Here is a 57,671-nt window from a genome sequence, read left to right as displayed (position 1 = left end):
ATCGATCCATCCGAGCAGCATGATGCCAAGCGGCGTGCCGATCACGGTGCCGATCACCAGCGGCAGGGTTCGGTCGGGCGTAATCGCGTGACGGACCTCGGCGATCACCCCAAGGCTCATCACGGTGCCGAGGACCAGCGCCACGAAAACCACCTGCCGCGGGTCATGCGAGAGCAGCGACATCACCGGCGTGAACACGACAGCAAATCCAAAGCCAGCAAAACCCTTCACAAAGCCGGCCGCGAAAGCCGCCGCGCCGGCGGCGAGGAGAAACCAGGGTGTTGTCGCCAGCAGCATCGTGTTCAGTCCGAAGGGGAGGGCGCGGGTCCGAGGCCAAGCGGCCTGCCGTGCGTGTGCTATGCCATCATCGAGCGCCGGCATCCAGTCGCTGATGGGCGCGGCTCGGCGATGGTGGGCATCCTGCCCGGGTCGGATTAAGACGGGGCGAAATGACGCGTGACATGATCCTGATCGGGCTGGGGCTGGGCGGTCTCGTGCTGCTGGGCGTCGCGGCCGCGCTGGCGTGGGCCGCCGAGGCGGCGGTGCGCGCGCTGGTGCCTATTTTGGCCGTATCCGGCGCGCCGGTGAGCCTGTTGCCGCGCCGCCTGCGCCGCCTGCTCGACCCCGCACGCGCCGAACTGCCCGGTATCGCCGCCCTCGGGGTGCTGCTGGTCGCCAGCCTGTGGCTGCTGTTTGCCGTGATGCAGGACCTGATCGCCGGCGATCCGCTGGTGCACGCCGACCATGCGGTGCTGCATCTGTTGCTCTCGCTGCGGGTCGGCTGGGCGTTGCGGCTGGCGGTGTGGTGCAGTGCGCTCGGCAGCGGCGCGGTCGTGGTGGCGCTCGCAACAGGCATCGTGCTCTGGCTTGACCGGCGGCGCGCCTGGCGCGCCATGGCCTATGCGATCATCGCGGCGATCGGAGCGATCCTGTTCACCGCGGGGCTCGATGTGGTGCTGGGCCGGCCGGCGCCGTTTCTGCGCCCGACCGGGTTGAGCCTGCTGCCGTTTCCGGGCACGCATCTCGCGGTCCTCACCGCCTTGCTCGGTTTCATGGGCGTGGTCATCTGCCGCAACGTCGGGGCGGTGTGGCGGATCGCGATGATCGCGGCCACGCTGGTGTTTCTGGCGGGGCTGGCCGTGGCGCGGCTGTATCTCGGAGCCGATTATCTCTCGACCGCGCTGGAAGCCGTCGCCTTCGGCGCCGCCTGGGCGGTGTTGCTCGGGCTCGTCTATCTGGTGCACCCGGCCGAAGCGGTGCGCCCGGCCGGGCTGGGTGTAATGATCCTGCTCGTGATCATCGGAGTCGGCGGTATTTCCGGCGCGATCGGCCAGCGCGCCGCGCTGCGCGATGCGACGCTGACCAGCGGCAGCCTGACGATGTCGCGCGGCGCCTGGCTGCATGGCGGTTGGGCGCGCCTGCCGCGCCGGCCGCTCTCGCTGCTGGGCCGGTTCGGCCATCCTTTCGCGGTACAGTTTCTTGGCGCGCCGGGCGCACTACGCGAGGATCTGGCCGCGCATGGCTGGCGCCAGCCGCCGCCGTGGCGTGTGGCGACGCTGCTGCGCTTCATGGGCAAAGGTGCGGCACCCGGCGCGCTGCCGGTGGTGCCGCGCTTCGATGACGGGCGGCTGCCCGCCCTGGTGATGATCCGCACCGGCGGCGCGCTGCCGGCCGACCGGCGGTTGGTGTTCCGCCTGTGGCGCTCGCGCGTCATGGTGCCGTCGCGCGCCGGCGGGTTTGCACGCATCTGGCTTGGCGCGGTCTCGATCGAGCGCATCCGCCGCGTCGGATCGATCGGTGCGCTGCCGCGCGCGATCGGCGGCGATGCCGAGGCACAGCGGACCCTGATCCGCGCGATCGGCGCGCCGATCGTGATCGACCGTGCCGATGGCGGTGGCCTGCTCCGCCTCGCTTTCGTCACGGCACAAGGGCCATCCGCGCCATGAAGCTCCTGATCGTCGAGGACGAACCGAAGACCGCCGGGTTTCTGAAGAAAGGTCTCGAAGAGAACGGCTTCAGCGCCGATATCGCGACCGACGGCGCGATCGCGGGTTCGCTGATCCGCCAGGGCAGCTATGATCTGATCATTCTCGATGCGATGCTGCCGGGCGTTGATGGCTGGACCTTGCTGAAAGACATGCGTCTGCGGCGCGATCAGACCCCCGCGCTGTTTTTGACCGCGCGCGATGCGGTGGCCGACCGGGTCCACGGGCTGGAACTCGGCGCGGATGATTATCTGGTCAAGCCCTTTGCGTTTTCCGAACTGCTGGCGCGCATCCGCACCATTTTGCGTCGCGGGCCACAGCGCCAGGCCGCGACGTTGCAGGTCGCTGATCTGGTGATTGATGTGCAGCGCCACCGCGCGCTGCGGGCCGGCCGGCTGCTCGACCTGACGCCGAAGGAGTTTCTGCTGCTCGCCCTGCTGGCCCGCCGCGCCGGTGACGTGATCACCCGCACCCTGATCGCCGAGCAGGTATGGGACATCAATTTCGACAGCGGGGCGAACGTGGTCGATGTGCACATGCACCGCCTGCGCGCCAAGGTGGACGATCCGTTTCCTGCCCGGCTGATCCATACCGTGCGCGGCATCGGTTATGTGCTCGAGGATCGCTCCGGTGCCTGATCAGGGCGGATTGCCGGCGGCGCGTGCGGCCGTGCGGCAAGCTGCGCCGCACGCCGCCGGCTCGATCGTGATCCGCATGACGGCGTGGTATGCCGCGACCAGCTTTCTGCTCATCCTGATCGCGGCGAGCGTGTTGTACGGCACCGTCGCAGGCAATCTGCGCGCGGAGGATCGGCGTATCCTGACCGATACGGCGGCCAATCTGCGGCTGCTGGTGGCTGATACGCCCGCCTTTGCTGCATCCTCGTCTGCCGCGCCAACTGCCGATGCACCGCGCGCATCGTCATCCGGGTCGGGTTTCATCTGGTTCCGGCTGATCGCGCCCGATGGTCGGATCGAGCGGGAAACCGCCGGCATGGACCGCGAGGTGCCGCTGGCCGGTTTCGCGGCGCTGCTGGCGTTGCGCCCCGGTGCCCAGGATTTCGCGACCGTGCAGAACGAGCACGGCGCGCCGTTCGAGCTGTTGAGCGAGCGATTTACCGCGGGTGGCGCCGATGCCATCGTGCAGGTCGCGATCGATCGCGCGCGCGACCAGCGGGTGCTGATCAAGGATCGCGAGCGGCTGCTGTTCATGCTGATCCTGTCGCTCGGCGTGTGCGCCGCGATCGGCTATGCCATCGCGCGGGGCGGTATTCGCCCGGTTGCGCGCATCGCGGCGGCGGCGGGCAGCATCCGCGCCACCACATTGCATGAACGGCTCGACACGTCGGATCTGCCCGGCGAACTGCAATCGCTGGCGGCCACGTTCAACGACATGCTGGACCGGCTGGAAGCCTCGTTCGCGCAGGTCTCGCAATTTTCGGCGGATGTCGCGCATGAACTGCGCACGCCGGTCAATAATCTGCGCGGTGAACTCGAAGTCGCGCTCGGCCGGGTCCGCTCCGCGCCGGACTATCGCGATGTGCTGGGGTCGGCGCTCGAGGAATGCGGTCGGATCAACCGGGTGATCGACAGCCTGCTGTTTCTGGCGCGCGCCGAGGCGGCCGGTGCCGAGCCGCGGCGCGAGGCGCTGGACGTCGCCGCCGAACTCCAAGCGATCCTGGAATTCTACGAACCGGCGGCGCTCGAGTCCGGCATCGGTCTGGCGCTGCGCGCCGATGCGCGGCTGATCGCGCCGTGCGATCGCACGCTGTTCCAGCAGGCGGTCGGTAATCTGGTCGCCAACGCGATCGCCCATACCGGGCGGGGCGGCACCGTCACCGTGGCGCTGGGGCCGGATGCGGCCAGCGCGCCCGCGCCGATGCTGCGGATCGATGTGGCCGATACCGGCAGCGGCATCGCGCCCGCGCATCTGCCGCATGTATTCGACCGGTTCTACCGGGCCGATGCCGCACGTTCGAGCCTCGGCGGCAATTTCGGCCTCGGGCTCGCGGTGGTTCGCAGCATTGCCACGCTGCATGGCGGCACGGTGTCGATCGCGAGCACGCTCGGCATCGGTACCGTGGTCAGTCTGCGCCTGCCGTTGCGCGCGGTGTGAACAAATTTGCGTTTCTGACGATTTCGTCAGGTTCGGGTTCGCGAAACGTCAGGTAGCGCTGGTATCGGCTGGCCCGAGATGGATGCGATGATCGATACGCTCGGCCGGCGGCGCGGCCCATGGCGCTTGGTGCTGCTGACAGTGATGCTGTTGCCGGCGGCGCTGGCCGGTTGCGCGCGCTATGTGCCCCGCCCGATCGATGCGGCCTCCAGCGCCGGCCGGCTTGCGGCGCGGCGCCTCGATGATGCGGCGCTGCGCCGGTTTCTGGCCGCGATGGGCCATCCCGCGCCGCGCTGGGGCATCGGCACGCTCACGCTGGTTGCGGTGTTCGAGCGGCCGGACCTGCGGATCGCGGTGGCGGGCCAGGCGATCGCGCAGGGCGGGCTGGTCGCTGCCACCGCCCTGCCGAACCCGACGCTCGGGCTCAGCCCGACCTTCAACACCGGCGCTGGCCTGCCGTCGCCGATCAAGATCGGTCCGATCGTCGATTTCGTGATCGACAGTTTCGGCGCCCGCGCGGCCGATGCCGCGGCGGCGCGGGCGAATATCGCGGTGGCGCGCGCCGCTATCCGCACCGCCACCTGGCAGGAGCGCGCCCGCGTTCGCGACGCGCTGCTCGCGGTTTGGCAGGCGCGCGCGCAGGCCGCGATCGCGGATCGGGCGGCGCGCACGGCCGCCGCGAGCGGGATTGTGCTCAACCAGCGGTTCGCGGCCGGCATGATCGCGGCGCCGGTGCTCACCGCCGGGCAGATCACCGCCGAACAGACCGGCTTCGCCGCCGCCGAGGCGGCGCGGCGAACCGCGCTCGCGTCGACGCGTCTGGCCGCCGCGATCGGCATGCCGGCGGCGGCGCTGCGCGGCATTCCGCTCGATTTTGCCGCGTTCGATACCGCGTCGCAGCCGCAGGATGTCGCGCCCCTGGCGCGCGCGGCGCTGATCGAGCGGCCCGCGGTGCGGGCGGCGCTCGCTTCGTATCGTGCCGCGCAGGATCGGCTGCGCGCCGCGATCGACCGGCAATATCCGGGCTTCACCATCGGGCCGGGCTATCATTACGACCAGGGTGACAACAAATTCCTGCTCGCTTTGTCGGTGCCGCTGCCGGTGTTCAACCAGAACCAGGGCCCGATCGCGATCGCGCGCGCCGATCGCCGCCGTGCCGCCGCGCGGTTCGATGCGGCGCAGCAGAACGTCCTTGCCATGATCGACCAGGCGCGGGCCGATCTGCGCGCGAGCCAGGCGGCGATGCGTGCGGCTGATCGTAGCGCCGCCGGCGCCGATCGTACCGCCGCCGCCGCCGGACAGGCGTTTCGTGCCGGTGCCAGCGGCAGGCTCGGCCTGCTGGGGGCGCGGCAGGCGGCGATCGTCGCCCGGCAGGATGCGCTGACCGCCCGCGCGCAGGACCTTGCCGCGATCGGCCGGCTGGAAGACGCGCTGCATCATCGTTTTTTCAGGAGCAACCCATGATCCGCCGCGTGCTCGTTCTGGCCGGACTGGCCCTGCTGCCGCTGCCGGCGTTGGCCGGTCCCACCGACCCGGTCGCGGTGATCGCCAGCGGCCCTGCGCTGGCCGGCGGCGTGCGCATTGCGACGCTGGCGTTGACTCGCTTCCAGCCGGCGCGCGTGGCCGATGGCGTCGTCACCGATCCGACCGGTTTGCTGACGCTGCGGGCGGAGCTGATCGACGCCGGCATCCGCGCGCATCTCGCCGCGGCTGAGCTTGCGCGCACCCGCCAATTGTTCCGCGCCGGTCAGAACGTCTCCGCCGCCAGCCTGCAACAGGCAAAGGCCGCCGATGCCCTGGCCACCGCGCGCTGCCAGGCGCTCGCCGCCCAAGCGATCGCGCGGTTCGGCCCGGTGCTGGCCGGTATGATGGCGCGGTCAACCGGTCCGGTCGCCGCCTTGGCCGTCGGCAAGGCGTCGCTGGTCGCGGTGGCGCTCACCGCCAGCCCGCCGTCGCGCGCGACCGCGCGGGATGCCGCCGGGGCGCCGATCACGCTGACATTCATCGGCGCCATGGCGCACGCGCCGGCCGGGCGGATCGGGCCGGGGGCCTATTACCGCGCGCCGCTGCTGCCGGCCGGCGAACCGCTCGCGCTCCGGCTGGATCAGGGCGGTGCCCATCGCGGCTACCTGATCCCGGCCTCGGCGATCATCTATCGGCCGGGGCGTCGGGCGATCTTCATCGAGACCGCGCCGCACCGCTTTACCCTGACGGCGCTGCGCGGCGCCGTGCCGGTGCGGGCGGAGGGCACCTTGCGCTCGTACTTCGTCCGCCGCACGCACCTGCCGCCGCACCCCACCGTGGCGATCGCCGGGGCGGGATTGCTGCTCTCGATCATCGCCAGCCATGAGGGCAAGGCCGGCGGCCGCACACGATGATCGAGGCGATCATCCGCCTGTCGCTGCGCTATCGCCTGCTGGTTGTGTTCGGCATCGGCGCGGTGGCTCTGTTTGCCGCGGCTGCGCTGCCGGCGGCGCATTACGGCGTGTTTCCCGAATTCGCGCCGCCCACCGTGCAGATTCAGACCAACGCTGCCGGCCTTGATCCACGCGAGATCGAGCACGCCGTGACCGACCGGCTGGAACAGGGGTTGAGCGGACTGCCCGGGATCGCCGCGATCCGCTCGGAATCGAGCACCGGCCTGTCGGTGATCAATCTGGTGTTCCACGGCGGCACCGATGTCGCGGCGGATCGCGCGAGCGTCGCCGGCCGGCTGACCAGCCTGACCGCCTCGCTGCCGCCGCGCGCCGTGCCGGTGATCATGCCGCGCCAATCCGCTACCGGCACGGCGGTGGTGATCGGGCTCGATGCGCCGGCGATGCCGCTGATGCGCCTGAGCGCGATCACCCAGACCACCATCCGCCCGGCATTGCTGGCGGTGCCGGGGGTTGCCAATGTCGTGGTGTTCGGCCTTGCGCTGCCGCGGCTCGAAATCCAGTTGAACCGGCGCGCGCTGCTCGCCAGCGGCTTCGGGCTCAACCAGGTTGCCGCCGCCGCGCATGATGCCAGCGCCCTGCTCGGCGGCGGCTTCATCGATACCGGCAACCAGCAACTCCTGCTCGATGCCCATGGCCAGACCCGCAGCGCCGCCGCACTGGCGCAAAGCCTGCTCGGCGAACATGGCGGACTGCCGGTCACGCTCGGCGATGTCGCACAGATCACCACCGCGCCGCCGCCCCGGTTCGGTGCCGCGCTGATCCACGGCAAGCCCGGCCTGCTGCTGATTGTTTCCTCGCTCGCCGGGGCGGATACGCTGCACGTTGCGCATGGCGCCGAACAGGCGCTCGCCGCGATCAGCCCGGCGCTGCGCCGTCAGGGCATCGATATCGACGCCCATGCCCTCGCACCCTCGGGCTTCGTGCGCGAAGCCCTGAGCGATCTGGGCCGGGTGCTGCTGATCGGTGCGGTGCTCATCCTGGTCGTGCTGTTGCTTGCCCTGCGCGACTGGCGGATTGCGCTGATTTCGTTCGTCTCGATCCCGGTGGCACTGCTGGTGGCGACCCTGGTGCTGCGCGCCCTCGGCATCACCATGAACACCATGGCGCTGGCGGGCCTTGCCATCGCGCTCGGTGAGATCGTCGACGATGCGGTGGTCGATATCGAAAACATCAACCGCCGGCTGATCGAAAACCGCGTCCGCGCCATGCCGCTGCCGGTGCTGCGCGTCATCCGCGATGCCTCGGTCGAAGTGCGCGGCGCGATCATTTTCGCAACTTTATGCGTCGCGGTGATGTTCACCCCGGTGCTGCTGCTCGGCGGCGTTGCCGGGCGGTTGTTCGCCCCGCTCGGCATCGCTTATCTGGCGGCGATCATCGCTTCGCTGTTCGTCGCCCTCACGCTCACCCCCGCGCTCGCCGGGCTGCTGCTGGCGCGCCGCACCGGCGGGGTCGCGCATGTGCCGATGCAGTCGGCCCGCAGCGCCTATGGCCGCCTGCTCGATGTCACCGCCCGCCGCGCCGGTCTGCTCGCGTTGATCGCCCTTGTATTCGTTATCGGCATGGGCGCCTCGCTGCCGCTGGTGCGCACCCGGTTTCTGCCGCAGTTCCGCGAGCAGGACATGATCGCCCATTACCTTGCGGCCCCCGGCACCTCGATCAAGACCATGTTGACGATCGGCCGGCACGTTGCTGCCGTTCTGGGCCGGATGCCCGAAGTGGCCGATGTGGTCGAGCATGTCGGCCGCGCGACCCTCGGCAACGGCCACCCCGATGTCAACAAGGCCGAAGTCGATATCACGCTCAGCCGTAGCGGCAACGCCCACAATGCGACGGCGGAGCGCAAAATTCTTGCCGCGATCGATACCGTGCCCGGGGTGCGCTGGTGGGCCAACAGCTTCCTGACCGAGCGCATCCACGAAACCCTGTCAGGCTTTACCGCACCGCTGGTGATTTCGGTCTATGGCGACACGCTCGCCGCGATTTCGGCGGATGCCGGGCGCATCCTGCACAGTATCCGCCCGATCAAGGGCGTCATCGTCGCTGCCGTCGCCGCCCCGCCCAACACGCCGGAACTGTCCATCATACCCAAACGCGCCGCCATGCTGCGCTATGGCGTTACCGCGCGCGCGCTGCTCACCGCCATCCATATGGGCTACGCCGGCGATCGCGTCGGCCAGGTCTATCAGGGCAGCCTGATCGAGCCGATCGTGATCACCCTGCGCCAAGCCCGCCGTGCCGACCCCGATGCGCTGCGCAGCCTGCCGATCGAGGCGATCGATCATCGGATCGTGCCGCTTGGCCTGGTCGCCCACATCCGACAGACCGGCGCGCCGTCGCTCATTTTGCACAATGCCGGGCGTACCGAACAGGTCATTACTGTCCACACGCGTCCGGGCGATGGTGATGCCGTGCTCGCGGCGATCAAGCGCCGCATCGCGGCCCTGCATCTGACCGGCAATGCCTATGTCACCTACGGCGGTAGTGCCGTGGCGGGCGGCGCGGCGCGGCGCTCGCTGGTGACCCACGCGGGCATCGCGCTGGTCGTGATCGCGGCGCTGCTGGCGCTCGCGCTGAAATCGGCGCGGGGGGTGGCACTCATGGCGCTCGGGCTGCCGTTTGCACTGGCCGGCGGCATCGCTGCTGCCTGGCTGTTTCTGGGCGGCACGATCAGCCTGGGCGCGATGGTCGGGCTGGTCACCTTGTTCGGCCTGTCGCTGCGCAACGGCCTGCTGCTGCTGATCCATTACGCGAGGCTGGTGCAGACCGATGGCCTCGCCTGGTCCGCCGCCACCGCGCGGCGCGGTGCGATGGACCGGCTGCCGGCCATTTTGATCACCGCGACCGTCACCGCGATCGGCCTGCTGCCGCTCGCTCTTGCCAACGGCGCGCCGGGGGATGAAATCGAGGGGCCGATGGCCATCATCATTCTCGGCGGCCTGTTCACCGCGACCATGCTCACCCTGCTGCTGCTGCCGCGCCTTGCTTCACGCTACCTGCGGATCGGACCCTCGCTCAACGACGGGTTGGACCCGCCAAGGACCTGATCAAACACACGAAAGGACACGACCATGCATCATTTCACCCGCACCGCGCTCATCGCCGCCACCCTGGCGCTGCCGCTCGCGGCCCAGGCCGCCGCGCCGAAGCCGGTTTATATCCATATGAATGGGGCGAACATGTTCCTCGAAAACCCGGTCGCGGTGCGGCCGGGTCAGGCGGTGGTGTTCGTCAATGAAGATACCGGGGGGCATACCATCATCGGCTACAGCGCGGCCACCGGTAAAACCAGCACCAGCTTCGATGGCGCGGTGGCGGGCACCAAGGGCGCGGCGGACGGGGTGCACACCTATACGGTGCGGTTCAAGCATCAGGGCATCGTGCATTATTACTGTTCGGTGCACGCGATTCTCGCACAGGAACCGGGCGGGCGGACGGTTGCCAAGGTGCGGCCTGGAGTGGACGGGTTCGGTGACCCGATGGCGGGGACGATCATTGTGACCAATGATGCGAAGCTGCTGGCGGATAATCCGAAGACCACGGCGGAGAAGGTTCTGCCGGGATATTTCGGCGGGTGATGGCGGTGCGGGATTGGCGTGGTTCTTGAAAAAGGTACGTCGATACGTATCGGGTTCGTGCCGTGACCATTCCGGATTTCAATTGTACTTGATGAACGAGATCGATGCGACCGACCGCAAGGTACCCGACTGCGTCGTGACGAACGGGATCGTCAGCGAAAACGGATAGGTGCCGGTCACCGTCACGGTTTCGGTGCCGCCGTCGGCGGTGGCCGGGCAGACCGGCGTTGCCGGGGTGAAGGTCGCACCGCTCAAAAGCTGGGCGATTGCCGGATGGGAGACGGTGACGCCGGTTTCGCAGGAGATGGCGGCATCGCGCGCCTGGTAGGCGGTGACGAGGCGGAGGGATTCATCGTCGAAGAAAAAGATGCAGTAGGCGACGATCGCGAAGCAGAGCAGCAGGATCAGGGGCATCACGAGCGCGAATTCGAGGGTGGACAGACCGCGGTGGTCGCGGGCGAGTTGGCTCAAACGTCGCATGTCAGTGCACCTGCTCGACATAGGTGGCCGAGATTGTCGTGATCGGCAGGATCAATGCCGAAAATGCCGCACTCGCGTTGATCGTTACAAAAATCGGCAGCGGCGCCGCGCTGGTGCAGGTGCCATCGCCGCATGTCGCGACCGCCGTTGCGGTTACGCCGCTCCAACTGGCGGCGACGACCGCGGCATCGATGGTCGTCTGATTTTCCGGTTGGCCGAGTGCTGTGATGCCACCCGCGCGAACCGCCTGTTCCAGCCAGATTTTCTGCTGGATCAGATTGCCGAGGTCGAACAGCGCGAGGAGCAGCAGGACCAGCACCGGTGTGACGATGACGGTTTCGATCAGCGCGCCGGCCCGGCGGTCGGTGAGACAGCGGCGGATCATTGCGTCAGTTCCACGTATTGCGGGTGGGGGATTGCTACACCGTCGCTTTGGCAGGCGGCTTGCGACGTCGGCAGGTTGATCGCTGCCTGCGCCGTCGGGAGGGTGACGCTCTGGGCGACGACGATTTCGCAAGGGTTCGGATTTAGCGTCAGGTTGACCGAGACCAGGCCGAGGGAGACGGGCGCATTCGGTGCGTAGATGACGCCTTGCAGATCGTTCAGCACATCGCCGAGGTTGATCGATGTCGTGACGGGGGATGTGATGTCGAACAGCACCCCGTTCAGGGCGCCGCTCGTGCTGTTCACGGCGGGTGCCGTGAGGGTGATGAGGCTGGTGCCGACGCCGAGCGACAACGGGTTGGCGCCGATCTGGACCGTGCCGCCGCTCACCACGAAGGTGACGTTCTGGCCGGACACGATGAGATTGGGACTGATCCCGAGTGCGGAGAGCAGCGGTGCGGTGATGTTGGTCAGTCCTGGGCCTTCGATATCCAGGCCATTCTTCAAAATATAGGTACCGGGTTCGAACGTCGTTACCAACGCGTTGGTGGCGAGTGTATTGTTGTAAGTACCGGGGTAATAGATCGCGGTAACGTTGATCTGGATTTTCAGTAATAGCAAATTCAAGGTAACGCCGGTGATTTGTGGTGCAGGATGAGCCGGGGCGGTGAATGCCATGGTGTTCAACGGCGCGAACGGATTGTTGACCGGCAACTGAAATTCCTGTGGTGGTGTCTGGAAACTCAGCAGCAGATCGTTCAGCAGTGCCTGGATGCCGGTTGCGGTGGTCAGTTCCCCGAGCAGATTCGGCTGGCAACTCGGTGTGCCGACCATGCAGATGCCGCCTGCGGAATACAGGCTGTGAATATAGCTGATCTGGGCGAGGGATAGTTGAACGGCATCGACCGTGGGTGCGTTCGACGCGATGGTGCAGTTACGGATGGTTATATTCAGCAGGTTGATGATCGCCTGGCCGTTCAGCGCCAGAATGCAGACCGGGTTCGAACTGTCCTGCTGGATTGAAGCCGTCGCTTGGGCCGCGATGGTGGGGGCGGTGCTGATCAGGCCAAACGCGATCGAGAAAAAAATAGGTGCGGTCTGGGAGATTGCAGCGGTGACGGTTTGGGTCGCGGTGTCGGGCGTGATGGTAACGGTATAGCCGTTGCCGGTGCTGGTGCAGGCGGTGTTGCCGGTGCTGAAGCCGTTCTGCGCGGCGATAGCGGTTGCGGCGGTGCAGGCGTCGGCGCCGGTGGCGTTGGGGTAGGCGAGGGTGACTGCGCCGGCGATGGCGGCGGCGTCCGCCGCGCTCTGTTCCTGGAACCTTGTGTAATACCAGTCGCCGGCGTCGACGCTGAGCGCGGCGACGGCGAAGACCACGAACAACCACAGGGTGGTCAAGATGAGAACCGAGCCGTGCCGGCTTGCACGCAGGGCGTGCGCAGGTGGCGATGCCAGGGTGGCATTGCAGGTGCTTGCGGGTCTCGAACATGACGAGAAGGTCATTTTTTCTGTCTTAAACTTAGGCAAACGGGCTGATTCATCGGGGTTTTTATGAGTCTCGTGCAAGGGTGACGGGGCGTTATCGCGGTCCGGTGGTATTGTGGCCGTAATATTTTTTGATTTCAACCTAAAATAACGCTTGCAAGTCTCAGTTTTCTGGATAAATGTTAATAACAGGCTTAGGTTGCTGAAAAGTGATAGAAAGCCTGGATACCGGGTTCTCGGCGCAAAATTGCAACGATCCCGCTATCGGACTGATTTTGTGCAACCGGGTAAAAACCAAGGGGTTTTCGTCAATGTGGAACTATGTTCGCCATCATCTGCTGGCTTTGAAGACGGACCGGAAAGGTCTGGAGACGCTCGAGTATGCTGTGATCGCTGCAATCATCATCGGCGTTGGTTTCGCTGGATACAACACGTTGTTTGGTGATGTGCAGACGGCCACCACACATATCGGATCAGCAATTACGACTGCTGCTCCGTCTGGAATGACTGTAACTGGTACTGGTACTGGTACTGGTACTGGTACTGGTACTGGTACTACAAACGGTACCTAATTATTTATAAATAAATATAAGTGTGACTTAACAGGAATAATTATTTGATTGCGAGGCGAGCAGTGCAAATATGTCTGTTTATGATACTCGTACTGTTCGCGCTCGTCGCAGTATCTGACATTGTGACACGGCGGGTCCCTCACTTGTTTGTCTGGGGAGTTGCCACTCTTGTCTTGGCCCTTCGCCTCCCATTTGGGCAGACTGCTATCGCCTTTAGCCTCGCCACCGGCCTCATCGTCTTCGCGCTCCTTTTTATAGCCTACACCCGCAACGCGATCGGTGGCGGGGACGTCAAGCTGCTCACCGCGCTGTCGCTCGGCCTGCCGCCGATCGAAACCGTGCATTTCATCGTCATGACCGCGCTGGCCGGCGGGGTGGTCGGATTGGTCTACCTCGGCCTCGCCAGGCTGCACCCCGTGCTGCGCCATGGGCGTGACCGGTTCATTCTGCGTCGTCTCTTCATCATCGAATGCTGGCGGGCGCGGCGCTATCGCACGGTGCCCTATGCCGTCGCGATCGCGGCGGGTGCGGCCAGCGTGTTGCTGCCGGCGATGCTGCCCGCCCGGTTCGCGCTATGAACCTGCGCCTGGTGGCGGCCGGTGTGCTGATCGTGGCGGCGCTTGGTCTCGGGCTGATCGCCGAGCAGAGTTTTCATGCTGCCGCCGCCGCCAAGCGCAGCGCGAGTGCGCAGTTGATGACCGACATCATCGTCGCCGCGCATCCGCTGCCCGCCGGCACGCTGGCGCGCGAGGCGGATTTCACCGGGGAGCTCATTTTGAAAACCCGCAGGCCCGCCGGGGCGATTCCGTATACGGAGGCGGCCGTTGCTTCGCTGAACGGCGCGCTGGTGCGCCATTATGTCGAAAGCGGTGGGCTGGTCACCCGGGCCGATATTCTGCGCCCGCGCGACCGCGGCTTTCTGGCGGCGGTGCTGCGGCCGGGCACGCGGGCGATCTCGGTCCCGGTCAATGTGGTCAGCGGGGTTTCAGGTCTGATCTGGCCGGGCGATCATGTCGATATCCTGCTCACCGAAACCATGCCCACGGCCACCACGCCGCGCGCGGATCAGGTGTTCAGCGAACTGGTGCTGCGCGATATCCGGGTGATCGCGATCGGGCAGAACATCGTGCAGGGTGCGGCCGGCAATCCACAGGCGACGGCGGCGGCGAGTGCCACGCTGTATCAGACCGTGACGCTGCAGGTCAGCCCGCGCGCGGCGCAGAAAATCGTCGTCGCTCAGCAACTTGGCTCGCTCTCGCTTATCGTCCGCTCTGCACACACCCCGACCGGTGACACGGCGGACACCGGCCCCGCCACCGCCGTGTATGCCTCCACCGTCTCGCCCGCGCTGGCCCGCAGCAGCCACCCGGTCGGGCAGCGCATCAACGTGATCGAGGGCAGCAACCGCCGCGAAGTGGTGCTGCCATGATCCGCCAGATCATTCGAATCGGCTGGGTGTTCGTCAGCCTTGGCGTCTCCGCCGCGTGGGTCCATGCGCGCGCCAACCAAGCTGCGCCGGCCGCCGCTCCGGCCGCCGCTCCGGCCGCGGCACCGGGAGCCCCGATGCCGGAACAACGACAGTTGCTCAATATCGGTGTCGGCGGCGGCACACTGGTCGAACTGCCCGGGCCGGCCGCCAGTGTGTTCGCGGCCGATCCCGATATCGCAAAAGTGCAGCCCGCATCGGCCACCCGCCTGTTCGTCATCGGGGTTGCCAACGGCGTTACCACCATCATTGCCACTACCAAATCCGGCCGGCCGATCGAGCAATTCACCGTCATGGTCGGCAACGGCCGGCAGGCGCCCGCCGCCGGAAGCGCCGCCGCCACGGTTGCCACCGGCCCGGCCACCGCCGCACCCCAGGTGTTGTCCGCCAGCGCGATCAACCAGGCGATCCAGGCGATGATCCCCGGCGCGGACGGAATTGAGGCACGGCGCATCGGCAACACCATCGCCCTCACCGGCATCGCCCAAACCCCGGCGGTCGCGGCCCAGGCTATCGGCATCGTGCACGCCTATGCCGGCAGCGTTCACGTACTCGATCAACTGGCCATTCTGTCGTCCATCCAGGTCAACGTGCAGGTGCGCGTCGCTGAAGTGTCACGCACGCTGATCCGCCAACTGGGGTTCAACTGGCAGGCGCTGGGGCAGGGGCTGCACTGGCAATTCGGCCTGCTTACCGGCCTCGCCAGTTCCGGCGCCATTGGTGCGCAAACGCCGCTGAACGAGGGCAATCAGCTCGGGGCCACCTACACCAGCCCATCCGGACGGTGGAGCGCCACCAGCGTGATCAACGCGCTCGCCCAGAACAATCTGGTCACCATGCTGGCGGAGCCGAATCTCACTGTGGAATCCGGACGTGCTGCCAGCTTTCTGTCGGGCGGTGAATATCCGATCCCGGTGCCTTCGTCCGGCAGCAACACCATTTCAATCGAATATAAAAAATACGGCGTCAGCCTCGTCGTGCGGCCGGTGGTGCTGGCGCCCAACCGGATCAGCCTGAAAATCGAGCTCGAGGTCAGCGCGCTGGACCCGGCCGACGCGGTCACCATCGCCGGCATCGCGGTGCCGGCGCTGACCACGCAGCGCGCCACTACGACGGTCGAACTCGGCAGCGGCCAGAGTTTCGCCATCGCCGGGCTACTCGACAGTACGATGAACCAGACCGGTTCCGGCGTGCCCGGCGTGTCCTCCATTCCGGTGCTTGGCGCGCTGTTCGATTCGACCAATTTTCAACGCAAATCCGAAGAACTGGTCATCATTGTCACGCCCTATCTGGTGCGGCCGGTGAATGCGGCGGCGGACCTTAAATCACCCACCGCCGGCTTCACGCCGGCCACCAGCCTCGAGCAGATCCTGTTCGGCCACGAACTGCCGGTGGGCGATCCGGGCGGCACGCCATTCGATCCGGGGTTCGTGATGGAATGATCACGATACCCCCCGCATCGATGCGTCGCGCCGCCTGGCTGGCGCTGCTCCTCGCGCTCGGCGGTTGCACGCCCTACGCCGCCTGGAACGGCGCGGGCATGTGGCAACCGAGCGGCGCCAACGCGGCCAATCTGCGGGCCATGCTCGCCGCTCCGCATGATCTTGTCGCGGGGCGAGGCACTGATATTGCCACCGGCGCCGAGGCCACCCCACCGATCGAGGCCCTGGACAGCGCGGCCCCCGTCGGTACAACTTCGAGCGGCGCAGCTTCGGGCGGCGCCTATGCAACGACCCCTACCGCGGCCGCCGCGCCATGAAAATCATGCCGCTTGCGGTACCGCTGGCGACCGGACGCTCCGGCCTGACCGAGCAGCGCCTGCTCGCTTTCGTTGGGGACGACGCCACGGAAGCAGCCCTGCGCGCGGGCCTGTCCGACCGGATCGATGAGATGGAGGTGCGGCGCGGCGGCATCCGCGCGGCCATCCGCTGCCTCGAACGCGAGGCCCGGCTCGCCTGGCTCATTGTCGATCTATCCGGTGTCGATCAGCCGTTGCAGGAGCTTGAAGCCCTGGCCGAGGTCTGCCCGCCTGACGTTAATGTGCTTGCGATCGGCGAGCATGCGGGGCTCGATTTCTATCGCAGTCTGACGCGCGACCTCGGTGTCGTCGATTATCTGGTCAAACCGCTGACGCGTGACAGCGTCTCACGCACGTTCGCGCCTCATCTGATCGGCTCGCCGCTCGATATGAGTGGCGAGCGCGGTGGGCGTGTCGTGCTGGTCACCGGCGCGCGCGGCGGCGTCGGCGCCAGCACGATCGCCTATAACCTGGCCCATCAGGCAGCCAACCAGAACAAAAGCCATGTCGTGCTGCTTGACCTGCACCTTCAACTCGGTGCCTTGCCGCTGATCGCCGGGGTCAAGGCCGGTTCCGGCTTGCGGATGGCCCTGGAAAACCCGGACCGGATCGACACCTTGTTCCTCGAACGGGTGGCAAGCCCGGTCGGTGAACGACTGAAAATCATTGCGGCCGACGAACCGCTCGGGCTGCAGATCGAAATGCTCGAAGCCGGCATCGCACGGATCGTGGCTCTGCTCCGGGGTAAATTCAATTATGTCGTGGTCGACCTGCCGATGCCGCTGGTTCGCGGTACCGGCGAATTGCTCAGCATGGCCCGCAAATCCGTGCTGGTGCTGCAACCCGATGTGCTCAGTTTGCGCGGCGCGCGGCTGATCCGCAGCTGTTTCATCGAGGCCAGCGGCAATCATCATGTGCTCGCCGTGGTCAACCGGGCCACAATGCCCGGCGCGCTGGGTGCTGCGATGATCGAGAAAGGACTCGATCGCAAACCCGATCTCGCAATCCCCGATTTCGGTGCCGCCATGGTCGGCTGCGAAAACAATGGCACGCCGGCCGTCGAATCCATCGCCGGTTTCGCGCGCGCGCTCAATCCGCTGATCCACGAACTCACCGGTCACGCCGTCACTGTTGCGCGGCCATCAATGTTCGCGCGCTGGCGGGCCCGTTGATAGCGGCAAACGCCCCCTTTGGGCGACGCAGCGTGGCGGGGGAACGCCCAAGGCAATTTTCCGAGGTCGAGCCCGCGCCGCCGGCTCCAGCGCCGCGTGCGATGCCCGATGCGGTCGATCGCGCCCGCGAGACGATCCGTCTGCTGGTGCTCGATGAAATCGATACCAGTGCCGCCGCCGAACTGCCGCCCGACGAACTGCGCCGTCAGATCGAACGGATGATCCATGATTTCGGCGATACGAGACGCATCGAGATCACCGCCTACGATCAGGCGGTGCTCGCCCAGGAGATCGCGTTCGACATGGTGGGTCTGGGTCCGTTGGAATCGCTCCTGGCCGACGCGGCGGTTTCAGATATTCTGGTCAATGCGCCCGATAACATATTTGTCGAACGCAACGGTCTGCTCACCCGCTCGAACGTACGTTTCCGTGATGCCAATCACGTTGCCCTGATCGCCCAGCGTATCGCATCCTCAGTCGGCCGGCGGGTCGATGAATCGAGCCCGATGGTCGATGCCCGCCTGGCCGATGGCAGCCGCGTCAACATCGTGTTCCCGCCGGTCGCGATCGACAGCCCCTGCTTGTCGATCCGTAAATTCGTCCGAGATCGTATCGATTTGCCGGCCATGGTCGGGCGCGGCAGCATGAGCGAACCAGTCTGCCGCCTGCTCGAAATCGCTGCGCGCTGCCGGTTGAACATCATCATCGCGGGCGGTACCGGTTCGGGCAAGACCACCATGCTCAATGCGCTGAGCAAAATGATCGACAACGGTGAACGCATCGTCACCATCGAGGATACAGCGGAACTCGCGCTGCAACAGCCGCATGTGTTGCGCCTCGAAACCCGGCTTGCCAACATTGAAGGGCGCGGCGAAATTACCCAGCGCGACCTGCTGCGCAACGCGCTGCGCATGCGTCCTGATCGCATCATCGTCGGCGAGGTGCGCGGCACGGAAGCCTTCGACATGCTGCAGGCGATGAACACCGGTCACGACGGCTCGATTTCGACGGTCCATGCCAATTCCGCGCGCGACGTACTGACCCGCATCGAAAATATGGTGCAGATGGGCTCGTTCGGCCTGCCGCAACGTGCAATCCGCTCGCAGATCGCGAGTGCGATCGATCTCGTGGTATTTCTCCAGCGCATGCGCGATGGCGGCCGGCGCGTGCTGCAGGTTTCCGAAGTCTGCGGCATTGAGGGCGACGTCATCACCATGAACGACCTCGCGGCCTTCCAGATCGACCGTGAGGATCTTGCCGGACGCATCCATGGTCATTACGCGGTGTCGACCTATCGCCCGAGCTTCCTTGCGGCGTTGCAATACTTCGGGCTGGAAGCCGCTTGGGCATCGGCCGCGCAGGCGGCCAGTCACCCATCCGCGCGTCACCTCGCGGATCCGGTCACATGATCGGGCCCACCGGCGTTCGAGACAGCGTGTTGGTTCTTGGTCTTATCATCATCGTCGCTTCCGTCCTGCTGCTCACGCAGGATCGAAAAGCCCGCGCCACTGAACGTCGCATGCTCGCGATCATCCACGGCACCGCATCGTCCACAGGCCACTCACCCGATTATCAATCAGTGCGGATCAGTGGCGCGCGCCTGCACGACAGCCCGGTACGACAAACCCTGGTCCGGCTGTTCGGCATCAAACCCGATATCGCGGGCGTTAACCTCATCCCCTGGCCTGCGGTGCTCGCGCTCGCACTGCCGTTCGGCTATCTCTGTTTCAAAATCGCCACGTTCCTGCTCAGCCCTTCGCTTGCCCTGTTCATTGCGATCGGCTGCGGCTTTGCGTTCGCGCGCGGCACCTTCGGTTGGGAGAGCGGGCGCTACCGCCGCAAACTTTACGCGCAAATGCCCGACCTGATTGAACTGCTGATCAGCGCGGTTGCCGCCGGCCTGCCGGTCTCCGGTGCGTTCATCCAGGTCGCAAAACAAATGCCGCACCCCACCGCCGATGAGTTTGCTCAGGTCACCGCAGATATCGCGGTCGGCCGTCCGATCGATCAGGCGCTGATGCGGATTTTCGAACGGACCGATGTTTCGGAGTATGCGATTCTTGCAACCACCGTCGGCCTGCAGGCCGAGGTCGGCGGCCGGATTTCTGAATCGATCGAAAACCTCGCCGTGATCATCCGCGAACGCCGCGCCATAGCCGAACGGGCCGAGGCCCGCGCCTCGGAGTCCAAATTGTCGAGTAATATCCTCGCCATCATGCCCGGTGTGTTCGGGCTGGTGATGTCGAGCATCCACCCCGGCTATCTCGATGTCTTCATTACGAACCCGGGTGCCCGCAAGCTCATCATCATCGCCATCCTGCTGCTGGTGTTCGGCATCGGGCTGATGAGGATGATGGTACGTTGGGGCACGCAGGATTGACTATGCCTAATTTTGCTCACTGGCAGACACCAATCGCCATGTCCACGCTGGTCATCGACCTGATCACCGGCATCGCCCTGCTGATCGCGGCCGCGGTGATCCTGTTGTTGTATGAGGCACGGCACAAGGATGTCGCTGCCCGGATCGACCAGGTGGTCCATCGCGGCAATCCCCCGCCGGCCTCACCGGCGCGCGCCGCCGCCGCGCTCGACCGGCTTCGCCAGATCGGCGATTTCCTGCAACACCACACAAAATTCTTCAGCCCAGGCGAGCTCGCGGCCTTCGAACAGAGCCTCGCCCTCGCCGGGCTCGACCCCCGGCGTAACCTAAGCCTGCTGCTCGGGGCCAAGGCCGTTCTGACGCTGACCATGCCGATCCTCGGCTTCTTTGTCGCTCGCCTTTTGCACACCTCAACACTGATGACGGGCGTCGCCGCCGCCATTGGCTTCGTGGTCGGCCTGCGCGGCGCCTTCGTCATCGTCAGGCTGCTGCGCCGGCCCTATGCCAATGCCGTTCGCCGCGGCCTGCCCGATGGGTTCGACCTACTGGTAATCTGCACCGAAGCCGGCCTCGGCCTGGAAAGCGCGCTCGACCGCGTCGCCGGCATCATGCGCCGCACCAACCTGCCAACCGCGCTGCAACTCGCGAAACTGGCCGAGGAATTGCGTATCATGCCGGACCGCTCGAAGGCGCTCGCCGCGTTCGGCCGCCATTCCGGGGTCGACGGCATGCAGCGGTTTACCACCATCCTGGCGCAAAGCCTGCAATTCGGCACGCCCCTTTCGCAGGCGCTGCGCATGATCGCCGTCGAACTGCGCCGCCAACGCGCCAACCGGCTGGAAGCCCGCGCGAGCCGCCTGCCGGTCTTGCTGATCTTTCCGCTGCTGTTTTTCATCATGCCCTGCATCATGATCGTCATGGTCGGGCCATCCGTGATCTCACTGATGCACACGCTGGGTCAATTGAAGGGCGGACTGAAATGAACCATCGTCGCACCATCCGCGGCGCGTTCTGCGCGTTGGTCCTCCTCGGCCTCGTTGGTTGTGCCGCCGCGCCGCACGATCGGGCCAGCCTGACAATGGCCCGCCGCCTGCAAATTGCCCAGGATGCCGAGAGCGCGGGCAATCTCGGCGAAGCCCTGGTAGTCTACGCCAAGGCCGCGTCCGATCATCCGGCCAACCCCGATCTGCAACTGCGCTACGCCCGTGCCCTACTGCGCAACGGCAGTATCATGCGGGCTCGCGACACCATTTCCCGAGCCCTGACCCATCACCCTGCCAATCGGCGCCTTGCCCGCGAACAAGGCGTCATCGATATCCAGGCAGGCGATCGCGCGCTAGGCGTGGCCGTGTTCGATAACCTGCTGGCGGACAACGCATCGGATTGGAAGACCATGGTCGACAAGGCGGTGGCGTTCGACTTGGCCAAGGATCACGCCGGCGCCCAGCGCCTCTATTGCCAGGCACTTGCCATCGCGCCCAACGCGCCGGGCATCGCGACCGACTACGCCTTGTCGCTGATGCTGCAAGGCAATGTGGCAGCGGCACGTGCTGTCCTCGATCCGTATTTCGTCCGTTACAACGTCCCCACGGCCACCCGCTCTGACCTCGCAGTGATCTACGATGCCACCGGCGACGTCGCGCGCGCCCGGGAGTTGGTCACCGCATCGGAAGCGCGCCGCGCCGTCAATCGGCTCGCAAACGCGCTGCCGCACCAAATGAACAGCACCCCACCGTGCGCGCCGGCATTGCGTTCATGACTGCGTGGTCAGTATTCGATCGTGACGATGATGACATCGCTGTACGATCCAGCATCGATGTTCTGCTCGGGCGGAATGGCGCCATAGAATTGCAAAGTTTGCGAGGATGACAGAATGAAGAGCGGAAAGCTGCCACTGATGACGCCGGTGCCGCCACTGCCATCGCCCCAGACGACGCTGTCCGATGCATTCGTGTAGAGTTGATATGCGAGGGTGGTCGGCGTGCCGCTCATCTGCCGGGCGGTGTAGGTTCCGGCATTGCCGGTGCTCGCAGTCAGCTGATATGAACCGGAAACCGCCAACAGAGCCGTGCACGTCACCGTCACGCTGCCACTTGCCGTGTCGGCACTGCGTGCACCCGGCGCATAGATGCCGAACGCGAGGGCGGTTGCACTCAAGCTGCACGTTGCATTGAGCAAGCTGGCAGCCGCAGGTGACGTCGCCGCGAGTATTCCGAATCCCGCGATCAGAAACCAACGCATCGCAATGGCCCGATCGTCTGCAAAGGTACGGCGAGGTCACGGTAGGCGAACCGCACGCGGCAGTGCGCGCCGTCTGGTGTCACGATCGTCAATCGATTTGTCGGCCGCAGGTGGGTCAGATACATCACGCCGCCATGCCCGACCGGAAATGCGTTACCGGCCAACCGGGCGGTACTCCCGAGTGGCACCGGCTGGCCCCGTGAATCCAGCACCGTCACCAGCGCGGCCCGGCTGCGCTCGAGCGGGAAACGCACGACCACGCCGGCATGTTCGCCCGGTACCACCGTGGCCTCGGTGAACGGCACGGTCACATTCAAGGGCACATCCAGCGGATCGATCGACAATCGGTTGGCGGTAAATGCCGTCAGTCCCGGCACCAGGAGTCGGCCGGCGCCGTCGGTTCGGCCCACCAGCCGGTTCTCGTCCATGACGCGGACCCCGGCAACGCCGCTGGTATCGACCACGGCAAAACTGTCGTTGACCGGAGGCGACAGAAAAACCTGCCGATCGAGCAGCGCCACGGAACCGGACGCTCGGGCCTGCGTGATCAATGCTCCGTCGCTGCGTCCGATGCCGGCCGAAAAATTACCCACGCCCGACTGATACTGCCCTGACGCGAAACCGCTGCCTGCCACGCCGACCGATTGATCGAGCTGGTAGCCAAATTCACCTGTATGATCCGCCGTCTGCTGCGCCTGAACCGCGCCATACCCAGACCCGTTTGCCACCCCCAACTGCGCCCCGCTCGACCGCCGCGCACTGAGCGGGATGGCAATGCCGAACATCACCCCGCTGTCGCCTCGCTGCGCGAAATCGTGATAGCCGGTCGCATAGACTGCCGTGCCGAATGCCTGCGCCGAGTAGCTCACGGTAACGATTTGGGCATGAGTTGCAGCAGTGATCGGCTCGGATCCGGCGATCGTCCCTAACGCGTCAGCGCCTCGCACGGATCGATAATGGGGCGTATCGATTTGCGCGTAGCCGATCCCAAGCGAGCCGAACCGGCCGAGGCGCCGTCCGACAATCGCACTGACCTGCCGCTGCGGATAAGATTGGCCGTTAGCAGCGGCGATATCGGCGAACCGTGGCCCGGCGATGGTCGCCGATGCACCCAGCGTCCATTGCCTGCCGTCGTGCCGCGCGTCGAGCGCCAGGTCGAATCCCGCACGTCCGTCCAGCGAAGACCCCGCAACGTCGAAGCCGACCACGCCGGCATTCGCCACGTCGATCACCGCACCACCCCCCGCCATCAGCAGTCCTCGGGTCGTCTCGCCATGGGTCTCGATCGTGATATCAGGTGCGATCCCTCGCCGCAGCGTGGCTGAACCGACCAACGGGCCATAATCGTTGCTGATCGATCCCCAATTCAGCCGGAGGGCGCCAAGCTCCAGCGCATAAGATGTAAGCCCGGGCCGCAAAAGGTCCGGGCTTGTATAGAAATTGGTGGTGGTGACAGTGTGCCGACCGAGCGCATCGGTTGTCGCGATCGAAATCTGTCCTGCCCCGGTCATCACCGGTATCTGCGCCACTTCGAACGGTCCCGGCTGCAACGCGTGCGTCAGCATCCTGGTCTGATCGACCAGCACGTCGATGGTGGACGGAACCGCAACACTGCCGCTTACACTGGGCAGCGGATAAGTGATCAACCCCGGTTGGAGTCCAAAATTAGAAGCGATCTGCACCCCTGTAAGCCGAACAGGTCGCGACCACGCGAGGCCAGAACCAACGAAATCTCCAAGGCTGACCTGGCGCAGCTTTGATGGCGCGGAATACACATAGGTCGTGTCCAGTCTCACCAGGGCGTTGCCGCCCAGGCTGCCGCGCGGCCCCATTTCGACGAGCGAATCCGCCGTGATGGCGCTGTCAGCGGAAAAGCCGTGCAACGTCAGCAGCCCGCTCGACAGCGTCTGCCCGCCCGAGCGGATCGAGTTCAGATCATAAGTGAAAACCGCCCCCGTGCCGCCGGTGACGGGATACCGCTGCGCAGTGGCATCCGCCTGGATCCGTTGTGTTGCTAGCAAACGTGAAGGTGCAGTCAGGACGATCGTCTGGGTATGAGCGTCGATCCGCCATCGAAGACCAGCAATCGTGCTCAGATCGCATCGGCCGGACCCACAATCCGCCAAGATCCCCATCGCCCTGATCTGGGAAGCGGTGGCGCTGACCCTGCCACCCGCCAACAGGAAGCTTCCGACTTGGCCGGTGTCACGTCCGTTCAACACGACGTCCAGCACAAGAACAGCAGCCGCGCGCGCGCCGGTCGCAGCCCCGACCGTGGCGGCAAGCACTGCAAGCATGAAGCCGATAATCCGACCCAGCCCGACCCCACAATCACGGGGCCGCAACAACGGTAACCTGCCGCAGCACGATCCGCGAGTCGGTCGACGCGGTGATGTTCACCGGCATCCCCACCGCCAGACGCAATCCCGGCCCGATCCTCCATCGACGCGTCGCACCCGCCAGGAGATATGGTAGCTGACCGGCGCCGATTGCCTGTGTCCGGCCTGCGGAGGCGAGTCGAATATCGGTCAGCGAGACATGCCGCGTGCCGGTGTTGCGCGCTTCCAACATTGTACCCTTGGATGTTGAGAATACCGACCATGTAACCGTCGGCGCGGTGCCGCCTTGCGGTTCGGCGAATACCGGCAGCGACATGCGCAACACCAACCGCACCCGTCCAGGGCTTGCCGGCGGCGGCAGCTGGTCGATAATCAGCCGATAGACCGACTCCCGGCTGACTGGTGGTCGGATACATAACAGCCGGATCGTCTGCGTCTGTCCTGGCCCGATCGTGCCCAGCGGCGGCGATGCAATTATTCCCGCCGCCGAAGGCTGCAGGGACCCCGTGACGACAACCCGATCGGCGGTCTGATGCCATGCCATCACCCGCACCTGAAACGACGTCGCCATGTCGCCCCGATTGGCCAGAGTGACCATCGCACTTACCTGGCCCGGCGCGAATTGCACCCCAACCGGCGATACCGCCAACGTCTGTGCCGCCGCACGCGGCGCCGCTATCGCCCATGAACACAACAGCACCATGCCGATCAAAACGCGCCGGCCGCCGGAGCGGTCCTCGATCGTGACGCGCAAGGCTACGAGGCTTCGTTGCACGAGTCCGTGCGCCTTGAGAGCAACCAAGGTTCCAGCGCCACGCTCGAAAGGACGGAATATCACCATGCAACGCACCGGATCAGTATGTGATCGTCGCGGTGATGGTATCAGCGAAAGAGCCGGCCTCGGGTGTCAGCCCCGCAGCGATCTGCCCGTTCACGATCAGCGATTGCGCCGTGCCGGTGCCGGTACCTGCAACGGTATCCGTACCGATTGTCTGTCCCCAGTTGGTCGTGGTGCCGCCAGGTTGATAGAGAGCGTAAGCGAGGGTCGAGCTGCCGCAGGTACTGCTGGTGTTGCAGACCATGGCCCGGGTGGACACGGTCGCGCCGTTGGCAAGTCCTGCGCTCAGCCCGATATTATAATTTGTGCCGTTGGTGCAGGTAACCGATATGGTGGTGGTGCTGTTATCGACCGCACCGGTGTAGGCGGTAAACGACAGGGGTAAGGCGCTGATCGTACAGGTTTTCAGTACGGTGGCGGTGACCGCAAAATTCGTTGTCGCGGTACTCGCCCGCACTGTCACGCTGCTCCAGAAGCAGATCGTAACGAATAAATATCCTGCCAGAATAGTATGAAAGTATTTGATATTCAATCCCATGACGATTGGAATCCCGGCTATGATTGACGTCAGCTGCTGTGGTTTGGCGATTAAAACTATTTCGTTTTCATTTTAAGATACTGGATATTTATGAACAATCTGTTTATATTCTAAAATAATTCCTGATAGACAAATCACTCAAATATAGATCGAAGTTATTTAGTGCACTGATATTTTTTAAAACTGATAAATCATCGAGTTACTGGAATCGATGACTCACGATCTGCAGATGAAGGCTCGATCCTAGGATTAGATTTTCGCGTTTTACCCGATGTTGGAGCCGAATGCCTCAGGATCGATCCTCGAAGGCGACATGGCCGTGATCGGCGCTGGTGGCTCAGGTTGCCAAACCCCGCGCGCCGGCCGATACCGCAGGGATCATGGATGGACCCGTTCTCCGCATCGGCATTGCTGGCATAACCGGCCGCATGGGCAGGCTGCTCGCTGATTCGGTTCCGGCCGCGGGTGCGGTGTTGGCGGGCGGCGTCGGCCGGGCCGGCGATCTTGCAGATCTTGCGGCGGGGGCAGACGTCATCATCGATTTCACTACCCAGGCCACGGTCCGGCGGCATGCCGCTATTCTTGCCGGAAGCGGCACTCCCTGGGTGCTCGGCACCACCGGGCTGACCGCGGCCGATGAGGTCGCGGTCCGCGCCGCAGCGGCGCAAATTCCGGTGTTCCAAGCCGCGAATTTCGCGCCCGGCGTCAATCTGGTGTTCGCCCTGGCCGAGCGCCTCGGCGCCGCCCTTGCCGCAAGCACCCATGATGCCGAAATCCTCGAAATGCATCACCGCCAGAAGATCGACGCGCCTTCCGGCACCGCCATCAGTCTTGGCGATGCGATCGCGCGGGGCAGGGGGGTCGATCTTGCAGCGGTCATGCAGTCCGGCCGCGATGGCCATACCGGCCCGCGCGAGGCGGGGGCGATCGGCTTCGCCGCCCTGCGCGGCGGCCAGATCGTCGGCAGCCATAGCGCGATGTTCACCAGCGCGACCGAACAGATCACCCTGACCCATCACGCGCTCGACCGCCGCATTTTTGCCGATGGCGCGGTCCAGGCCGCGCTGTTCCTCGCCACGAGGCCAGCCGGGCTCTACGGCATGCGCGATCTGCTCGGCCTATGATCCCCCAGATCACGCTGAAGGACGGTACGCCGGTTCCCGCCATCGGTCAGGGCACCTGGAATGTGGGCGATGCCCGATCAAACGCCGCCGCCGAGCGTGCCGCCCTGCGCGCCGGCATCGATCATGGCCTCACGCTGATCGACACGGCCGAAATGTATGGCGAGGGCAAGTCCGAACGTCTGATCGCCGAGGTCATCGCCGGCCAGCGCGACCGGGTGTTTCTGGTGAGCAAAGTCTATCCCCACAACGCCTCGGCGGCCGGTGTCGCCCGCTCGTGTGCCGCCAGCCTGAAGCGCCTCGGCACGGATTATCTCGATCTTTATCTGCTCCACTGGCGCGGCAGCCATCCGCTGGCGGAAACCATCGCCGCGTTCGAACGCCTGCGCGCGGCCGGCCACATCCGGCGGTGGGGGGTGTCGAATTTCGATACCGATGACATGACCGAACTGCTGGCGCTGCCGGAGGGTGGCCATTGCGCCACCAACCAGGTGCTCTACCACCCCGATGCGCGCGGCATCGAATTCGATCTGCTGCCGTGGTGCCGCAGCCTCGGCATGCCCGTCATGGCCTATTCGCCGCTCGGTCAGGCTGGACGATTGCTGCGCTCGCCGGCGCTCGCCGCCGTCGCGCAGCGCCATGGCGCGACGGCGGCGCAGATTGCGCTTGCCTGGTGCCTGCGGCAGGGCAACGTCATCGCGATCCCCAAGGCCGCCACGCTCGATCATGTCCGTGACAATGCCGCTGCGGCCGCCATTGTGCTGAGCGACTCCGACCTTGCCGCGATCGATGCCGCCCATCCGCCGCCGCGGCGCAAGCAGCCTCTGGCCATGCTGTAGCGTCGTCACGATGCTGTCCCGGCGATCGCTCCTTGCGCTGATCGGGCTTGGTGCCACGGCACCGGCGGCCCGCGGTGATACGCCGCAACACGTCTGGCCGGACTGGCAGGCGATTATTTATCAGCACCAGAACGACGCCCAACTCGATACGCTGCAACGCATCGGCGTCACCAACGGCAAGATCTTCACCAGCCGTGACGATGCTGCCGGCAATCCGGCCAACCCGCAGGCCGCCGCGTTCGCGCGGCGCGGCATGCGGTTTTACGTGGAGAACATCGCGACCGATTTTTACTCGGCCTATCATCGCTGGTTTCCCGACCGGCCGGTGGATGCGGCGTTCCTGGCGGTGCAGGCGCTGCATCGCAAGCACCCGAACGACCCTGCCGCGTTCATCCGCAATCCCGGCCTGTCCGACCCGGTCTGGCTCGCGCGCGTTCAGGGCCGGCTTGGCCGGGTGGTGCGCGATTATGCGCGCTATCGTCCGCTCTATTACAGCCTGGCCGATGAGCCCGGTATCGCCGATCTCGCCGCCAACTGGGATTTCGATCTGGCACCAAGCTCGCTCGCCGGAATGCGCGCCTGGCTGAAAACCCAATACCCCAGCCTCGCCGCGCTCAATCGCCAGTGGGAGGCCGATTTCAGCAGTTGGGACGCCGTCACGCCGGTCCTGACCGATGCGGCTGTGCGCCAGTTCGGCCGTAATTTTTCCGGCTGGGCCGATTTCAAACGCTGGATGGATGTCGCCTTCGCCCGCGCGGTCCGGCTTGGTACCCAGGCGGTCCATGCCGCCGACCCTGGCGCGCTCGCCGCGATCGAAGGGGCGCAGATCCCGGGTTGGGGCGGCTATAATTACACGCATCTTGCTGGCGCGGTCGATGTGATGGAAATCTATCACGGGGACGAGAATATCGAAATCGCCCGCTCGCTCAATCCGTCGCTGGTCATGCTGCTCACGAGTGCAGGCGCCGATCCGGCACAGCGCCATCAACTCTGGCGCAGCGTGCTGCGCGGCATGCGCGGTGCCATATTGTGGGATCCATCCAGCACCATGGTGCTGGCTGATGGTACGCTTGGCCCTTGGGCCGTGCAGGCCGCGCCGGTGTTCGCGGCGTTGCGCGGGCCGCTCGGCCGCACCCTGCTTGCCGCCGAGCGGATCGACGACGGCATCGCGATACTCTACTCGCCCGCCAGCCTGCGCACCCAATGGCTGCTCGATCGGCGCGGTGACTGGAGCCGCTGGGAAAATCGCGGTCCCTCGGTCGAGACCGCATCGAACGATGCGGTACACGCCGCCATGCGCGGCTTTGCCACGCTGATCGATCATGCCGGATTTCAGGGCCATTACACCGCACAAGGCCTGATCGAGCAGGGCGCGCTGGAGTCCGGGCGCATCCGCCTTTTGGTCTTGCCGCATGTAATCGCGCTGTCGGATCGGGCGGCGGCCGCCGTCCGCCGCTTCGTCGCCGGCGGCGGCATCGTGGTGGCGGATATCGCACCCGGCGCGTTCGACGAGCATAGCCGCGCGCGCGAGCGCCCGGTGCTGGCGGATTTGTTCCAGGCCGGCGGCAACGCGATCATCCAGTCGCCATCGGGCGACCGTGCGACCATTGTGTTCGCCCGCGCCGGCCTGCACGCCCCATTCCGCGTCGAGCGGGCGGACGGTCAGGTCGGTGATCCGGTGCGGCTGTTCCGCTTCCGCCATCATGGTGCAACCCTGCTGGCCATGCATCGCAGTTTTGCAGATGGCGGCACCGTCGCGCCGTTCACGCTCCATCTGGCATCGCCCGCCGCGACGACGGATTTGCGGAGCGGGGCCAAGACGGGGCCGGTTCGTCGGCTGGACCTGATGCTCGATCCGGTGACGCCGACTGTGCTCAGGGTTGGCTGATCGCTGCGGGTTCGGGCGTTCAAGGCAGGAGAGTCTTCTTTTTTGTGAACAAAAAAGAAGCAAAAAAACTTTGTTGATTTGGGCCCGTGCCGTTTCGAACGCCCGTGCCCCGGAGATAGAACGTTTTTTGGTTCTTTTTTTCAAAAAAGAACCGCTTCCTTCTTCTACCCCTCCGTCCGCATCAGCCAAGTCTCAATCTTGACCCAAACCGCTGTTTCGGCCAATGCCGGATGGCTCCGGCATGTGGCCAGGGCGCTCCCCGGCTCCGGGCATTTCGCGACAAGAGGAGAAATCCATGCGCGACCAAGGCGAATTTCTGTTCACTTCGGAATCGGTTTCCGAAGGTCACCCCGACAAGGTGGCCGACCGTATTTCCGATACCGTGCTCGATGCCTATCTGGCGGCCGACCCTTATGCGCGGGTCGCCTGCGAAACCCTGGTGACCACCAACCAGATCGTGCTGGCCGGCGAGACCCGTGGTCCTGCCTCGATCACTAATGAATACCTCGCTCATCTCGCCCGCATGGCGGTGCAGGATATCGGCTACGACCAGGAGGGTTTTTCCTGGCGCGACGCCAATATCGATGTGCTGCTGCACGCCCAGTCGGCCGATATCGCGGTCGGTGTCGATGCGTCGGGCAACAAGGACGAAGGCGCCGGTGATCAGGGCATCATGTTCGGCTACGCTTGTACCGAAACCGAAGCGCTGATGCCCGCACCGATCCATTACGCGCATCTGATTCTGCGCCGCATGGCGGAGTTGCGCAAAATCGGTGACACCCGCGCCGCCGGCCTGCAGCCGGACGCGAAGAGCCAGGTGACGCTGAAATATGTCGATGGCAAGCCGGTCGGTGCGACGTCGATCGTGGTGTCGACCCAGCATGATGAGGGGTTAAGTCAGAAGGCGATCAAGGCGATGCTGCGGCCGCTGATCACCGAACTGCTGCCGGAAGGCTGGATGTGCGAGGATGATCATTTTTACGTCAACCCGACCGGCAATTTCGTCATCGGCGGGCCGGACGGCGATTGCGGGCTGACCGGGCGGAAGATCATCGTCGATACCTACGGTGGCGCCGCACCGCACGGCGGCGGTGCGTTCTCCGGCAAGGACCCGACCAAGGTCGATCGCTCGGCGGCCTATATGTGCCGTTACCTCGCGAAAAACGTCGTCGCCGCGGGGCTCGCCAGCCGCTGCACCATTCAGGTCAGCTACGCCATCGGCGTGTCGCATCCGCTGTCGGTCTATGTCGATCTGCATGGCACCGGCAACGATGTCGAACAGGCCAAAATCGAGCGCGTGCTGCGCGAGTCGGTCAATCTGACGCCGCGCGGCATTCGCGAGCACCTGCATCTCAACCGGCCGATCTATGTGCCGACCTCCGCCTACGGCCATTTCGGCCGCGAACCCGATGCCGAACTCGGCACCTTTACCTGGGAAAAGACCGATCTGGTCCCGACCTTGAAATCGGCGTTTGGACGCTAACCCACGCATGGGGGTCAAGCCGCCGCCCGACCGTCTCTACGGTCGGGCGGTCGGTCATGCCCTGCGGGCGCGCCAGACCGAGCTGATCGACATGCTGCTGCCGCGCCTGCGCTGGCCGGATGCTGGCTTCGGCATCGCGCCGCGCGAAACCTGGCTTGAGGTCGGCGCCGGCGGGTTCGAACATGCCCAGGCGATTGCCGCCTTGCATCAGGATATCGGCCTGATCGCCTGCGAAGTGTTTGCCAATTCGATCGCCTCGCTGCTATCGCGCCTCGCCCCCCTGGGCGAAGCGGCGATGATCCCTGCCAATCTGCGGGTACACGACGATGACGCGCGGCCGCTGATCCGCAGCATGGCCCCCGCATCGATCGGGCGGGTCTATCTGATGTTCCCCGACCCCTGGCCGAAGGCGCGCCACGCCAAGCGCCGCTTCGTCCACCCGGCGACCCTGGCCGATGTCGCCCGCGTCCTTGTACCGGGCGGTGAATGGCGGATCGCCAGCGACGATCCGACCTATCAGGCCTGGGTCGACCAGGTGTTCGGGGAGTCGGCGCTGTTCGACCGGATCGAGACCACCACCACCCGGCCGGATGATTGGTGCCCGACGCGCTATGAAGCCAAGGCCATCCGCGCCGGCCGCACGCCGCGCTACTGGCGTTTCGCCCGCGCCCGATCCTGACCGATGAGCACGATGGCACGCACGGCAACCTCGATCGAGGCCGCGAAAGTCATGACCGCCGGCGTCGCCAGCATGGTGCTCACGGTCGGGCTCGCGCGGTTTTTATACACGCCGCTGCTGCCTTTGATGCAGGCGCAGGCGCATCTTTCGGTCACCGGCGGCGGCTGGCTCGCGACCATAAATTACGCCGGCTATATGGCTGGCACACTGCTTGCGGCCTCGGTGGGCGATCTCGCGGCGAAATTCCGGCTCTATCGCGTCCTGTTGCTGGTGGCATTGGTCGGCACCGCCGGCATGGGGCTGACCACCGATATCGTGGTGTGGGCCGCATTGCGGTTCGCCGCCGGGGTTTCCGCAGTGGCGGGGCTGCTGCTGAGTTCCGGGCTCGTGTTGAACTGGCTACGCCAGCATGGCCGCCGGCTGGAGCTTGGGATTCATTTCGGCGGCGTCGGGCTGGGGATCGCGGTGTCCGGCCTGCTCGCCGTGGTGATGGCAGGGTCGCTGAACTGGGCCGATCAATGGCTGGTCGCCGGTGGCGCCGGGCTGCTCCTGCTGATCCCGGCCTGGGTGTGGATGCCAGCACCCATGCCGGTCAGCGTGCATCATGTAGTGCCTGCCGATCGTCCGCCCTCGCGGGTCTGGCTTGTTCTGTTCACGATGGCCTATTTCTGTGCCGGCGTCGGCTACGTGGTCAGTGCCACCTTCATCGTCGCGATCGCGGCGCATCATCCGGCGCTGCATGGCTATGGCAATCTGGTCTGGGTGGTGGTCGGTCTCGGTGCCATGCCGTCCTGCCCGTTGTGGGACCGCATCGCGCGACGCACCGGCGACAAGACGGCGCTGCTTGCCGCGTTCGGCCTGCTGTTTACCAGCATCATGCTGTCCGCGCTCAGCGCCGGGCTGGCCTTGCTGTTGCTTGCCGCGCTGATTTACGGCGCATCGTTCAACGGCATCACCAGCATGATCCTGAGCATCATCGGCCGGCTGTTCCCCAGCAATCCGGCCAAGGCGATGGCGCGGCTGACTATCAGTTTCGGTGCCGCCCAGGTCATCGCCCCTGCGGCGTCCGGCATGATCGCGGCGCTGACCGGCAGCTATCGCGGTGCGCTGTTCATGGCCGCGGCCACCATGCTGGTGGGCATGGCATTGCTGGCGGCAATGCCACGCAATTCGGGCGAGGCGTAGCGCGCGCGGGGTTATTTTGCGGTGCAACAACCCCTATCTCCAAATCGATCGCCGTTCCGGCGCCACGTTTGAGATGGATGTTATCATGTTGCAAAAAACCGACTCCCCCTTGTTCCAGCCGATCACGATCGGTGATCTCGCACTGAAAAACCGCATTGTGATGGCGCCGCTGACGCGCAGCCGCTCGTCGGACGCCGGCGTGCCGCCTGATTTCGCGGCCGATTATTACGCCCAGCGCGCGAGTGCCGGGCTGATTATTTCCGAAGCCACCAACATCTCGGCCCAGGCGCGCGGTTATGCGCTGACTCCGGGCATCTGGACCGAGGCGCAGGTGGCCGCGTGGCGGCGTGTGACGACGGCTGTGCATGCCAATGACGGCAAAATGTTCCTGCAGCTCTGGCACACCGGGCGGATTTCGCATCCCGATCTGCATGGCGGCGAGCTGCCGGTGGCACCTTCAGCGATCGCCCCGAAGGGCCAGGCGTTCACCAACGAAGGCCTGAAGGATCACGTGACCCCGCGCGCCCTGGAAACCGATGAAATTCCGGCGATCGTGGCGGATTACGCCCACGCCGCGCAATGCGCCAAGGATGCCGGGTTCGATGGGGTCGAGGTGCATTCGGCAAACAATTACCTGCTGGAGCAATTCATCCGCGACAGTTCCAACCAGCGTACGGATCGCTATGGTGGTTCGGTCGAAAACCGGCTGCGCTTTCCGCTCGAAGTGGTTGCCGCCGTCACCAAGGTGTGGGGCGGTGGCCGGCGAGTTGGCCTGCGCATGTCCCCCGGTACCACGATGCCTGGCGAAACGCCGCTCGACAGCAATCCGATGGCGACCTACGGGGCCTATATCAAGGAACTCAACAAGTTCGGCCTGCTGTATATCCATGATATCGAGGGCGTTACCCAATTGAGCCGTGCTGCGGATGGCATCGATTACATGGCGTTCCGCAAGGCTTTCACGGGTGCCTATATCGCCAACAACAACTACACACGTGAACTCGCCGAAGCGACGGTGAGCGAGGGTAAAGCCGATCTGATCAGTTTTGGCCGCCCGTTTATTGCCAATCCCGATCTGGTCGAGCGCCTGCGCAATGGTTCGCCATTGGCCGAGGCGCCGAAAGCATACTGGTATGGGGGCGATGCCACCGGCTACTCAGATTGGCCGGGGATGGACGGACAGATCCGGCTGAAATCCTGAGTCAATTCGACTGAAGTTTCTACAATAACTGTACGTCATTCAGGACGACGGTCCTTTATTTCACGTGAAATAAAGGACCGTTATTTGCCCTATGTTCGGCTTGCAAACCGTTGAATTCGTTCGGCCATGGCTGCGACGCCGTTGCCCCGGTTGCCGGACAATGCGCCGATCAGGCCCCAGTCTTTCAGGAAATTCGCAGGCGTTGCGCGGATTTCATCGGGCGTGCGGCCGGAATAGACATGCAGCAACAGGGCGACCAGGCCGCCGACGATCGCGGCATCCGACGCGCCGGCAAAGTATAATTTGTTGTCATCCTGGATCGGTTCCAGCCAGACCCGGCTCTGGCAGCCGGGCACCAGGCGGTCATCGGTTTTCAGCGCGTCCGGGTAGGCGGGCAGGGACTGGCCGAGTTCGATGATGAATTGATACCGATCCATCCAATCATCGAACAGGAACAATTCCTCGTGCAGTTGCGCGATCGCTTCGGCCGCACTGGGCTGATCGGGCAGGACGAACGGGGCGTCGATCATCCGGCGCGCACCAGGCGGTGCTGTTTTTTGCCGGCCGAGAGCTTGGCCACGCCGTCGATCAGGTCGGTGAGCGAGATGGTCTGGGCTTCATCGGTGATCGGGGTGTCGTTCAGGCGGGCGCCGCCGCCGCGGATCAGGCGGCGGGCTTCGCCGTTGCTGGTGGCGAGGCCGGCGCGGACGAGCAGGGCGATGGCGGGCACGCCGGCGCCGAGTTCGGCGCGCGGGATGTCGATACCGGGCAGATCATCGGCGGCTTCGCCCGCTTCGAAGGTGCGGCGGGCGGTTTCGGCGGCGGCGGCGGCGGCATCGGCACCGTGGCAGAGGCTGGTGGCCGCGGTTGCGAGGATTTTTTTCGCCTCGTTGATTTCGGCACCGCCTAGGGATTCCAGGCGCGCGATTTCATCGAGCGGCAGATCGGTGAACAGGCGCAGGAAGCGGCCGACATCGGCATCCTCGGTGTTGCGCCAGAATTGCCAGTAGTCGAACGGCGAGCGTTTTTCAGCGGACAGCCAGACCGCACCGGCGGCGGTTTTGCCCATTTTGACGCCGGAGGCGGTGGCGATCAACGGCGTGGTCAGGCCGAATGTCGCTTTGCCATCGGTCCGGCGCACCAGTTCCATGCCCTGGACGATGTTGCCCCATTGATCCGAGCCGCCCATTTGCAGGGTGACGCCGTAGCGGCGGTTGAGTTCGCGGAAATCGTAGCCTTGCAGGATGGCATAGTTGAATTCGAGAAAGCTGAACGGTGCTTCGCGATCGAGCCGCGCTTTGACGCTGTCCATCGTCATCATGCGATTGATCGAAAAATGCGGCCCGACATCACGCAGGACTTCGATATAGCCAAGTTTTTCAAGCCAATCGGCGTTGTTCAACTGGAGCGCGTCGCCCGCGCCGGTGCCGAAATTGATAAAGGCTTCCAGATTGGCGCGAATGCCGGCCATGTTGCGGGCGATATCATCGTCGGTCAGCATCTGGCGCTCGCTGTCGCGGCCGGACGGATCGCCGATCCGCGACGTGCCGCCGCCCATCAGCGCGATCGGTTTGTGTCCATGGCGTTGGAGCAGGCGGAGCAACATGATCTGGACCAGACTTCCGACGTGCAGGCCATCCGCCGTGCAATCGAAGCCGATATACCCCGCGACCGGGGCCGCGCGCATGGCGTCGCGCAGGCCGTCCGTATCGGTGCACTGGAAAATAAATCCGCGCGCTTCGGCCTCGCGCAGGAAATCGCTGCCGTCGGTCATGATGAGAATCCGCTCGTTTCAGAGCGGGACCGGGTAGCACGCGGGGGCGGTTGTGCCAATTCCGTCTAATCGCCTCCAGGCACGGATCGCGCCGAGCAGGAGGATCAGCGGGGTCAGCTCCATATGGAGCCCGGTGGCGACGAGGGGGCAGATGGCGGGCCAGACCCAGATTAGAACATCTGCGAGTTCGAGTTGCCTCCGCTCCCAGGCGAGCCAACCGGTCATCAGTGTGAAGCCGCATAAATCGACGGTGTAGCCATAAGGCGTGGCGAGTATCGTCAAGGCCGCGGTCAGCGTAATCAAGGCGAGGTGATCCTTGGTGTCGCGCCGCCATGCGACCCAGCACCAGACCGTGGCACCGACAGCAGTTGCGGTCTGGACGATGCCGGACGTGGTGACGCCGGCGCCAAAGCTGCGCATCATCCAGAACACCGAGGCGCCATTGTCCTCGTATTGGTTCGGGAACGGTGCGATCAGGATTTTGCGAGCGGATGCGGTTCCTTCATCGAGATAGGCGGGCCAGATCGCAGCGCCGCAAATCAAGGTCGTCAAAACGCAAAGTGCCAGCACGACGAGGCCACTCACTATGATTGTGCGGTATTGGCGGCGGGCAAGCAGTGCGATCGGCGCAAGCAGACCGGCCTGCGGCTTGATGATCAGGCAGCCAAAACAGGTGGCGGCGCGGTTGGGGTTTGAAGCGATCGAAAAGAGTCCGACCAGGAAGAGAGTTCCAGTGATCAGACCGAGTTGGCCAGCCAGCATATTATAGATCGAGGCCACGCTAGTCAGTCCAAAACCGACGACGGGCCAGGGTGCTTTGATCAGGCGCAGGAGCCAGATGCTGCCGCCTGTGAGGACTAACGTCCAGACCAGAAAACCCGGCAAGATACCGAACGGAGCCAGTATCAGAGGCGCTAATAGGCCGGGTGGAAGGTAAGGGCACTGATAATAACTCGGGACTATACCGCCAAAATGAAGTCTAAGATAGGTCGAGAACAGTGATGTGTTGTAGACATCGCCCGCATGTCCGCTAGTGACGAGATGCGCGACAGGCCAAAACAGCATCATATCATTGTTGAGCGGTGAATATTTTATAGCCGTGTCTGGTAGAATTGTTCCGTCTACTGAAATAAAAATATTTTTGCTTAAAATCTGGATATAGACCAGCCATAACGGTATCGCGACAGGAAGTGTCAGCCACGGTAGCGCCACCCCAAGCGGAACATCCCTTCTGGCAAGGCGCAGCGCCTTGTTCATACCGTCTCCTCGCCAAGCGGCTTTGGTGGCGTTATTGACACTCTGATGAAATCAGCAACACGTCACAGGCAGCGTTAGACCAAAATGCTTGCAATCGGGTTAATGAGCGGGACGTCGCTCGATGGTGTCGATGCCGCCGTGATCGAGACCGACGGTGAAACGGTGGTGCGGACCGGCAAGACGGCTTGTTTGTTGTACGAGGAACCATTGCGGCTGCGGTTGCGGGCGTTGCTCGATGCGGCGCCGGGGTTGGCGCTCGATGATCCTGAAATTGTCGCCGTGTCGCGCGTGATTGCGGATCGGCATGCCGAGGCGGTGGCGATGCTGGCGTGCCGGGCGGAGATTGCCGGGTTTCATGGTCAGACCATTTTGCATGATCCGCCGTCGCGGCGAACCTGGCAGATCGGTGATGCCGCACGGTTGGCGCACAAAATTCGTCTGCCGGTCGCGTCTGATTTCCGCTCGGCCGACGTCGCGGCGGGCGGCGAAGGCGCGCCGCTGGTGCCGCTGTTTCATGCGGCGATGGCGGCGACGCTCGAAAAACCGTTGTTGATCGTCAATATCGGCGGCGTCGCCAATATCACGTTTTTGGCGAGTGATGGCGCGATTCTCGCCTGCGATACCGGGCCGGGCAACGGGCCGCTCGATGATTGGGTGCACCGCCATACCGGTGCGGCGTTCGACCGCGATGGGACGCTGGCGGCATCCGGGCGGGTGAACGCGGCGCGGTTGGCGCGGTTGCTGGCGGATGGGTATTTTGCGCGCCCGGCGCCGAAATCATTGGATCGGCTGTATTTTTCGGCGCTGGTTGCCGAGGTGACCGAAGGGCTGAGCGTGGCCGATGGGGCGGCGACCTTGGCCGCGTTCACCGCGGCGGCGGTTGCCGCAGCACCGATGCCCGAACCGCCCCGATTGGTTCTGGTGACCGGCGGTGGGCGGCATAACCGGGCGATCATGGCGGCGTTGCGGGCGCGGTTCGCGGTGCCGGTTCAACCGGTCGAGATGGTGGGGTGGGATGGCGATGCGCTGGAGGCGCAGTGTTTTGGGTTTCTCGCCGTGCGGGTGCTCCATGGTTTGCCGTTGTCGGTGCCGGGGACCACGGGTGTTGCGGCGCCGATGCGGGGTGGGGTGATTGTCCAGCCGGGATAGGGTAGAAAGCGCTTCTTTTTTGAAAAAAAGAAGCAGAAAACTTTTACTCGGCTGGGCTACGGGCGTTTTCACACACACGGGCACAAATTAACAAAGTTTTTTTTGCTTCTTTTTTGTTCACGAAAAAGAAGACCCTTCTTCCCTTGGCTTTCGCGCCCCACCCGGGGGTTCGGGTTGCAAAATGCGGGCGGAAGCGGCATTATCGTGGTAGGATTGGCCGAAAGCCGGTCGTGGTCGGGTGGATTGCCGTTTCGCATCGGTGATCGCGCCCGCTTCTTGTTGTAAAAGACTTTTCGTTGAAATCGCTGTCACTTACCTTGATCAGCTAAAATTTGGAGACTCTCATGGCCGGCAACCCGCTCGACCTGATCCGGAATATCGGCATTACCGCGCATATCGACGCCGGCAAGACCACCACGACCGAACGCATTCTGCACTACACCGGTGTGTCGCATAAGATCGGCGAAGTGCATGATGGCAACACCACGACCGATTATATGGATCAGGAGCGTGAGCGCGGCATTACCATTACGTCCGCCGCGGTGACCTGCGAGTGGAAAGACCACCGCATCAATATCATCGACACCCCCGGCCATATCGATTTCAACATCGAAGTGAACCGCAGCCTGCGCGTGCTTGATGGCGCGATTTTCATCATCGAGGGCGTCGCCGGCGTGCAGCCGCAGTCCGAGACGAACTGGCGCCTGGCCGACCGTTACAATGTGCCGCGCATTATTTTCATCAACAAGCTGGATCGCACCGGTGCCGATTTCTATCGCGCCTTCGCGACCCTGAAGGAAAAGCTCGATATCATTGCGCTGCCGCTGCAATTGCCGATCGGTATCGAGGACAGCTTCGTCGGCGTGGTCGATCTGGTCGAGATGAAGGCGATCATCTGGGAAGGCGGCGATCTGGGTGCCAAATTCCACGATGAGCCGATTCCCGAAGCGATGATGGAGCAGGCCAAGGAGCATCGCCAAGTGCTGCTCGATACCGCTCTCTCGGTCGACGACGCGGGCATGGAAGAGTATTTCGAGAAGGGCGACGTTTCGGTCGAAACCCTCAAGCGCGCGATCAAGACCGGCACCATCACCGGCGCGTTCCGTCCCGTGCTGTGCGGTACAGCGTTCAAAAACAAGGGTGTGCAGCCTTTACTTGATGCCGTGCTTGATTATCTGCCGAGCCCGGTCGATGTGCCCGGCATCAAGGTTGCGGTTGAAGAAGGCGAGGAAGAAGGCGATCATCAGCGCCGGATCAAGGCGGATGTGAACGCGCCGTTCTCCGGCCTGGCGTTCAAGATCATCAACGACAAATACGGTACCCTGACCTTTGTTCGCGTCTATTCCGGCACGTTGAAATCCGGCGATTCGGTGATGAACACCACCAAGGATCACAAGGAGCGCATCGGCCGCATGTTCCAGATGCACGCTGATAAGCGCGCGGAAATCAAGGAAGTGCACGCGGGCGACATTGCGGCATTCGTTGGTCTGAAAGACACCGGCACCGGCGATACCCTTGCCTCGGCCGATGATCCGGTGATCCTGGAGCGGATGGCCTTCCCGGTACCCGTGATCGACATTTCGGTCGAGCCGAAGACCAAGGAAGCGGTCGAGAAAATGACTCTCGCGCTGCAGAAACTGGCCGGTGAAGATCCCTCGCTGCGGTTGAAGACCGATCAGGAGACCGGCCAGACGATTCTGTCCGGCATGGGCGAGTTGCATCTTGAAATCATCATCGACCGTCTGCGCCGGGAATATGGCGTCGATGCCAATATCGGCGCGCCGCAGGTTGCGTATCGTGAAACCATTTCGCGGCCGCATACCGAGATTTATACCCACAAGAAACAGTCCGGTGGGTCGGGCCAGTACGCCGAAGTCAAGATCATTTTCGAGCCGATGGAGCGCAACGGCGGCATCGTGTTCGAAAACAAGGTGGTCGGCGGTTCGGTGCCACGCGAGTATATTCCGGCTGTTGAAAAAGGCATCAAGGTCCAGGCCGACACCGGCGTGCTCGCCGGCTTCCCGACCGTGGACTTCAAATACACGCTGGTCGATGGCAAGTACCATGACGTCGATTCGAGTGCTCTCGCGTTCGAAATCGCCGCCAAGGCCTGCTTCCGCGAAGGCATGAAAAAGGCCAGCCCGATCATTCTGGAACCGATCATGGACGTGGAAGTCACCACGCCGCAGGATCACGTCGGCGACGTCGTCGGCGACTTGAACCGCCGCCGCGGCATGATCCAGAACCAGGAAAGCTCGGGCTCCACCATCATCGTCCGCGCCCAGGTGCCGTTGAAGGAAATGTTCGGCTACATCTCGAACCTGCGCAGCCAGACAAAGGGCCGCGCCTCGTTCACCATGCAGTTCCATCACTACGACCCGGTGCCGCGCAACATCGCCGACGAAATCATGGCGAAGAGTGCATGATGATCCGCCCACAGGGTCAGGTCTGACGGAATGCGGCTTCGCTGGGTGCGTGGCCGCGATAGCATCATGACAAAAGCGGGTGAACGCGCCCGCGAATGGCTTGGACTTGATGACGCGGGCAACCCTATTGCCCGCGTTATTCATTTGGACGGTCCAATGGAAACCGAACGCGGCACGTTCCGCGCCATCGCCCTCGATCGGGACGCCAAACTCATCCGGCTGCTCCCCCTGCCACCCGCGGATGGCGATTGGCTCGCCGTCATCGGCGGCCGCGTCGTCGGCCGCGCTGCGGCACCGCTCGCCGCCGTACGGCGCGCCGAAGCGGCATTGTGAGGGTGGGATTATGCGGGGTGATCGGCGTGAAGCAAGCAAGGCGGGGGGCTTTGCCCCCTCGACCCCCACTAAGGGCGGAGCCCTTAGAACCCGCTAGTTTTAGGCAAGGGGAGGGCGACCCAGGGCAGATCGACGGAAAATCCGAGGCAGCGCCCTCCCCTTGCCTAAAACTAATGGATTTTAAAGCCCGGCGCGCGTCGCGCGCCTCATCATATGGTAGCGGGCATCTTGCCCGCGGGGCCTTTAACGGGGTCCAGGGGCGGAGGAGCCGAAGGTTCCAGCGATTCTCTTCATCGCTGGAATGGCTCCGGAGGGAGGGCCCCTGGCCTTGCTTGCCCACGCCGGCCACCACCCACAGCCCATCCTCAAATTGCACCGTCGGTGCGCATATATGTCATGCGGCGGTGAGGGGGCGTCGGGTGGTGGTTGGTCATGTAGGCTGTCTTATTGAATGTAGGGGAGGTTGTGATGGTGCAGGCTGTGAAGATCAATGTGAACGGGGCTGACCATGAAGTTCGGGCGGAGCCGGACAGCATGTTGTTGTATGCGTTGCGCGATAATCTGGGTTTGCACGGGCCGAAGTTCGGCTGTGGGCTTTCCGAATGTGGCGCGTGCACGGTGATTTTGGATGGGGTTGCGGTGCATTCCTGCGTGACGCCATTGGCGGCGGCGCATGGGCAGAAGATTGTGACGCTTGAGGGGCTGAGCGTGGATGGCAAGCCGAATCCGTTGCAGGCGGCGTTCATCGAGGAGCAGGCGGCGCAGTGCGGCTATTGTATCAATGGGATGATCATGACGGCGCAGGCGTTTCTGGATCACCATCCGAAGCCGAATCGTGACGAGATCAAGCAGGCGTTGAACAATAATTTGTGCCGGTGTGGCACGCATATGCGGATCGTGCGGGCGGTGGAGCGTGCGGCAGGCATGGCGCCGGCGGGTGCGGGAGCGAAACCATGAACGAGATGACACCGGTGGTGGGGCGCGGGATCGATCGGCGCGGGTTGTTCAGGCTTTCGGGCGGCCTGGTGGTGGCGTTCAGTCTGTTTGGCGGGGCGGAGGCGCGCGCGGATGGGTTGCCGGCGACCAGACTGGGCGGTGTGCCGGATGCGGCGAAGCTTTCGGCCTGGCTCGCGGTGCATCCTGACAACACGGCGACGCTGTTCACCGGCAAGGTCGAGGTTGGGACCGGCGTGCAGACCGCGTTGGCGCAGATTGCGGCGGAGGAGCTGGATTTTCCGGTCGACCGCTTGAGCGTGGTGATGGGCAATACGTGGGAGACGGTCGATCAGGGGCCGACCTATGGCAGCCGGACGATACGCTATGCCGGGCCGCAGATACGCCACGCGGCGGCGGCGGGGCGGCAGGTGCTGCTCGATCTGGCGGCGACACATTTCAAGGTGCCGGCCGAGCGATTGCGGGTGAAGGACGGCGTGATTTCGGTGAGCAACGCGCCGGGGCGAACGGTAACCTATGGTAAGCTGGTTGCGGGCAAGCGGCTCGACATGACGATTGGTGCGACGGGCACCAGTTTTGCGATGAAGGTGGCGCCGCAGGCGAAGCTGAAGAATCCAAAGGATTATACCGTGGTCGGCACCTCGGTGGTCCGCAAGGATATTCCGGGCAAGATCACGGGGGCGTTCACCTATATCCAGGACGTGAAAGTGCCGGGGATGCTGCACGGGCGTGTGGTGCGGCCGTTCGGGGTGCAGGCGAAGCTGCTGAGCGTGGATGAGACGGGGTTGCAGGAGATTCCCGGTTTCGTGCAGGTGGTGCGGCGGGAGAATTTTCTGGGCGTGGTCGCGACGACCGAATGGGGTGCGATACAGGCGGCGGCGAAGCTTGGTTCGGTGCTGAAGCCGAAGGGACCGACGGCGTATGGCGCCAAATGGTCCGACTGGAACGGGTTGCCGGCGCAGGATCATATCTGGCAGACGGTGCGCGATACGTCCGGCACCAATACCACGGTGAACGAGACCGGGTCGGTCGATGTGGCGCTGCATGGGGCGGCGAAGGTGGTCAAGGCGACGTATCGGACGCCGTTTCAGATGCATGGTTCGATCGGGCCGTCCTGCGCCATTGCGGACGTGGGAAAGGACCGGGCGACGTTCTGGTCCGGCACGCAGATGCCGCATACCGACCGGCAGGTGATGGCGACGCTGCTGGGCGTGCCGGTGGACCGGGTGGATGTGCATTGGTTCGAGGCATCGGGCGCCTACGGGCGCAATGGGTTGGACCAGGTGGTCGCCGATGCGGCGCTGATGTCGCAGGCGGTGGGCAAGCCGGTGCGGGTGCAGTGGATGCGCTGGGACGAGCATGGCTGGGAGCCGAAGGGACCACCGATTGCGCAGGATCTGGCCGGCGCGATCGATGAGCACGGCAATGTGACCGCGTGGCGGCATCATATGTGGATCCCGACGTTTCTGGATACCACGCTGGTGGCGGCGCAGTTGATCAACCAGCCGAATGTCGGCGGGTCGGTCGGGCTGGGGTTGCCGGCGATCACCTATGCGTATCAGTTTCCCAACGCGGATGTGACCAGCCATGGCGAGGGGCGTGTGGCGTTGCGGACGTCGTGGTTGCGCTCGCCGGCGCAGTTCGAGACGACCTATGCGATGGAGGCGTTCATCGATGAGTTGGCGGCCTCAGCCGGGCAGGACTCGCTGGCATTGCGGTTGAAATACCTCAAGGACGAGCGGGCGATCGGTGTGCTGAAGGCGGCGGCGCAGGCTTATGGCTGGGAGCAGCGGCCGACGCGGGCGGGCAAGGGCAACGACCAGGGCAAGCTGGCGCATGGGCGGGGCATCGCCTGGGCCAATCGCGATGATACGCGGGTGGCGACGATTGCGGATGTGACGGTGGATCGGGCCACCGGCGACATTCGTGTGACGCGGGTGGTGGTGGCGCATGATTGCGGGTTGGTGATCAATCCGGATGGGTTGCGCAACCAGATCGAGGGGAACGTGATCCAGTCGATCAGCCGTAGCCTGCATGAGGAGGTTACGTTCAGTACCGCGCGTGTGACGAGCCTGGACTGGGTCGGGTATCCGATTTTGCGGTTCGAGGAGATTCCGGACCGGATCGATATCGTCCTGGTCAATCCGGGTGACAAATATCCGGCGTATGGCGGGGGTGAGCCTTCGACCTGCCCGACCGCGGCGGTGATCAGCAATGCGGTGTTCGATGCGACCGGCGTGCGGTTGCGCGAGATTCCGTTTCGGTCGGATCGGGTCAAGGCGCTGCTGACGGCGGCGTGAGGCAGGCGGGCCGGGGGGTTGGCGTCCCCTGGCCCGGCTGGCTTCGATATTGTCCGTTGCTTGCCGCGTCAGCGGCGGCGCGGGCGGATGATCTGGTCCTGTTCGAGGGCGGTGATATCGGCTGCGGTGAAGCCGTGTTCGGTGAGGATTTCGGATTGGTGTTGGGCGAAGGCCGGCGGCGCGGTGCGCGGGCCGCCCGGGGTGCGGGAGAATTTGATCGGGGTGCCGAGCGTTTTGATGCCGTCGAGCTCGGCGATCATGGCGCGGTGATGCGCGTGGGCCGAGTTCAGCGCGACATCGACCGGTTGGACCGCACCGGCGGGGACGCCGGCTTCGATCAGGGTGATGGCGAGGGCCGCGCCGTCGTGGCCGGCGAGGGCTGCGGTGAGGGCGGCTTTTAGTGCGGGGCGGTTGGCCAGGCGATCGGAATTGGTGGCGAACGCGGGGTTGGCGGCGATGTCCGGCCGGGCGAGGATGGCGCAGAGTTTGCGAAACTGGCCGTCGTTGCCGCCGGCGATGAAAATATCGCAGGTGGCGGTAGGGAAGGTTTCGTAGGGCGCGATGTTGGGGTGGGCGTTGCCGGTGGCGGCGGGGCGTTTGCCGGCGAGCAGGTAGTTGGCGCCGGCCGGGTGGAGCAGGGCGAGTGCGGTGTCGTGCAGGGTCATGTCGATGAACTGGCCGCGGCCGGATGTTCTGCGTTCGTGGATCGCCATCATGATGCCGAGCGCGGCGTAGAGGCCGGTGCCGAGATCGACGATGGGCGTGCCCATGCGGACCGGGCCGTGGGCGGGATCGCCGTTGATGGTCATCAGCCCGGTCATGGCCTGGACGACGGCATCGTAGCCGGGCAGGCCGCCGAGCGGGCCATCGGCGCCGAAGCCAGAGATGCGGCAATGGATCAGGCGGGGGAATCGGGCGCTCAGCGTGTCGTAGCCGATGCCCCATTTTTCGAGACTGCCGGGTTTGAAGTTTTCCACCAGCGCGTCGGCGGTTTCGAGCAGGCGGAGCAGGACCGCTCTGCCTGCGGGGTGCGCGAGATCGAGGCTCATGGCGCGTTTGTTGCGGTTGGCGCCGAGGTAGTAACTGGCATCGCGCGTCCCGTTGTCACGCGTCAGGAAGGGTGGGCCCCAGTCGCGCACCTCGTCGCCCTGGGGGGGTTCGATCTTGATGACGTCGGCACCGTGATCGGCGAGGATCATGGTGCAATAGGGGCCGCCGAGGACGCGGGTGAGATCGATGATTTTCAGGCCGTCGAGCGCGCGTGTGGACATCGGGTTTCCTTGCCGCGCATGGACGGGCGGCTTCCGATCCGCTCTACTGGCAGGACGAGGCGTGGACAAGGAGGCGAGGGACGATGGATTTAGGATTGCGCGGCAAGCGGGCGATCGTGTGTGCGGCGAGCAAGGGGCTGGGCAGGGCGACCGCGCTGGCGCTGGCGCGCGAGGGGGTCGATCTGGTGATCACGGCGCGCGGCGAGGCGGCGTTGGCCGAAACCGCGGCGATGATCGCCGCGACCACCGGGGTGAAGGTAGCGATGGCCGTGGGCGATATCACGACCGAGGCAGGACGGGCGGTGGCGCTCGGGTTGTGCCCGGCGCCGGATATTCTGATCACCAACGCCGGCGGGCCGCCAGCCGGGGATTTTCGCAATTTCAGCGATGCCGACTGGCAGGCGGCGTTGCAGGCGAACATGCTGACGCCGATTGCGCTGATCCGTGCGACGATCGATGGTATGATCGCGCGCAAATTCGGCCGGGTGGTGAATATTACCTCGGCGGCCGTCAAGACGCCGATTCCGATGCTGGGGTTATCCAACGGCGCGAGGGCCGGGCTGACCGGGTTTGTCGCCGGGCTGGCGCGGCAGGTGGCGCGGCATAACGTAACAATCAACAATATCCTGCCGGGGCCGTTTCTGACCGATCGGCTGCGCGACAATGCCGCGACGGCGGCGAAGGCGGCCGGGCGCAGCGCCGAGGAGGAGCTCGCGTTGCGGGCCAAGGCGAATCCGGCCGGGCGGGTGGGCACGCCGGAGGAGTTTGGCGATGCCTGCGCGTTTTTATGTGCCGCGCAATCGGGCTTCATCGTCGGGCAGAATCTGCTGCTCGACGGCGGGGCCTCCAACGCGGCGTTCGGGTGAGCCTTGGCGTATCCGGTGTCCGACCATTTCGATGGTAGATTGTTTTTCAACCCTGAGGGTGTGGTGCGGCGGCCGCCCGAGGGGACGATCGGTCGGCCGAGCGGGCGATTCCCGGTGCTGCGCTGGGTGACGCGGCGCGAGGGGCGCGCGAAATGGCCCGAGCATGTGCCAAATATGGCGTATCCGCCGCCTGGCGGGGCGGTCGGGCCGGGCGCGCTGGACCTGACCTTCATCGGCCACTCCAGCTTCATGCTGCGGCTCGATGGGGTGACGCTGCTGAGCGATCCGGTGTTTTCGCGGCGCTGTTCGCCGGTTTCGTTCGCCGGGCCGAGCCGGGTGCGCGCACCGGGGCAGGCGATGGCGGCGCTGCCGAAGCCGGATGGTATTTTGTTATCGCATAATCATTACGATCATTGCGATATCCTGGCGCTTCGCGCGTTGCGGCGGCGGTTTGGCGCGACGCCGATTTTCGCACCGCTCGGCAACAAGGCGTGGCTGGAGGCCAAAGGGCTCGGCCCGGTCACCGAACTGGACTGGTGGCAGAGTGCGACGCTGCGGGACACGGTGATCACGCTGACGCCGGCGCGGCATTTCGCGGCGCGGACCCTGCGCGACCGGAACATGACGCTGTGGGGCGGGTTTTTTCTCGATCACCGCGGGGCGAAGCTCTATGTCGCCGGGGATAGCGGCTATACCGGTTATTTTCGGACGATCCGCGCGCGGCTGGGGCCGCCGGATGTGGCACTTTTGCCGATCGGCGCCTATGAGCCGCGCTGGTTCATGGGCAGTGTGCACATGAATCCGGCCGATGCGGTAACGGCGTTTCATGATCTGCAAGCCCGCCAGGCGGTGGGGATGCATTTCGGCACGTTTCAACTGACCGACGAGGCGATCGACGCGCCGTTGATCGATCTGGCGGCGGCGCGGGCGGCGGCGGGGTTGGCGGACGAGCGGTTCACCACGCTCGATTTCGGTGAGACCCGCCGGTTCAGCCTCTCATCCGATTAAGATAGGCCGACAAATCGGCCTCAGGCGAGATTGAGGTCGGCCGCCAGCTCGAGTAGGGCGAGATCGCGGCCAGGACCGGCAATGAACGACAGGCCGACCGGTGCGCCATCGACGCGGGCGACCGGAATGGTCAGTTCCGGCAAGCCGGGGAAGGCGGCGATGATGCCGACCCTGATGGTGCGGTTGCGGACGATCTCGAGGCTCGGCTGATCGGCATCGCGCATTGGCGCAGGGCAGGGCGAGGTGGGCAGCACCAGGATCGCACCGCCCTCCAGCAAGGCGAGCATGCGGGCGGTGAAGCTGCGGCGGACCAGCAGCCCGGCTTCCGCGCCGGCGGCGGTCGCGGCCTTGGTTGCGGCGAACCTGCCGGCGATAACGGGGTCGAGCGTCGGATTGGTTTCGATGAAGCCGCCCAGGGTCGCCCAGGTTTCCCGGTCGCGCACGGCGCGCTGGGCTGCGAGGATGGTGTCCAGCCCTTCGGGTGCAGGATCGATCACCGGCATCGGGCCGAGTTGTTCGATGATTGCTTCGAGCGCCGCGCTGACCGCCGGATCCGCGTTGGCGAAGGCGGGGCCGACTTTTAGGAACACAGTGGAGAGCGGTCTTGCCGGCGGTAGCAGCGCCTCGCCGATTTTGAGCATGGTTGCGGCATCGCGCGCGAACCAGCCGGGCGTGTCGAAACTCGGCGCGAGGGCGGCGGCGCCGGCGAGGCTGATGATGCCATGGGTGGGACGCAGGCCGTACAGGCCGCAGTAGCTGGCGGGGATGCGCACCGAGCCGCCGGTATCCGAGCCAATGCCGACCGTGGCGCGGTGGCCCGCGACCATCGCGACCGAACCGCAGGAGGAGCCGCCGGGGAGACGATCGGGCGCGGCCGGGTTGATCGGCGTGCCGTAATGGATGTTGCGGCCTTCCATGCCGAAGGCGAGTTCGACGGTTGTCGTCTTGCCGGTGATATGGGCGCCGGCATCGAGCAGGCGCTGCACGATCCAGGCATGGGCAAGCGCCTTGCCGTGGCGCTGGCCCCAGTCCGGATTGCCGAACGCGGTGACTTCGCCCGCGATATCGAACAGATCCTTGACCACCACGTCGATCCCGGCGAGCGGACCAACCGGGTTGCCGGGAATATCGAGGGATTTGATCAGACCGTGGTCGGCGTGTTCGGCGAAGGTACTCATGAAGTGGGTGTAGCATGGGTTGCTGGAATTGGGGGAAGGGAGCGAGATAAAGGAAAGACTTCTTTTTTGAAAAAAAGAAGCAAAAAACTTTTTGACTCTGGGCACGGGCTTTGGAACCGGCGCGGGCCCAAACGAGTGAAGTTTTTTTGCTTCTTTTTTGTTCACAAAAAAAGAAGACTTTCCTCCCCTGCCGTTCGCCCGATGCCCGACTTGAACATCCGGCACATCAGCCTAGACTCATGCTCAGACCAAACGATCGACCAACAAGGACAACTATCCGATGAGTGTCACGACTCCTGATCTTTCGATGCCCGATCTATCGCGGATCGATCCGCGCACGGTCGATGCTGCCGACCAGACCGCGCGGTATTGGACCAGCAAGGAGCGCGGGCCGATCAAACCGGGGTCGGAAGCTCATAAGCGCGCCATGTGCATGATGTTTCACGAGACGTTCAACCCCTACAAGCCCTCGGTGCTCGCCTGGCCGAAGCTGGATCAGGAGACGCAGGACAAGATTACGTCGCTGCCGATCTGGGATATCGCGGTGCAGACCGAGGGCAAGGCGCGGCTGCGGATGGCGGCCTATGCGCGGCACTTGATGGCGATCGACCCCGATATGGGCAAGACGATCGAGCTGAACGGCTGGGAGGAGAACCGCCACAAGGAGGTGCTGTCCAAGCTGGTGGAGGTTTACGGGATTCCGTTGGAGCCTGAGCCGCCCTATGTCGAGCCGCGCGATCCGGAATGGGCGTATATGGTGACCGGTTATTCCGAGTGCATCGATAGTTTCTTCGCGTTCGGGTTGTTCGAACTCGCCAAGCGTTCGGGGTTTTTCCCAGCCGAGCTGGTCGAGACGTTCGAACCGGTGATCCAGGAGGAGTGCCGGCATATTCTGCTGTTCGCCAATTGGGTGGCGTGGCATCGGGCCAATCTGCCGATCCATAAGCGGATCTGGTTCGAGCTGCGGGTGGCGGCGGTGTATGCGTTCCTGGGCTGGGAGCGGATTGGCATTGCGCGCGGCATCGATGACGGCCCTGAGGGCAAGAAGACGGGCAAGCCGCAGGATAATAATTTCACGGTCAACGGGTCGAAGGCGGTCAGCAGCGAGGACATCAAGGTGTTCGACCTTATGCGGATTTGCCTGGAAGAGAACGACCGGCGGTTTTCTGGGTATGATTCACGGCTGCTGCGGCCGACCACGTTTCCCGCACTCGTGCGCCTTGCGCTGAAGTTCGTACCGCAACGCAAGGCCGCAAACCCAGCCGCGCAAGCGGCGTGACCGACAACGCACGGCAGATCGCCTACTGGAACGAGGTGGCGGGCCCGAAATGGGTGCGCATCCAGGGGGCGATGGAGGCGCGGTTGGCCGGCATCGAGGATATGCTGCTGGCGCGCGCGCAGCCGCGCCTGGGCGAGCGTGTGCTCGAGATCGGCTGCGGTACCGGCACGACCACCGCGCGGCTGGCCGATGCGGTCGGTTCGTCGGGCCATGTGACGGCGGTGGACGTGTCGCGCCCGATGCTGGATGTCGCGCGGATGGCGCTGGCGGCGCAGCGCAACGTGACGCTGATCGAAGCAGATGCGGCGACCGCGCGGTTCGAAGGCGTGTTCGATCTGCTGACGTCGCGGTTCGGGATCATGTTTTTCGAGGACCCGCTGGCGGCGTTCGGCAATTTGTATCGGGCGTTGCGGCCGGGGGCGCGGCTGGTCTGTGTCGCCTGGGCGCCGATTGCCGATAATCTGCACTGGTCGGTACCGCTGCGCCTCGCGATCGAGCGGCTCGGGCCACCGAAGCCGCGCGCACCGCACGCGCCGGGGCCGCTGGCGTTCGACGATCCGGCCTATGTGACGGAGATTCTGAGCGGGGCCGGATTCGCCGAGGTCGCGGTGCGGGCCGAACCGGTGACGCTGATCGGCAAATCGCTCGATGACGAGGCGCAGGTCGCGACCATGATGGGACCGGCCGGCGCGCTGCTGGATGAGAAACAGGCGGATGCGGCGACGCGGGCCGAACTGCTCGTGGCGTTTCGCGCGGCGTTGCCCGACTACGCGGATCGCAACGCGCGGCTGCGGGCGACCGTGCATTTGATCACGGCGCGCCGCGCCTGATCCAGGCCTCGTAGATCGATTGATCTGTCTTTTATAAACAACTCAAAACAACGGTGTCGAATAGGTATCTTGTTCGCTAGATACCTAATCACCATTATTACTGCCAGTCGTTGTATCCAGAAATAATGTTCATAATCAACTATTTGCTGTTGTCGGCAGTATCAGTGACGCTGGCATGACCTGGGATTTGACCATTATTTTCCCCAAAGTTTCGCGCATGAATTTTTGTGATTACAATAGAGTCCAAGTTGAGTCATTTTGTAATTGACAACCTTGGCGTGTTTTTTGTACTCGTGACTCAACGATAACGTTTTTCAAACTATTTTCGGGAGATTTTCATGACGGGTACGATCAGTACGACAGTCACGAGCGCGATTACGCTCGGTTCCGGCGGATATATCGGGTTGATTTCAATAACCGGTACCGGCGCGATCAGTGTCGCGGGTCTCGGTACGACGGCGCTGTATGACCCGTCCAGCCAAACGGCGGCTCTGATTACCAATGCAGGATCGATTCTCGCCGGAACGGGCACGCTGGGGAGCGCAGGTTTACTCGGCTTAGGGGGCACGCCGGGTGGTCTGGGGGGTGACGGTGTCGACCTCCGAGGTATAGGCGCCGTCGTTGTCACCAAGGTGGTATAGCGGGCGGGGCAGGCGGTGCCGGTGCGACTGAGCTGCTTAACGTGCTGACCCTGCTCGGTGCCACATCGGGTGGTAACGGCGGGATTGGTCTTTATGGGGAAGCGAATGGCGCCAGCCTGACCAATAGCGGTACCCTCGCGGGTGGTACTGGTGGCTTGGGGGGGGCGAATATTACGTCGCTGCTCGGCAATGACGCCCCGGCAGCGGGCGGCGGGGGTGGTGCGGCCCTGATACTGAGGGGTACAGCATCGTCGCTCACCAATACCGGCGTGGTGATCGGCGGTAGTGGCGGCATCGGCGGCACCAATGTGATTTCGGCGCTGAGCGCGGCAGGGACGGGTGGCATCGGTGGTGCGGCGATCAGCCTGTCAGGGGGTGGTTATGTCGATAACACGACGAGCATCATCGGCGGTGCCGGTGGCGCTGGGGGTTACAACGATATTGCGGGCGTGCTGAGCCGCACCGGGGTGGGCGGTGCTGGCGGAACGGGACTTTACCTCGATGGCGGCACGCTGCTGAACGCGGGGACGATCGATGGCGGCGCGGGTGGTCTTGGTGCCGTGAACGGCGCGGCCGGCGAGGCGATCGTGTTCGGTGGCGTTGCTAGCACTTTGATTGCCGCGGCGGGGGCGGTGTTTGCCGGCACGGTGGCTGCGAATGCCACAGTGGCGGACGTGCTTGAACTCTCCGGTACGTCAGGGGTCGCGTTGACTGGACTCGGCACTTCGTTCACCGGCTTTAACGAGATCAGTTTTGCCGCCGGTGCGGCACGGACGATCAGCGGCGATGCAACGGGGCTTGCGAGCGGCCAGACGATCAGCGGATTTACCGGCACGGATGCTCTGTTGTTGACCGGGTTTTCCGCGACCAGCGCGAGTTTTGTCAGCGGGACCGGGCTCGAACTGAGCAACGGCACGACGACCGACACGCTGAACCTGTTGGGCAGTTTCACCACCGCCGATTTCACCGTGTCGTCAGCGGGCAATACCACTGAAATCGCGCTATCGAGCGCGCCTTGTTACCTGGCGGGCACGTTGATCGATACCGATATCGGCGCCGTGCAGGTGGAGTGCCTGGCGATCGGCGATCGGGTGCGAACGCTGAACGGCAGTTTCAAACCGATCAAATGGATCGGCCGGCGCAGCTACAGCCGGGTTGCCGCCAAATCGAACCCGCGGACCCAGCCGATCCGGTTTCGCGCCGGCGCGCTGGCCGAGGGGATTCCGCGCCGGGATCTGCTAGTTTCGGCCGATCATGCGATGTATCTCGCGGATGTGCTGATCCCGGCTGCGGCGCTGGTCAACGGCGTGAGCGTGGTGATCGCCGATGACATCGACCCGGTGCAATATGTTCATATCGAACTCGAGACCCATGAGGTGATTTTTGCAGAAGGGGCAGCAGCAGAGAGTTTCGTCGATTGCGACAGCCGGATGCTGTTTCAGAATGCCGATACGTTTCGCACGCTTTACCCAAACGATGCCCGCACGCCGTGGGCGTTTTGTGCGCCGCGCTGCGAGGGCGGGCTGAATGTCGAGCGGATTCGGCGCGAGATTGCGATTCGCGCCGGAGTTGCGGCGGTACTGGAGCCTGGCCCGTTGATCGGGTTTGTCGATCAGGCGCTGCGCAGCCGCATCACCGGCTGGGCGATTGATCAGGCGCACCCGAACGAGCCGGTCGAGCTTGAGTTGACCGACGGGGATGCGCTGGTGATGCGCTTCGTGGCGCAGATGTTCCGACAGGATATTGCGGATGCCAACTTGGGCAGCGGCTGTGCCGGGTTCGACATCGCGCTCCCGATGGCGCTGGCACCGGACCGGCCGCACGTATTGCGAATCCGGCGGGCTAGCGACCAGCGTGAGTTGACCGGCTCGCCGCTTGAGATGCCGGCGCTGGCTGCGTTCGGCGAGGCACGGTCAGCGCTGTCACGGGTGACGGAAATCGGCATTGCGGCGGCGGCGACGGTGACGGAATTCGACGAGATGCTCGATGACCTGGCGCGGGCGATGCAGTCGGTACGAACCAGCAGGATGAAGGTGTCATCCGGGACGGAGGGTCGCCAGCCAGCGCGGCGGCAGGTTTCGCGCCGGGCGCTGATAATCGACGATACGCTCCCCGATGCGCGACGCGATGCGGGGTCGAATGCGGTGATTTCGCATATGACGTCGTTGCGGCGGTTGGGCTTTCAGGTTGAGTTCGTACCTTCGACGCCCATAGCCAATCCGGTGCTGGTGGCGGCTCTGACGGCACGGGGCATTCTGGTGCACTGCCTGCCCGCGGTGACCTCGGTCGAGGAGGTGCTGCGGGCAGGCGGTGATGATTATTGCGTGATCTACTTCCACCGGCTGGGGAATGCCGAAGCATATGCCGGGATCGCGCGTCGCCATTGCCGGCACGCCAGGCTGGTTTATGCGGTCGCCGATCTGCATTGGTTGCGCTTGGCGCGGCAGGCGGAGGTGGAGCAATGGCCGGCGCTGGTCGATCAGGCGCGCAGCCTTAGGTCGCGCGATCTGATGGTTATGCGGGTGGTGGATGCGGTGATCACCCATTCCCCGATCGAGCGGGATATCCTGCTGGCTGCGATGCCTGACCTCGCGGTGACGATCGTGCCCTGGGATGTCGCGCCTGGCGGCGCACCGGGCAGTTTCGCCGGGCGCAGCGGCGTCGGGTTCGTCGGTCATTTCGGCCATATGCCCAATCTGGATGCGGTGGACCGGCTGATCGATCGCATCATGCCGCTGGTCTGGGCGGAGGCGCCGGAGATCAAGCTGTTGCTGGCGGGGAGTGCGGCGCCGGCGAGCCTGATACGCTGGGTCGAGCGGATGCCGCAATTGGAACTATGTGGGCAGGTGGAGGATCTGGCTGGGTTTTTCGGGCGGGTGCGGTTGTCCGTGGCGCCGCTGCGGTTCGGGGCCGGCATCAAGGGCAAGGTATTGGACAGTTTCGCCGCAGGGGTGCCATGCGTGATGAGCCCGATGGCGGCCGAGGGCCTGCGGTTGACGCCGGAGCTTGAGCGGCTGGTCGGGGCGGATGACGAGCGCCTTGCCGCACTGATCCTTGAGATGCACGGGAGTGAGAGTGCGTTTCAACAGGCAGCGGTGGCGGGTCAGGCGCTGACCGCGGCGGATCACGCGCCTGTTTGTGTCGACTCGGCGATGCGGATGGTGGTTAATCCGGTAGCCGAGCGCGTGTTGGCGGCCTGAGGAAGGGACGGTCTCGTGCTTTGCGGCGTCTGCCGGGGTTTTGCCAAGGTTCTCGCGGTGTTTGATTGACAGTTCCGCGCTTGTGACTATAACCTACGCCATGTCGCGATTCCGAAAGGTTTCGCGCGTTCCCCTTTTTTTGACTGTTCGCTATCCTGTTTTCCTTGTGTCTGCCCTCGTGGCTTGTAGCTAGAATTGGACCTTATTGATGTTCGCAGTGATCCGCACCGGCGGAAAACAATATCGCGTCGTGCCGGACGCCGTGTTGAAGGTTGAGAAGCTCGAAGCCGAGGCCGGCAGCACGGTGACTTTCACCAATGTGCTTGCCCTGGGCGGCGAAGCGGGCGTGACGCTGGGCAAGCCGATCGTCGAGGGTGCGACTGTGACCGCGACCGTGATCGCGCAGGACCGGTTGGACAAGGTGATTATTTTCAAGAAGCGCCGTCGGCAGAACAGCCGTCGCAAGAACGGTCATCGCCAGCAGGTGACTGTGCTGCGGGTTTCCGGCATCAACGCGGCCTGATCAGAGGAGTTTTCGATGGCACATAAAAAAGCCGGTGGTTCGTCACGCAATGGCCGCGACTCGGCCGGGCGTCGTCTGGGTGTGAAGAAGTTTGGCGATGAGCAGGTGGTTGCCGGCAATATCATCATCCGTCAGCGCGGCACCAAGGTGAAGCCGGGCACCAATGTCGGGCTCGGGCGCGACCATACGATTTTCGCGCTGGTCGATGGCCGCGTGAAGTTTGCGCGCCGCGCCGAAGGCCGGGTTTCCGTTTCGGTGGAACCGCTGGCGATCGCGGCCGAATAAGCCGACCTCCTTTTGGGTTCGGGGAAGGTCGGCTCGCGCCGGCCTTTTTCGTGTGTGGATTGTTATGAAGTTTCTGGATCAGGCCAAGATTTATCTGCGCTCCGGCGATGGCGGCAACGGCGTCGTTGCGTTCCGGCGGGAGAAATATATCGAGTTCGGCGGACCGGATGGCGGCAACGGCGGGCGCGGTGGCGACATTGTGTTCGAGGCGGTCGAGAATCTGAACACGTTGCTCGATTTTCGCTACACGCAGCATTTCCGGGCGCGCAAGGGCGGCAACGGCGCGGGGCGCGACTGCACCGGGGCTGCCGCGCCGACCATGCTGATCAAGGTGCCGATCGGCACGCAGATTTTCGACGATGACCGCGAGACGTTGCTGGCTGATCTGGACAAGCCGGGCATGCGCATCGTGTTTCTGCGCGGTGGCGATGGCGGGCATGGCAATGCGATGTTCAAGACATCGACCAACCGGGCGCCGCGCCGGGCTGATCCGGGCTGGCCGGGCGAGGAGCGCTGGGTCTGGCTGCGGCTGAAACTGATCGCCGATGCCGGGCTGGTCGGGCTGCCGAATGCCGGGAAATCGACGTTTCTGGCAGCGGCTTCGGCGGCGCGGCCGAAGATTGCGGATTATCCGTTCACTACGCTGCATCCGCAACTGGGGGTCGTGCGGCTTTCCATGACCGAGGAATTCGTGCTCGCGGATATTCCTGGCCTGATCGAGGGTGCGCATGATGGTGCGGGGTTGGGGGACCGGTTTTTAGGGCATGTCGAGCGCTGTGCGGCGCTGATTCATCTGATCGATGGGGCGGCTGGCCATGTGGTGGATGCTTGGCGGACCATTCGCGGTGAGTTGGATGCGTATGGCGGCGGTTTGAACACCAAGCCGGAATTGATCGTGCTGAACAAGATGGACGCGATGAGCCCGCGCGAGATTTCATCGCGCAAGGCGGCGCTGGCCAAGGCCTCCGGCGCGCCGGTCATGGTGATGTCGGCCGCGGCGCAGATGGGGGTCGATGAGGTGTTGCGCGCGGTGTTCAACATGGTGCTCGAGAATCGTAAATGAGCCGGGCGGCACCGAGCCTGACCGAGGCGAAGCTGCTGGTGGTCAAGATCGGCTCGGCGTTGATCGTCGATCCGGCGGCGGCTCTGCCCCGGACGGGCTGGTTGCACGGCATGGCGGCGGATATTGCTGCGTTGCGGGCGCGTGGGGTGCGCGTGATCGTGGTTTCATCCGGCGCGATCGCGCTGGCGCGGCGGCAGTTGGGGTTGCTGCAGCCACGGTTGCGGCTCGAAGAGAAGCAGGCGGCCGCGGCGGTCGGGCAGATCCGCCTCGCGCAGGCGTGGAGCGAGGCGCTCTCGGCGCATGGGCTGGTGGCGGCGCAGTTGTTGCTGACGATGGACGATACCGAGGATCGTCGGCGGTACTTGAACGCGCGGGCGACGCTGCGGACGCTGCTGGATTTGGGTGCGGTGCCCGTGATCAACGAGAATGATTCGGTGGCGACCGGCGAGATCCGGTTCGGCGATAACGACCGGCTGGCCGGGCGGGTGGCCGAGATGGTCGAGGCGGATCAGCTTGTGCTGTTGTCCGACATCGACGGGCTCTATACCGCCGATCCGAAGCGTGATCCGGCGGCGCGGCATCTGCCGGTGATCGAGGCGCTGACGCCCGAGATCGAGGCGATGGGCGGCGCGCCGCCGCCGGGGTTCTCCTCGGGCGGGATGCGCACGAAGCTGGTGGCGGCGCGGATCGCGACACAGGCTGGGTGCGCGATGGCGGTGGCGCTGGGGCATGTGGCGCATCCGTTGGCCGCGTTGCAGGCGGGGGCACGGTGTACCTGGTTTTTGGCGCAGCCGGGCGGGCGTTCGGCGCGCAAACGCTGGATCGCGGGATCGCTGGCGCCGATGGGCCGGCTGCATGTCGATGACGGGGCGGCGCGGGCGATTATGCGGGGATCATCGTTGCTGCCGGCCGGGGTAGTGACGGTTGCGGGTGAATTCGAGCGCGGCGATGCGGTGGAGATTCTCGCACCCGACAATGTCGCCCTGGCGCGTGGGTTGGCAGCGTATTCGGCCGCGGATGCGCGGTTGATCGCGCGGCACCAGACCGACGATATCGAGGCGCTGCTGGGCTGGCGCGGGCGCGACGAGATCGTGCACCGAGATGATCTGGTG

General features: G+C 64.6%; 52 protein-coding genes (2 of these 52 cut by a window edge). 39 read left to right on the top strand and 13 right to left on the bottom strand.

Annotated elements, in window-relative coordinates; genetic code table 11:
* Positions 1-297: the start of a sulfite exporter TauE/SafE family protein gene (locus tag BW994_RS08105; RefSeq protein ID WP_029310617.1), read on the bottom strand. The gene continues 453 nt to the left of window position 1, outside the view; 297 of the gene's 750 nt are visible here — the first part of the coding sequence; it begins with the start codon at positions 295-297; its stop codon lies off the left edge, out of view.
* Positions 298-449: 152 nt separating this feature from the next.
* Between BW994_RS08105 and BW994_RS08100 the strand changes: the two genes are divergently transcribed.
* The 7 genes from BW994_RS08100 to BW994_RS08070 all read left to right on the top strand — a co-directional run bounded on the left by BW994_RS08100 (position 450) and on the right by BW994_RS08070 (position 10,113).
* Positions 450-1,946, top strand: coding sequence for an LssY C-terminal domain-containing protein (locus tag BW994_RS08100; RefSeq protein ID WP_051657132.1), 1,497 nt, complete (start codon positions 450-452; stop codon positions 1,944-1,946).
* Entirely contained in the window at positions 1,943-2,623 is a 681-nt protein-coding gene (locus BW994_RS08095; protein ID WP_029310619.1) for a heavy metal response regulator transcription factor, read from the top strand. Before BW994_RS08100 ends, BW994_RS08095 begins: the two co-directional genes overlap by 4 nt.
* Positions 2,616-4,100, top strand: coding sequence for a heavy metal sensor histidine kinase (locus BW994_RS08090; protein WP_245594040.1), 1,485 nt, complete (start codon positions 2,616-2,618; stop codon positions 4,098-4,100). Before BW994_RS08095 ends, BW994_RS08090 begins: the two co-directional genes overlap by 8 nt.
* A 78-nt stretch (positions 4,101-4,178) precedes the next feature.
* Positions 4,179-5,564, top strand: coding sequence for a TolC family protein (locus BW994_RS08085; protein WP_245594041.1), 1,386 nt, complete (start codon positions 4,179-4,181; stop codon positions 5,562-5,564).
* Complete coding sequence (locus BW994_RS08080; protein WP_051657133.1) at positions 5,561-6,478, top strand: efflux RND transporter periplasmic adaptor subunit; 918 nt, start codon at positions 5,561-5,563, stop codon at positions 6,476-6,478. The genes BW994_RS08085 and BW994_RS08080 overlap by 4 nt, the downstream gene beginning before the upstream one ends.
* Positions 6,475-9,582: an efflux RND transporter permease subunit gene (locus BW994_RS08075; RefSeq protein WP_029310623.1), complete on the top strand. Its 3,108-nt coding sequence runs from the start codon at positions 6,475-6,477 to the stop codon at positions 9,580-9,582. Before BW994_RS08080 ends, BW994_RS08075 begins: the two co-directional genes overlap by 4 nt.
* A 24-nt stretch (positions 9,583-9,606) precedes the next feature.
* Positions 9,607-10,113 carry a cupredoxin domain-containing protein gene (locus tag BW994_RS08070; RefSeq protein ID WP_029310624.1) on the top strand — a complete coding sequence of 169 codons (507 nt, stop codon included), beginning with the start codon at positions 9,607-9,609 and terminating at the stop codon, positions 10,111-10,113.
* Positions 10,114-10,191: 78 nt separating this feature from the next.
* Here the strand turns inward: BW994_RS08070 and BW994_RS08065 are convergent, their stop codons facing one another.
* From BW994_RS08065 to BW994_RS20395, 3 genes are read right to left on the bottom strand one after another with little or no spacing between them, the layout of a single operon-like run.
* On the bottom strand, positions 10,192-10,593 hold the full coding sequence (locus BW994_RS08065; protein ID WP_029310625.1) for a TadE/TadG family type IV pilus assembly protein: 402 nt from the start codon (positions 10,591-10,593) through the stop codon (positions 10,192-10,194).
* Position 10,594: 1 nt separating this feature from the next.
* Entirely contained in the window at positions 10,595-10,978 is a 384-nt protein-coding gene (locus BW994_RS08060) for a TadE/TadG family type IV pilus assembly protein (protein ID WP_029310626.1), read from the bottom strand.
* The gene (locus BW994_RS20395; protein ID WP_076454450.1) at positions 10,975-12,480 is read right to left on the bottom strand and encodes a pilus assembly protein TadG-related protein; all 1,506 of its coding nucleotides are present in this window, start codon (positions 12,478-12,480) and stop codon (positions 10,975-10,977) included. Before BW994_RS20395 ends, BW994_RS08060 begins: the two co-directional genes overlap by 4 nt.
* A gap of 191 nt (positions 12,481-12,671) precedes the next feature.
* Between BW994_RS20395 and BW994_RS19165 the strand changes: the two genes are divergently transcribed.
* The 10 genes from BW994_RS19165 (at position 12,672) to BW994_RS08010 (ending at position 21,629) form a co-directional block, all read left to right on the top strand.
* Positions 12,672-13,034, top strand: coding sequence for a Flp family type IVb pilin (locus BW994_RS19165; protein ID WP_139334032.1), 363 nt, complete (start codon positions 12,672-12,674; stop codon positions 13,032-13,034).
* A gap of 80 nt (positions 13,035-13,114) precedes the next feature.
* On the top strand, positions 13,115-13,612 hold the full coding sequence (locus BW994_RS08050) for an A24 family peptidase (RefSeq protein WP_076454448.1): 498 nt from the start codon (positions 13,115-13,117) through the stop codon (positions 13,610-13,612).
* Positions 13,609-14,463 (top strand): Flp pilus assembly protein CpaB, encoded by an 855-nt coding sequence (cpaB, locus tag BW994_RS08045; RefSeq protein WP_029310629.1) that lies wholly within the window; start codon positions 13,609-13,611, stop codon positions 14,461-14,463. Before BW994_RS08050 ends, cpaB begins: the two co-directional genes overlap by 4 nt.
* Positions 14,460-15,962 (top strand): type II and III secretion system protein family protein, encoded by a 1,503-nt coding sequence (locus BW994_RS08040; RefSeq protein ID WP_051657135.1) that lies wholly within the window; start codon positions 14,460-14,462, stop codon positions 15,960-15,962. The genes cpaB and BW994_RS08040 overlap by 4 nt, the downstream gene beginning before the upstream one ends.
* Positions 15,959-16,279 carry a hypothetical protein gene (locus BW994_RS08035; RefSeq protein WP_029310631.1) on the top strand — a complete coding sequence of 107 codons (321 nt, stop codon included), beginning with the start codon at positions 15,959-15,961 and terminating at the stop codon, positions 16,277-16,279. The genes BW994_RS08040 and BW994_RS08035 overlap by 4 nt, the downstream gene beginning before the upstream one ends.
* Positions 16,276-17,490, top strand: a complete 1,215-nt coding sequence (locus BW994_RS08030) for an AAA family ATPase (RefSeq protein ID WP_051657136.1) — start codon at positions 16,276-16,278, stop codon at positions 17,488-17,490. The genes BW994_RS08035 and BW994_RS08030 overlap by 4 nt, the downstream gene beginning before the upstream one ends.
* Positions 17,491-17,522: 32 nt before the next feature.
* Positions 17,523-18,899: a CpaF family protein gene (locus BW994_RS08025; protein WP_051657137.1), complete on the top strand. Its 1,377-nt coding sequence runs from the start codon at positions 17,523-17,525 to the stop codon at positions 18,897-18,899.
* Complete coding sequence (locus BW994_RS08020; RefSeq protein WP_029310634.1) at positions 18,896-19,870, top strand: type II secretion system F family protein; 975 nt, start codon at positions 18,896-18,898, stop codon at positions 19,868-19,870. The genes BW994_RS08025 and BW994_RS08020 overlap by 4 nt, the downstream gene beginning before the upstream one ends.
* 38 nt (positions 19,871-19,908) lie before the next feature.
* Positions 19,909-20,853 carry a type II secretion system F family protein gene (locus BW994_RS08015; protein ID WP_051657138.1) on the top strand — a complete coding sequence of 315 codons (945 nt, stop codon included), beginning with the start codon at positions 19,909-19,911 and terminating at the stop codon, positions 20,851-20,853.
* Complete coding sequence (locus BW994_RS08010) at positions 20,850-21,629, top strand: tetratricopeptide repeat protein (protein ID WP_029310636.1); 780 nt, start codon at positions 20,850-20,852, stop codon at positions 21,627-21,629. Before BW994_RS08015 ends, BW994_RS08010 begins: the two co-directional genes overlap by 4 nt.
* 8 nt (positions 21,630-21,637) lie before the next feature.
* Here BW994_RS08010 and BW994_RS08005 read toward each other — a convergent pair whose 3' ends face one another.
* The 4 genes from BW994_RS08005 to BW994_RS07990 form a co-directional block, all read right to left on the bottom strand.
* On the bottom strand, positions 21,638-22,111 hold the full coding sequence (locus BW994_RS08005) for a Csu type fimbrial protein (RefSeq protein ID WP_029310637.1): 474 nt from the start codon (positions 22,109-22,111) through the stop codon (positions 21,638-21,640).
* A complete protein-coding gene (locus tag BW994_RS08000) occupies positions 22,096-24,408 on the bottom strand; it encodes a fimbria/pilus outer membrane usher protein (protein WP_051657139.1) in 2,313 nt (770 codons plus the stop codon). The genes BW994_RS08005 and BW994_RS08000 overlap by 16 nt, the downstream gene beginning before the upstream one ends.
* A gap of 34 nt (positions 24,409-24,442) precedes the next feature.
* Entirely contained in the window at positions 24,443-25,225 is a 783-nt protein-coding gene (locus BW994_RS07995; protein ID WP_162176769.1) for a fimbrial biogenesis chaperone, read from the bottom strand.
* A 79-nt stretch (positions 25,226-25,304) separates the two neighbouring features.
* Positions 25,305-25,826 carry a Csu type fimbrial protein gene (locus BW994_RS07990; protein WP_081848987.1) on the bottom strand — a complete coding sequence of 174 codons (522 nt, stop codon included), beginning with the start codon at positions 25,824-25,826 and terminating at the stop codon, positions 25,305-25,307.
* Positions 25,827-26,206: 380 nt separating this feature from the next.
* On the opposite strand from BW994_RS07990, the gene dapB reads away from it, so the two are divergent.
* The 7 genes from dapB (at position 26,207) to BW994_RS07955 (ending at position 34,222) form a co-directional block, all read left to right on the top strand.
* Complete coding sequence (gene dapB / locus BW994_RS07985; protein ID WP_029310641.1) at positions 26,207-26,950, top strand: 4-hydroxy-tetrahydrodipicolinate reductase; 744 nt, start codon at positions 26,207-26,209, stop codon at positions 26,948-26,950.
* Complete coding sequence (locus BW994_RS07980) at positions 26,950-27,786, top strand: aldo/keto reductase (RefSeq protein WP_281174424.1); 837 nt, start codon at positions 26,950-26,952, stop codon at positions 27,784-27,786. The genes dapB and BW994_RS07980 overlap by 1 nt, the downstream gene beginning before the upstream one ends.
* Before the next feature lie 10 nt (positions 27,787-27,796).
* Positions 27,797-29,674, top strand: a complete 1,878-nt coding sequence (locus BW994_RS07975; RefSeq protein ID WP_139334031.1) for a hypothetical protein — start codon at positions 27,797-27,799, stop codon at positions 29,672-29,674.
* Between the two features lie 295 nt (positions 29,675-29,969).
* Positions 29,970-31,157 (top strand): methionine adenosyltransferase, encoded by a 1,188-nt coding sequence (metK, locus tag BW994_RS07970; protein ID WP_029310644.1) that lies wholly within the window; start codon positions 29,970-29,972, stop codon positions 31,155-31,157.
* A gap of 7 nt (positions 31,158-31,164) precedes the next feature.
* Entirely contained in the window at positions 31,165-31,836 is a 672-nt protein-coding gene (gene trmB, locus BW994_RS07965) for a tRNA (guanine(46)-N(7))-methyltransferase TrmB (protein ID WP_035227920.1), read from the top strand.
* A 3-nt stretch (positions 31,837-31,839) separates the two neighbouring features.
* Positions 31,840-33,021: a YbfB/YjiJ family MFS transporter gene (locus BW994_RS07960; protein ID WP_029310646.1), complete on the top strand. Its 1,182-nt coding sequence runs from the start codon at positions 31,840-31,842 to the stop codon at positions 33,019-33,021.
* Between the two features lie 85 nt (positions 33,022-33,106).
* Positions 33,107-34,222 carry an alkene reductase gene (locus BW994_RS07955; protein ID WP_029310647.1) on the top strand — a complete coding sequence of 372 codons (1,116 nt, stop codon included), beginning with the start codon at positions 33,107-33,109 and terminating at the stop codon, positions 34,220-34,222.
* An 89-nt stretch (positions 34,223-34,311) separates the two neighbouring features.
* On the opposite strand, the gene BW994_RS07950 is transcribed toward BW994_RS07955, so the two are convergent.
* The 3 genes from BW994_RS07950 to BW994_RS07940 are packed head-to-tail and all read right to left on the bottom strand — an operon-like array spanning position 34,312 to position 37,253.
* Positions 34,312-34,752 carry a SufE family protein gene (locus BW994_RS07950; RefSeq protein WP_029310648.1) on the bottom strand — a complete coding sequence of 147 codons (441 nt, stop codon included), beginning with the start codon at positions 34,750-34,752 and terminating at the stop codon, positions 34,312-34,314.
* Positions 34,749-35,996 (bottom strand): tyrosine--tRNA ligase, encoded by a 1,248-nt coding sequence (tyrS, locus tag BW994_RS07945; protein ID WP_029310649.1) that lies wholly within the window; start codon positions 35,994-35,996, stop codon positions 34,749-34,751. Before tyrS ends, BW994_RS07950 begins: the two co-directional genes overlap by 4 nt.
* A gap of 18 nt (positions 35,997-36,014) precedes the next feature.
* Positions 36,015-37,253 carry a glycosyltransferase family 87 protein gene (locus tag BW994_RS07940; RefSeq protein WP_081848988.1) on the bottom strand — a complete coding sequence of 413 codons (1,239 nt, stop codon included), beginning with the start codon at positions 37,251-37,253 and terminating at the stop codon, positions 36,015-36,017.
* 84 nt (positions 37,254-37,337) lie between these two features.
* Between BW994_RS07940 and BW994_RS07935 the strand changes: the two genes are divergently transcribed.
* The 5 genes from BW994_RS07935 (at position 37,338) to BW994_RS07915 (ending at position 44,415) form a co-directional block, all read left to right on the top strand.
* The gene (locus BW994_RS07935; protein ID WP_029310651.1) at positions 37,338-38,402 is read left to right on the top strand and encodes an anhydro-N-acetylmuramic acid kinase; all 1,065 of its coding nucleotides are present in this window, start codon (positions 37,338-37,340) and stop codon (positions 38,400-38,402) included.
* Between the two features lie 344 nt (positions 38,403-38,746).
* The gene (fusA, locus tag BW994_RS07930) at positions 38,747-40,828 is read left to right on the top strand and encodes an elongation factor G (protein WP_029310652.1); all 2,082 of its coding nucleotides are present in this window, start codon (positions 38,747-38,749) and stop codon (positions 40,826-40,828) included.
* 156 nt (positions 40,829-40,984) lie between these two features.
* Positions 40,985-41,161: a hypothetical protein gene (locus tag BW994_RS20160; protein WP_245594042.1), complete on the top strand. Its 177-nt coding sequence runs from the start codon at positions 40,985-40,987 to the stop codon at positions 41,159-41,161.
* A gap of 468 nt (positions 41,162-41,629) precedes the next feature.
* Positions 41,630-42,118, top strand: coding sequence for a (2Fe-2S)-binding protein (locus BW994_RS07920; protein ID WP_029310654.1), 489 nt, complete (start codon positions 41,630-41,632; stop codon positions 42,116-42,118).
* Positions 42,115-44,415 (top strand): xanthine dehydrogenase family protein molybdopterin-binding subunit, encoded by a 2,301-nt coding sequence (locus tag BW994_RS07915; RefSeq protein WP_076454440.1) that lies wholly within the window; start codon positions 42,115-42,117, stop codon positions 44,413-44,415. The genes BW994_RS07920 and BW994_RS07915 overlap by 4 nt, the downstream gene beginning before the upstream one ends.
* A gap of 68 nt (positions 44,416-44,483) precedes the next feature.
* Here BW994_RS07915 and BW994_RS07910 read toward each other — a convergent pair whose 3' ends face one another.
* Positions 44,484-45,686: a CaiB/BaiF CoA transferase family protein gene (locus BW994_RS07910; protein ID WP_029310656.1), complete on the bottom strand. Its 1,203-nt coding sequence runs from the start codon at positions 45,684-45,686 to the stop codon at positions 44,484-44,486.
* A gap of 83 nt (positions 45,687-45,769) precedes the next feature.
* Here BW994_RS07910 and BW994_RS07905 point away from each other — a divergent pair, with 83 nt between their 5' ends.
* Positions 45,770-46,552: an SDR family oxidoreductase gene (locus tag BW994_RS07905; protein WP_029310657.1), complete on the top strand. Its 783-nt coding sequence runs from the start codon at positions 45,770-45,772 to the stop codon at positions 46,550-46,552.
* A gap of 3 nt (positions 46,553-46,555) precedes the next feature.
* Positions 46,556-47,560: an MBL fold metallo-hydrolase gene (locus BW994_RS07900; RefSeq protein ID WP_029310658.1), complete on the top strand. Its 1,005-nt coding sequence runs from the start codon at positions 46,556-46,558 to the stop codon at positions 47,558-47,560.
* A 20-nt stretch (positions 47,561-47,580) separates the two neighbouring features.
* Here BW994_RS07900 and BW994_RS07895 read toward each other — a convergent pair whose 3' ends face one another.
* On the bottom strand, positions 47,581-48,738 hold the full coding sequence (locus tag BW994_RS07895) for an amidase (RefSeq protein WP_029310659.1): 1,158 nt from the start codon (positions 48,736-48,738) through the stop codon (positions 47,581-47,583).
* 280 nt (positions 48,739-49,018) lie between these two features.
* Here BW994_RS07895 and BW994_RS07890 point away from each other — a divergent pair, with 280 nt between their 5' ends.
* The 8 genes from BW994_RS07890 to proB form a co-directional block, all read left to right on the top strand.
* Positions 49,019-50,017: a ferritin-like domain-containing protein gene (locus BW994_RS07890; RefSeq protein ID WP_245594044.1), complete on the top strand. Its 999-nt coding sequence runs from the start codon at positions 49,019-49,021 to the stop codon at positions 50,015-50,017.
* The gene (locus BW994_RS07885; protein WP_029310661.1) at positions 50,014-50,847 is read left to right on the top strand and encodes a class I SAM-dependent methyltransferase; all 834 of its coding nucleotides are present in this window, start codon (positions 50,014-50,016) and stop codon (positions 50,845-50,847) included. Before BW994_RS07890 ends, BW994_RS07885 begins: the two co-directional genes overlap by 4 nt.
* 338 nt (positions 50,848-51,185) lie before the next feature.
* Positions 51,186-51,488 (top strand): hypothetical protein, encoded by a 303-nt coding sequence (locus BW994_RS07880; protein WP_029310662.1) that lies wholly within the window; start codon positions 51,186-51,188, stop codon positions 51,486-51,488.
* A gap of 41 nt (positions 51,489-51,529) precedes the next feature.
* On the top strand, positions 51,530-54,688 hold the full coding sequence (locus BW994_RS07875; protein WP_081848989.1) for a Hint domain-containing protein: 3,159 nt from the start codon (positions 51,530-51,532) through the stop codon (positions 54,686-54,688).
* 208 nt (positions 54,689-54,896) lie between these two features.
* Complete coding sequence (gene rplU / locus BW994_RS07870) at positions 54,897-55,211, top strand: 50S ribosomal protein L21 (protein WP_029310664.1); 315 nt, start codon at positions 54,897-54,899, stop codon at positions 55,209-55,211.
* Positions 55,212-55,226: 15 nt separating this feature from the next.
* Entirely contained in the window at positions 55,227-55,496 is a 270-nt protein-coding gene (gene rpmA / locus BW994_RS07865; protein WP_029310665.1) for a 50S ribosomal protein L27, read from the top strand.
* A gap of 64 nt (positions 55,497-55,560) precedes the next feature.
* Positions 55,561-56,559 carry a GTPase ObgE gene (gene obgE / locus BW994_RS07860; RefSeq protein ID WP_029310666.1) on the top strand — a complete coding sequence of 333 codons (999 nt, stop codon included), beginning with the start codon at positions 55,561-55,563 and terminating at the stop codon, positions 56,557-56,559.
* A protein-coding gene (gene proB, locus BW994_RS07855) for a glutamate 5-kinase (RefSeq protein WP_029310667.1) crosses the window boundary here: on the top strand, positions 56,556-57,671 show its 5' portion. 24 nt of this gene lie beyond the right edge of the window; only the first 1,116 of its 1,140 coding nucleotides appear in the window; it begins with the start codon at positions 56,556-56,558; its stop codon lies off the right edge, out of view. Before obgE ends, proB begins: the two co-directional genes overlap by 4 nt.

Source organism: Acidiphilium rubrum (assembly GCF_900156265.1).
GTDB lineage: Bacteria > Pseudomonadota > Alphaproteobacteria > Acetobacterales > Acetobacteraceae > Acidiphilium > Acidiphilium rubrum.
The sequence above is the reverse complement of the archived record's forward strand: the minus strand, read 5'-3'. Positions and strand labels throughout refer to the sequence as shown.

Coding starts and splice junctions, on each gene's coding strand:
- BW994_RS08010 (WP_029310636.1), top strand. CDS start 20,850: ATGAACCATCGTCGCACCATCCGCGGCGCGTTCTGCGCGTTGGTCCTC.
- BW994_RS08085 (WP_245594041.1), top strand. CDS start 4,179: ATGGATGCGATGATCGATACGCTCGGCCGGCGGCGCGGCCCATGGCGC.
- dapB (WP_029310641.1), top strand. CDS start 26,207: ATGGATGGACCCGTTCTCCGCATCGGCATTGCTGGCATAACCGGCCGC.
- BW994_RS07910 (WP_029310656.1), bottom strand. CDS start 45,686: ATGTCCACACGCGCGCTCGACGGCCTGAAAATCATCGATCTCACCCGC.
- rplU (WP_029310664.1), top strand. CDS start 54,897: ATGTTCGCAGTGATCCGCACCGGCGGAAAACAATATCGCGTCGTGCCG.
- BW994_RS07940 (WP_081848988.1), bottom strand. CDS start 37,253: ATGAACAAGGCGCTGCGCCTTGCCAGAAGGGATGTTCCGCTTGGGGTG.
- fusA (WP_029310652.1), top strand. CDS start 38,747: ATGGCCGGCAACCCGCTCGACCTGATCCGGAATATCGGCATTACCGCG.
- BW994_RS08095 (WP_029310619.1), top strand. CDS start 1,943: ATGAAGCTCCTGATCGTCGAGGACGAACCGAAGACCGCCGGGTTTCTG.
- BW994_RS08020 (WP_029310634.1), top strand. CDS start 18,896: ATGATCGGGCCCACCGGCGTTCGAGACAGCGTGTTGGTTCTTGGTCTT.
- BW994_RS08100 (WP_051657132.1), top strand. CDS start 450: ATGACGCGTGACATGATCCTGATCGGGCTGGGGCTGGGCGGTCTCGTG.
- BW994_RS07890 (WP_245594044.1), top strand. CDS start 49,019: ATGAGTGTCACGACTCCTGATCTTTCGATGCCCGATCTATCGCGGATC.
- BW994_RS08030 (WP_051657136.1), top strand. CDS start 16,276: ATGAAAATCATGCCGCTTGCGGTACCGCTGGCGACCGGACGCTCCGGC.
- BW994_RS08035 (WP_029310631.1), top strand. CDS start 15,959: ATGATCACGATACCCCCCGCATCGATGCGTCGCGCCGCCTGGCTGGCG.
- BW994_RS07915 (WP_076454440.1), top strand. CDS start 42,115: ATGAACGAGATGACACCGGTGGTGGGGCGCGGGATCGATCGGCGCGGG.
- BW994_RS07895 (WP_029310659.1), bottom strand. CDS start 48,738: ATGAGTACCTTCGCCGAACACGCCGACCACGGTCTGATCAAATCCCTC.
- BW994_RS08005 (WP_029310637.1), bottom strand. CDS start 22,111: ATGCGTTGGTTTCTGATCGCGGGATTCGGAATACTCGCGGCGACGTCA.
- trmB (WP_035227920.1), top strand. CDS start 31,165: ATGGGGGTCAAGCCGCCGCCCGACCGTCTCTACGGTCGGGCGGTCGGT.
- BW994_RS08065 (WP_029310625.1), bottom strand. CDS start 10,593: ATGCGACGTTTGAGCCAACTCGCCCGCGACCACCGCGGTCTGTCCACC.
- BW994_RS08080 (WP_051657133.1), top strand. CDS start 5,561: ATGATCCGCCGCGTGCTCGTTCTGGCCGGACTGGCCCTGCTGCCGCTG.
- BW994_RS07905 (WP_029310657.1), top strand. CDS start 45,770: ATGGATTTAGGATTGCGCGGCAAGCGGGCGATCGTGTGTGCGGCGAGC.
- BW994_RS08050 (WP_076454448.1), top strand. CDS start 13,115: ATGATACTCGTACTGTTCGCGCTCGTCGCAGTATCTGACATTGTGACA.
- obgE (WP_029310666.1), top strand. CDS start 55,561: ATGAAGTTTCTGGATCAGGCCAAGATTTATCTGCGCTCCGGCGATGGC.
- BW994_RS20160 (WP_245594042.1), top strand. CDS start 40,985: ATGGAAACCGAACGCGGCACGTTCCGCGCCATCGCCCTCGATCGGGAC.
- tyrS (WP_029310649.1), bottom strand. CDS start 35,996: ATGACCGACGGCAGCGATTTCCTGCGCGAGGCCGAAGCGCGCGGATTT.
- BW994_RS07950 (WP_029310648.1), bottom strand. CDS start 34,752: ATGATCGACGCCCCGTTCGTCCTGCCCGATCAGCCCAGTGCGGCCGAA.
- rpmA (WP_029310665.1), top strand. CDS start 55,227: ATGGCACATAAAAAAGCCGGTGGTTCGTCACGCAATGGCCGCGACTCG.
- metK (WP_029310644.1), top strand. CDS start 29,970: ATGCGCGACCAAGGCGAATTTCTGTTCACTTCGGAATCGGTTTCCGAA.
- BW994_RS07955 (WP_029310647.1), top strand. CDS start 33,107: ATGTTGCAAAAAACCGACTCCCCCTTGTTCCAGCCGATCACGATCGGT.
- BW994_RS08060 (WP_029310626.1), bottom strand. CDS start 10,978: ATGATCCGCCGCTGTCTCACCGACCGCCGGGCCGGCGCGCTGATCGAA.
- BW994_RS08000 (WP_051657139.1), bottom strand. CDS start 24,408: ATGCTTGCAGTGCTTGCCGCCACGGTCGGGGCTGCGACCGGCGCGCGC.
- cpaB (WP_029310629.1), top strand. CDS start 13,609: ATGAACCTGCGCCTGGTGGCGGCCGGTGTGCTGATCGTGGCGGCGCTT.
- BW994_RS20395 (WP_076454450.1), bottom strand. CDS start 12,480: ATGACCTTCTCGTCATGTTCGAGACCCGCAAGCACCTGCAATGCCACC.
- BW994_RS08075 (WP_029310623.1), top strand. CDS start 6,475: ATGATCGAGGCGATCATCCGCCTGTCGCTGCGCTATCGCCTGCTGGTT.
- BW994_RS07960 (WP_029310646.1), top strand. CDS start 31,840: ATGAGCACGATGGCACGCACGGCAACCTCGATCGAGGCCGCGAAAGTC.
- BW994_RS08015 (WP_051657138.1), top strand. CDS start 19,909: ATGTCCACGCTGGTCATCGACCTGATCACCGGCATCGCCCTGCTGATC.
- BW994_RS07935 (WP_029310651.1), top strand. CDS start 37,338: ATGCTTGCAATCGGGTTAATGAGCGGGACGTCGCTCGATGGTGTCGAT.
- BW994_RS08070 (WP_029310624.1), top strand. CDS start 9,607: ATGCATCATTTCACCCGCACCGCGCTCATCGCCGCCACCCTGGCGCTG.
- BW994_RS07880 (WP_029310662.1), top strand. CDS start 51,186: ATGACGGGTACGATCAGTACGACAGTCACGAGCGCGATTACGCTCGGT.
- BW994_RS08040 (WP_051657135.1), top strand. CDS start 14,460: ATGATCCGCCAGATCATTCGAATCGGCTGGGTGTTCGTCAGCCTTGGC.
- BW994_RS07920 (WP_029310654.1), top strand. CDS start 41,630: ATGGTGCAGGCTGTGAAGATCAATGTGAACGGGGCTGACCATGAAGTT.
- BW994_RS07990 (WP_081848987.1), bottom strand. CDS start 25,826: ATGGGATTGAATATCAAATACTTTCATACTATTCTGGCAGGATATTTA.
- BW994_RS07975 (WP_139334031.1), top strand. CDS start 27,797: ATGCTGTCCCGGCGATCGCTCCTTGCGCTGATCGGGCTTGGTGCCACG.